Genomic DNA, 57,671 nt, shown 5'->3' on the forward strand with positions numbered 1-57,671 from the left:
AACCACGAAACCAATTGCAGCTAGGAAGATGTACGTTGCTTTCTTCGCTGTAGGTAGAATTTCGCGTTTCTCTTCTGTTGCTAGCTTGATTAGACCTTTCTCTAGACGTTCTTGATAAACAGGATCGTCTTTCAATTCGCTACCCATGTAGTTAGCAACAACCGCACCAACCATACAAGCGATGAAGGTTGTTGGGATACAAACCATCAATAGCGTTAGGTAATCAACACCAAATGGTGCCAACATTGCTGCGAAAGCCACAACTGCAGCCGAGATTGGCGAAGCTGTGATAGCAATTTGAGAAGCGACAACTGCGATAGACAGTGGACGAGAAGGACGAACACCTTGGCCTTTCGCTACTTCTGCAATAACAGGAAGCGTAGAGAATGCTGTGTGACCAGTACCCGCCATTAATGTCATTACAAAGGTCACAATCGGCGCGTAAAAGGTGATGCGTTCAGGGTGTTTACGCAAAAAGTTTTCGGCAATTTGTACCAACCAGTCCATACCGCCAGCAACTTGCATTGCAGCAATTGCGGTGATAACTGACATGATGATCAAGATTACGTCGATCGGGATGAAAGATTGGCTTGTTGGAACGCCAAGAATAAGTGAAAGGGCAATAACACCAGCACCACCGGCAAAACCAATACCGATACCGCCAATTCTGGCCCCCAAAAAGATAAAGAGCAGGACGACAAACAGTTCTACTGCAATCATAAGTAACACCTCATTTAGATTTTATTATGTGAACATTCGCCGCTGGAATGTTCACATAATAGTTCTATGGTTTAGATTCAATTTGGCAAAAGCGCAACCAACGGAAATCCACAAAATAATCATGGTTAACCGTATTGGAGCCTAAAAAAGGGCTCCGTTTGGAACCCTTTCTCGCTAACTTTATTCGTAGCGCTTCGCTTTATACTGAGGATGCATCAAATTTTCAACAGAGAAAATGTCATCAAGTTCTTCTTCGGTCAATAAACCGCGTTCTAGAACTACATCACGAACACTCTTACCTGTTTCTGCACAGATCTTACCAACAATGTCACCTTCGTGGTGGCCAATGTATGGGTTTAGGTAAGTGACGATACCGATAGAGTTAAATACGTGCGCTTCACATACTTCTTTGTTTACCGTAATGCCGTCTACACACTTGTCACGCAGGTTCACACAAGCGTTTGTCAGAATGTCTAGAGACTCAAACATGCTTTGTGCAATAACAGGTTCCATTACGTTCAGTTGAAGTTGACCACCTTCCGCAGCGAAAGAAACCGTGTTGTCGTTACCTAGAACTTTGAAGCAAACTTGGTTTACTACTTCAGGTACAACTGGGTTTACTTTAGCAGGCATGATTGAAGAACCTGCTTGCAGTTCAGGTAGGTTTAGCTCGTTCAAACCAGTACGTGGACCTGAAGAAAGTAGACGCAAGTCGTTACAGATCTTAGATAGCTTAACTGCTAGACGCTTAAGTGCGCCGTGCGTCATTACGTATGCGCCACAGTCAGACGTTGCTTCGATTAAATCTTCAGCCGCTACACACTCTAGGCCTGTTACTTCTGCTAGGTGTTTCACTGCTAGGCCTTGGTAACCCGGTGCTGCGTTCAGACCTGTACCGATAGCCGTTGCGCCTAGGTTTACTTCAAGCAGTAGTTTTGAAGTGTATTCTAGGTTTTTGATTTCTTCATTGATGGTTACAGCCCAAGCGTGGAACTCTTGGCCAACCGTCATTGGAACTGCGTCTTGAAGCTGAGTACGACCCATCTTCAAAATCGTGTTGAATTCTTGGCTCTTAAGCTCGAATGCACCTTTTAGGTATTCGATCGCATCAATCAGTTTACGAACGCTGTTGTAAACAGAGATACGGAAGCCAGTTGGGTAAGCACAGTTTGTAGATTGGCTGCGGTTTACATGGTCGTTCGGGTTGATGAACTCGTATTGGCCTTTTTCTTTGCCCATAAGTTCAAGAGCCACGTTCGCAACAACTTCGTTTGCGTTCATGTTTACAGAAGTACCAGCACCACCTTGGAAAACGTCCGATGGGAACTGATCCATGCACTTACCCGTGTCTAGAATTAGGTCACAAGCTTGGATGATGTATTTAGCCACTTCGCTTGGAATTACACCTAACTCTTTGTTTGCTAAAGCCGCTGCTTTCTTAGTCATCACCATACCGCGAACGAATTCAGGTACATCTGAGATCGTTACATTTGAGATGTTGAAGTTTTCAACTGCGCGTAGAGTGTGGATGCCGTAGTAAGCATCAGCCGGAACATGACGTTGACCTAATAGATCTTCTTCGAGACGAGTAGCTTGAGGAGCTTCAACTTGAGCTTCTGATTGAGTAGCCATAACAGGATCCTTAGAGAATTATTCTGATTATATAGTTAGTTATTAGCCTATTCTGTGTGCAAATACTCCGTTCGCTAGAATATTGGGCTGATAAATCCGTCCTGACTTATGTGGCACATGATACTGTACTTAGCGCATAAAAATATTAAGTGGATCACCTTTTTCGGTTTTGTTTCGTCAATATTTTGCAAAGTTATTCTTGGTCAATAAACACGCTTATTTACAGGATAAATTTGAGATTGTTAGGGCTTTCAGCGTAAACTGCAAGTAACAAAGGAGGGCGTGTGTTTCCTATCTTATTATTACTATTTATCTTCGTACCCATCATTGAGATTGGGCTATTTATTCAAGTTGGTGGCTTCTTAGGATTGTGGCCAACTATTGCGTTGGTTTTGATCACTGCATTTGTGGGTGCATCGCTGGTTCGTAGCCAAGGCATTCAGACACTTATGTCTGTGCAAGGTCGCTTGCAACAAGGCGAAATGCCAGCACAACAGATTCTTGAAGGCGTGATGCTTGCAGTTGCCGGTGTATTGCTGCTGACTCCGGGTTTTATGACGGACGCACTCGGTATGTTGGTATTATTGCCAGCACCAAGAGCGATGATTGCCAAGAAAATGATGGAAAAAATGGTGGTGACCAACATGTCTGGTGGTTTCCATGCCGGTGGACAAGCTGGTTTTGGCCAGAGCCCATTTGGACAAGACCCATTCAATCGCGATCCATCTGACCAATCAAAAGACGGCAACACCTTTGAAGGTGAGTTTGAGAAGAAAGACGACGACAACGATCGTAACCGCTTAAACTAATTAATTTTTTCTCTCTTTATATAGAGGGAAAACAGAAAAGGCTCTTACCTTTATCCTTCGCAAGAAAGTGATAATGGTAAGAGCCTTTTTTATTGTCTGTCGCTAGCTGTTACTTACTGTTTACTATCGATAACAGATAACAGATAACAGATAACAGATAACAGATAAGCTTGAGTGTTCGGTTATACCGCGCCTTCAAAACCCATTTGTCGCCATGCTTCAAAAGCAATGATTGCCACTGCGTTAGACAGGTTCAGGCTGCGCGCGTCTGGCATCATTGGAATACGAATGCGTTGTTCCATTGGCATACTTTCGATGAATTCAGCAGGCAGCCCGCGAGTCTCTGGGCCAAACATCAACACATCACCTTGTTGGAATTTTGCATCAACGTGGTGACCTGTCGTTTTAGTGGTGCAGGCAAAGATGCGGAAGTCACCCTCGCGTTCATTCTCAAGATACTCAAGGAAAGCTTCTAGGTTCTTGTGACGTTTAACTCGCGCAAGGTCGTGGTAATCCAAGCCAGCACGACGAACCTTCTTCTCTTCAAAATCAAAGCCAAGCGGTTCAATCAGGTGCAGGTTTGCGCCGCAGTTAGCACATAGGCGGATGATGTTACCCGTATTGGGTGCAATTTCTGGTTCGTATAGAGCGATATCAAACATGTTGGTTCACAAGAGTAATCAAAGATAGCCCGAGTATACGGTGGCAAGCTGAGTGAGTACAGTTCACCACCATTCGCTTACGCTTTATTCGCGAGTGCTTGTGCGTAGTTTTCAGCAACCGCCTTCCAATTCACCACATTCCACCATGCGTTGATGTAATCAGGACGACGGTTTTGGTAGCTGATGTAGTAGGCGTGTTCCCAAACATCGAGCGCAAGAATCGGTTCGCCATCACTGACAACGGTATCCATCCACGGATTATCTTGGTTCGAGGTTGAGATGATCTTCAGTTGCCCTTGCTCTACCACTAGCCAAGCAAAGCCGGAGCCAAAGGTATTGATCGCCGCTTGGGCGAACTGATCTTGGAATGTCTCGAAATCACCGAAGGTACTCTTGATAGCCTCACCAAGCTCGCCCGTAGGTTCACCACCACCGTCTTGCGACATGCAATTCCAATACAAGATGTAATTGTAGTAGCCACCACCATTGTTACGCACGTCAGGGCTGTGCTGAGATATGTTGGCAAAGATCTCGGTCAGGGATTGCTGTTCTAGCTCGCTGCCAGACACCGCCGCAACAAACTTATCGTAGTAGGTTCTATGGTGCTTGCTGTAATGCACTTCCATTGTCTTAGCGTCAATGTAAGGCTCTAGGGCATCGTAAGCGTAGGGTAAAGCAGGGAAAGTGTGCGACATGGTAAATCCTCCTTAATTAGAGGATTTACCATAATGACAATCATTATCAACTGCGATCTTTGTGGGGGTATTACACCGGTAAGATAGGCAGAGTGATTTCGAGTTGTAATCCACCGAGCTGGCTGCGGGTTGCGGTGATGGTTCCGCTGTGTTGGCGAATCGCACTTTCAGTAATGGTTAATCCAAGCCCTGTGCCGCCAGAGTTTCTGTCACGCGCTGTTGAGACACGGTAGAAAGGTCTGAAGATAGAATCGAGTTCATCCTCTGGAACACCATCACCATTATCATTGACGCAAATTGTTAGCTGATCTTGCACCACATGGAACTGCACATCGACTTGGTCTTTGCCGTAGTAAATGGCGTTACGCGTAATATTGTCTAGCGCACTCATCAGTAGCTTAGGGTTACCCGAAATAGAACGCTCAGGGATCTCTGAGAACGTCAGCTGTTTACCCATCTGTTCGGCTTCAAACTGTGCGTCTTTTAAGATCTCTTCCCACAGGCTAGAGATAGGCTGAACCTCACGAGTAATGTGGCTGTCGACCTGCATGCGCGATAGCGTTAGCAGCTCACTGATCATCTGTTCCAAACGCTGTGCTTCGGTATCAATGCGTTCTAACTCTTGGCTCTCGCCTTGTTTACGAATCGCCAGTGCATTGGCCATGCGAAGACGTGTCAGTGGCGAGCGGAGCTCGTGTGAGATATCAGAGAGCAGGCGTTGTTGCCCCGAAATCATCTGGTTTACCGCTTCTACCATCTGGTTAAAGCTTTCACCAGCTTGTCTGAACTCTGAAGTACCTTTTTCGAGTGTTGGATCGACCTCGAATTGACCTTTCGCCACGCGTTGTGCCGCGCGTTCTAGCCTGCGAGCGGGTTGACTCAGTGCCCAAGCTAACCAAAGTAATAGCGGGGTACTCGCCAACATCACGGCAAGCAATAGCTGCAGAGGTCTATCAAACAGGCGCAGTAAGAATGGCGGTGGTTGGTTCCACTTCACTCCGGCATACATCAGCAACTCTTCACCAGCGAGAGTAATTGGCACTGGCCCTGCGACCATGTAGTGTCCGTAGAGTTTTTGCTTCGGTATCTCAGGGTTATCAATCGAGGTAACAAAGTTACGAATCGCCTTTAGCTTATAGTCTGAATGCCTTTTCGAGGTAAGGACTGCGCCCTCAAGATCGGTCAGGTAGATGCGAGCTCTAGAATCCTTGCGGCTGCGTGGCGCCTCCAGTTGGAAGACAATCTTGCCCAGATTAGGTTCTTTGGCGTAGCGTTTCTCTGTGATTTTAGCGATACGCTCGAGTTTATCGAGGTGATCTGCGGGCACATCTCGCGCGACTCGAGGGTCTAAATGGGGAAGTGACAGCACCGACAAAAGCACCAGTAACATGGTGAACCAAAAGATAGCAAAGATACGTCCATATAAGCTGGTGATTTTAGGTATACGCATTAATCTTCCTCTACCAATAAGTAGCCACGGCCTCGTAAGGTTTTGATACGTGATTTGCCGTCAGTGCGCTCAGGAATCTTCTTACGTAGATTAGAGATGTGCATGTCTATCGCGCGGTCAAACGCTGCGAGCCTTTTACCCAGCACATCCAAACTCAATGCTTCTTTGGTGATCACTTGCCCTGGGTTTTGGATAAGGTGACTCAGTAGGGCGAACTCGGTTGTGGTGAGGTCGATGAGCTCCCCATTGCAGTAGGCTTCTTGTTTGCCCGGGAAGACTTCGATGTCTTGATATTGAACTCTATCACTGGCCGCCTTAGGTGCGGTGTTGGTTTGAGTACGACGCAAGATAGCTCGAATACGAGCTAACAACTCTCGGTCACTGAAAGGTTTAGGCAGGTAATCATCCGCGCCAAGTTCAAGACCAATCACACGGTCGATCTCTTCGCCTTTTGCGGTCAGCATTAGTACCGGCGTTTCCCAATTTTCCCTCAGCTTTTTTAGCGTTTCCATACCATTAAGGCGCGGCATCATCACATCCAAAAGGACCAGATCAATCTCATCATTGATCGCTTCAAGCCCGGCATAGCCATCATTGGCTTCGGAGACAGTGAAGCCCTCAAAGCTCAAAATGTCTTTAAGTAAGCTGGTTAACTCTGTGTCGTCATCAATAAGAAGAATGTTCGCCATTGGGAAGCCTTAATCATTTAGTTAGGTTAATAATACTGCTAATTATTCGTCAACTTTCACTCTTTACGATTCTTTACGCTTTCTAAACGTCACTTTACGAGGGAAAGACTAATCTATATTCAAGCGCTGAGAAACAGACGCAACACATGACTTATTATACCGAATTGAGGCAACAATTATGAAAATGACTAAGAAACTTGTACTAGCAGCTGCGGCACTTCCACTTATTTTTGGTACAGCAAGCGCGTATGCTTACGGTGGTGGTGATAAAGGTGACCACAAAGGTATGCACGACAAGTGTGGCGGTTTCGATAAAAAAGTAATGCGCCAACTAGACCTAACCGACGCTCAAAAAGAACAGTTAAAAGAGATGCGTGAAGCAGACCGTGCTGAGATGAAAGCAAAGCGCGGTGCAAACAAAACGGCAAAAATGGCGCAAATGAAAGCGCATCACGAAAAGGTTCAAGCATTGGTACTGGCTGACAACTTTGACGAAGCAGCAGCAAACGACCTAGCAAGCCAAATGGTTGAGAAGCAAACTGAGCGTCGCGTAGCAATGCTTAAGAAGCAACACCAAATGATGAGCGTACTAACGGCTGAGCAAAAGACTCAACTGAAAGAAATCCAACAAGAGCGCATGACTAAGTGTGCTGACAAAATGGGAAAACGCATGAACAAAGACAAGTAATTCATTGCTTGAAAAATCAGCGTTGAATGAAAGTGTTTAGAAAGAAGCGGCCGAGTGCCGCTTTTTTTGATCCTTAAAAATGAATGTTTTACATCATAGCTGTCATATTCAATTGGTGGTTTGCAGGTTATACTTTGTGCTATCAGTCACTTTATAGCCAAGTTATGAAACAAGAATACGCACGTTTAGTTACGCTCGCCGCTTGGGCAGCCACCACCATCGCCACTATTTTATTGATAGTGAAAGTCGCAGCGTGGTGGGTAACAGGTTCTGTGAGTCTGTTGGCTTCCGTCGTGGACTCCATGCTTGATATCGCAGCCTCTGTCGTTAACCTTATCGTGGTTCGCTACTCTCTGCAGCCTGCCGACAAAGAGCACACCTTTGGTCATGGTAAGGCCGAATCCCTAGCTGCATTAGCGCAAGCGATGTTTATTTCAGGCTCAGCATGTTTCCTTATTCTCAATGGCATTGAGCGCTTCTTCCGACCTCATGAACTGAACTCTCCAGAAATTGGTATCTACGTCAGCCTGTTCGCGATAGTGATGACCTTTGGTCTGGTTCGCTTCCAAAAACATGTGGTCAACAAAACGGGTAGCCAAGCTATTGCAGCCGATTCATTGCACTATCAATCAGACCTTTATATGAACGCCGCGATTATGCTGGCACTGGCATTGAGTTGGTTTGGGCTTGGCCAAGCGGACTCTGTATTTGCGGTGGGTATAGGTATCTACATTCTGTACAGCGCTTATCAAATGGCGATGGAAGCGGTTCAGTCTCTGCTTGATCATAAGCTGCCAGATGATGAGCTGAAACAGATTAAAGAGACATCATTGAGCGTGGAAGGCGTGTTGGGTGTGCATCAATTACGAACGCGTCGCTCGGGGCCAATACGCTTCATCCAACTGCATCTAGAATTGGAAGATAATATCCCACTTATTGAAGCGCATCGCATTTCTGACGAAGTAGAGGCTAAGCTTATCTCCGTGTTCCCTGATGCTGATGTATTAATTCACCAAGACCCGTATTCGGTCGTATTTGGACCAGAGAAGCAGCAGAAATTCCACTCGTGGTAATGCGTGCTAAAAATCAGCGGGCAAATGGTAAGTGAGTGGCTTTTGAACTAAAGTGAGTAAAAATTATTAACTGTTAGGTGATTCAAAAACCACCTTAGTAACAATTAATGTTGATTCTGATGTGAATCAACAAAGTTATTGAGTAAAACTGTAATACTCTTACAGAAGTAGAAATGTTACATAATTTTACGCGATTTGAGTGCTATTCCTGTTGAGGAAATGTAACATAACGCACAAATATAGATTTAAAATCTTGTTGATATACAATCAGCAAGAACAAGAATTGAATAATAGATTCCCAAAAATCGAGGGTGAGCATGATTAAGAAGATCGGTGTTTTGACCAGTGGTGGTGACGCTCCAGGTATGAACGCAGCAGTTCGCGGCGTTGTTCGTACTGCGTTATCAGTTGGCATTGAAGTTTACGGTATTTACGATGGCTACCAAGGCCTTGTTGAAGACCGTATCGAAAAGCTTGACCGTTCAAGCGTATCTGACGTGATCAACCGTGGTGGTACTTTCTTGGGTTCTGCACGTTTCCCTGAATTTAAAGACGTTGCTGTTCGTGAGAAAGGCATTGAGAACCTTAAGAAGCACGGTATCGAAGCACTTGTTGTTATCGGTGGTGACGGTTCTTACATGGGTGCTAAGAAGCTGACTGAAATGGGTTACCCATGTATCGGTCTTCCAGGCACAATCGATAACGATATCGCGGGTACTGACTACACAATCGGTTACCTAACAGCGCTTAACACTGTTATTGATTCAATTGATCGTCTACGTGACACGTCTTCTTCTCACCAACGTATTTCTATTGTTGAAATCATGGGCCGTCACTGTGGTGACCTTACGCTTATGTCAGCAATCGCGGGTGGTTGTGAGTACATCATTACTCCAGAGACTGGCCTAGATAAAGAACAGCTTATCAGCAACATCCAAGATGGTATTGCGAAAGGTAAGAAGCACGCAATCATCGCTCTAACTGAGCTAATGATGGATGCTAACGAACTGGCTAAAGAGATCGAATCTTCAACAGGTCGTGAAACTCGTGCAACGGTTCTTGGTCACATCCAACGTGGTGGTCGTCCTACAGCATTTGACCGTGTACTTGCTTCTCGCATGGGTAACTACGCTGTTCACCTTCTTCAAGAAGGTCACGGTGGTCGTTGTGTTGGTATCGAGAAAGAAGAACTTGTTCACCACGACATCATCGACTGTATCGAGAACATGCAGAACCCAGACCGTTCTGAGCTGTTCCGCGTTGCAGAAGAGTTGTTCTAAGCCACGTTTAGCGTTCGCTTAAAGAATTTAAAAACCGCTGATTATTCAGCGGTTTTTTTGTGCCTGCCGTTTGGGTTTCAGAAACGACAGGTAATAAAAAAGGCCAACCTAAGTTGACCTTTCATCTAATCTAAACGGTGATGTTTAAATTAAGCTTTTGCTTCAGCTGCTGCTTTAGCGATAGCTGCGAAGCTTTTCGCGTCTAGAGCTGCGCCGCCAACTAGAGCACCGTCGATGTCTGGTTGTGCGAAGTAAGCTGCTGCGTTTTCTGGCTTAACAGAACCGCCGTATTGGATAACAACTTTCTTAGCAACTTCTTCAGATTTCTCTGCGATGTGTGCACGGATTTGAGCGTGGATGCGTTGTGCATCTTCAGCTGTAGCTGCTTTACCAGTACCGATAGCCCAGATTGGTTCGTAAGCGATGATAGCGCCTTCAAGAGCTTCAACACCTTGAGTGTTGATAACAGCGTCAAGTTGACGAGCACATACTGCAACAGTTTCGCCTGCTTCGTTTTGTGCTTCAGATTCACCGATACAAAGAACTGGAGTTAGGCCGTTCTCTTTTAGGAATGCGAATTTCTTAGCTACGAACTCATCTGATTCGTTGTGGTATTCACGACGCTCAGAGTGACCGATGATGATGTGAGATGCGCCGAACTCTTTAAGCATTGCTGGAGACATGTCGCCAGTGAATGCACCGCTGTTGTTTAGGTCAGAGTTTTGAGCACCTAGGATGATCGCGCTGCCCGCTTCAGTAAGCGTACGCTCTGCTAGATCAACGAAAAGTGCTGGTGGAGCAACTGCTACGTCTACGCCTGTTACGCCTTCAAGTTCAGCGTTAAGACCGTTTAGTAGATCAACAACCATTTCTTTGCTGCCGTTTAGTTTCCAGTTACCCATAACTACAGGATGACGCATAGGAATATCTCCAAAGTATTTAAATAAATCGAATGTAAAAAAGTAAACTTTATTACGAAATAATATAACAGATTAATATCAACAGATCATGACTGTGGTCATGACTTTCTTGGATCTTACTCAATGGTCAGAGTAGATTTTGAGCATATATCAGTGATCCGGCAGACAGAATAATAGCTAACTTCTCGGATTTTTCATCGTTAGTTGTTATTAAGGGACAAACGATTGCGTTAACAACAGGAAGTAACAATGCCGAATCTAGTTCTAGAGTACTCCAATTCAGTGGATGAGCGAGTAAATATCCAAGGCTTACTGGAAGATCTCCACCAAGTCGCTCTCACATGTGGCTTGTTTGATGTGCCATCAGTGAAATCTCGTTCACTGCGTTGCCATAATTGGTTGGTCGGTGATGAGGAAGATAGTGTAGACTTTATTCATATCAGCTTTGAGTTACTTTCGGGACGAACGGAAGAGCAAAAGCGAGAATTGTCACGATCGTTAATGCAGATCCTGCAAGAACAAGCGAGTCATGTAAGAAGCTTAACGGTGAATATTCGTGATATGGATAAAAGTTGCTTTCAAAAAGTAATAAACTAACCATTGCTGCTGACTTTTAGCGGCGTATAAATTTGAGTATTTAAGATGTCGATGAAAGAATTACTGCTCTCTTTCAAGGGGAGAATTGGTCGTAAGACTTACTGGATTTGGAATGTTTTCTACTACATAGCGATTACCGGTTTTGCTTCAGGTATCTCTGTGTTGTTCCCTGCTTACTCTTATATCCTGCTACCAATCATCCTATTGATGCTTGTGATCCCAGACCTTGCGGTAACCGCTAAGCGCTGGCACGACCGCAATAAGTCTAATTACTGGCTACTATTGAATGTGCCATTAGTATTGGGTCGTTTAGCTTCGCCAATGGTTGCAACGACGACAGAGCCGGTATCGCCAATTCATATGGCGGCAACCGTCGCGGCATTAGTGTGTGGTTTCTGGATTCTGATTGAGTGTGGTTTGTTGAAAGGTACAGAAGGCCGTAATGACTACGGCGAAGACCCATGTGAATATTGAACAGCGAACCAATAAGAAGGGGGCATTACGCTCCCTTTTTCTTTTTAGTGCTTTGCTAATTTCAGTACATTTTAGGTTCGGTATTCGGCTTAAAAGGCACGACATTTTCAGGCAGAGATTCTTCAAAGCCGCAGCGCCCTTCGAGTGCATCTTGGAACTTACAGACCTGACAGCGCAGCTCTTGCATGAGTACGACATTGGCGTGGTGTGGGTTTTTACAACGGCTAACCACTAAGTCGATGTGACTTTGCTGCGCACGAAGTCGGTCTTGCATCACGTCTGAAGCCGAACAAATCATCTGTTCGCACATCTCGTGTTTGAATTGATTGAATGCTTTCGGGTCGCTTTTCGCGAGTTGGACAAGTTCATCAAAGGGTGGCAGTTTTTGAGCGGGTTGTGGATGCGCCATCATTCCTTCCTTAGCATTAAGCGTGTTTCATATGCTCTAAGCTTAAGAAAGAAATCTGTACAAATTTTAATCTATTTGTATTTTCTCAATATTGAGACGGTATTAGCCGATTACCTTTGCAATCAAAGGGCGGGTGTTAAGGTGTAAGTGCAGCGTCGTTCGCCAGCAATGATGTGCTCTGTACGGCTCACGTGACACTCATCTTTTAGTAACTCAGTAAACACGTTGAGCTCAGATTGGCACAGGCTAGGGCAGCGAGTTGCAGCCTTACAGATAGGGCAGTGGTTCTCAATCAAGATGTAGTGATCATCATGCTCTTGAAGCTCAGCCATGTAGCCTTCGTCTTCACGAAGCTGGGTGAGTTTTTTAAGCTTGCTGATGAGTGAATCACAGCCAGACAGCGCAGTTTGATACTGCTTAAGAGTGTGTTGTTCACGCTCGGCAGCAACCTTAGCCAGCCCTTCTTTACCAAATAGATTCTCGACAGCATCAATCACTTGAATAGTGAGTTCACCATGTCGGTCTGAAAATTGGTTATGACCTTGTTGAGTCAGGGACCAGTGGCGAGTCGGGCGACCCACTTTCACTTTCACATCATGAAACGCAAGAATACCGTCATCTTCCAGGCTTTGCAGATGTTGCCTTGCCCCCATTGTCGTCATGCCAAATTCTTCTGACAGTTGTTTCGCGGTTACCGCGCCTTGACGCTTAATGGTCTGTAAGATTCTGTCGCTTGTTTTCATACTATCCCTACCTAATGAACCTTACTATTATGAGGCAAGGTGTTTATAAAGCAAACCATTTACTATATTGATGATAATTTACTCTATAGATAGCGTTTTACTCTATTGGCTGCCATGGTCAGATTCTGGTGCGCTAATAAAACAAAAGGCTGATACTAGGTATCAGCCTTGGAATATTCTGTTTCACCGAATTTAGGCTTACAGGATATGACCTACTACTTCTGGATCTTTACGCTCTAGGTAGTGGATAGATTTGATGCGGCGAATTGTACGGCAGCGGCCACGGATAAGCAGGGTTTCTGTGGTTGCGATATTACCTTGACGAGAAATACCTTCTAGCAAGTCACCCTTAGTGATGCCTGTTGCTGAGAATACAACGTTGTCGCTGCGTGCCATGTCTTCCATCTTCAATACGATACCCGCCGTTACGCCCATTTCTGCGCAGCGCTCAAGTTCAAGTTCACCGTGCTTGCGGTTCTCTTCTGTGTCGCCTTTCACTTCGTGGCGAGGTAGAAGACGACCGTGCATGTCACCGTCGAGTGCGCGAATTACCGCCGCCGAGACCACACCTTCAGGTGCGCCGCCGATGCAGTACATGACGTCTACTTCACTGTCTGGCATACAGGTTAAGATAGAAGCCGCAACATCACCGTCTGGCACAGCAAATACACGAACGCCCATTGCTTGCATGTCGGCGATGACTTGATCATGACGAGGCTTAGCAAGCGTGGTTACGACTAGAGTATCAAGTGTTTTACCTAGTGCTTTAGCGATGTTTTCTAGGTTTTCTGTTAGTGGCAGTTCTAGGTCAATCACGCCTTTAGCGCCAGGGCCAACAACCAACTTTTCCATGTACATATCAGGCGCTTTAAGGAAGCTGCCTTTTTCGCCCGCAGCCAATACAGCCAATGCATTTGATTGGCCCATTGCTGTCATGCGTGTCCCTTCAATTGGGTCAACTGCGATGTCGACAGCGTCGCCGCCCACACCTACGTTTTCGCCGATGTATAGCATAGGTGCATCATCGATTTCACCTTCGCCGATAACAATCTCACCGCTAATTTCGGTTTTGTTTAATAGGCTACGCATTACTTCTACAGCAGCGCCATCTGCAGCGTTTTTATCGCCACGGCCAAGCCACTTGTAACCAGCTAGTGCTGCACCTTCTGTGACACGAGAGAATGACATTGCTAAATCGCGTTTCATGCGGACTCCAAAATTTTCAAAGGGGGAATAGAAATTTCGCGGCGAATTTTACCATATCCAAAAGGAAACGTTTGCCTTTTTGTTTTTTGGAGATTGCTCTCGATCAATTCGCAGTGGAAAACAGTTATTATTCATCAAAATAATCGGTTTGCCGTTGTGGCGGTAATCGTTCACGTCAATATTCGGTAAAAAGTGCTGTTTTTTTCATCGAATGGCGCAAAATATCGAATATATTGAGTGTTTATCCTTGCTCTGCTGAGTAGAATGGGGAAATAAGTGGAGTGAACCTTCACCATCAAACGGATAACTTAAAGGTAGGCCAGAATGTCTTTTGAAGTACTAGAGCAGCTAGAAGCAAAAATTCAAACAGCAGTAGATACAATTGCACTTCTTCAAATGGAAGTGGAAGAGCTTAAAGAAGAGAAACAAGCACTAGCAACAGAAGCTGGTGAGCTTAAAGCAAGCCGTCACGAGCTAGAGCAAAAAACTCAGCAAATGCAGGAAGAGCATTCAGCATGGCAAGATCGCATCCGTAACCTTCTTGGTAAAATGGATGAAGTAGAGTAATCGACTCTTCAGATTTAAAAAAACGCCCGCTACTCAGTAGCGGGCGTTTTTGTTTGTGTTCTTATGATTTGTTTTATTATTTGAAGCTGAGTGAGAGTTACTCGACGTCTTCTTCCTCGACATCCAAATCGAGTTCTACATCTAGAGGTTCGGCAGAAAGAATGATGCCAGTGTTGTCTGCGTAGAGGTAATCTTCAGGTAAGAAGGTCACGCTGCCAAAGTTCACTGGAACGTCTAATTCACCGACACCTTCTTGGCTCGCACCAACAGGGATAGAAGCCAAGGCTTGGATACCTAGGTTCATGTCTTCAAGCTCATCGACTTCACGAACGCACCCGTAAACCACAATCCCTTCCCACTCATTGTCTTCGGCAAGTAGGGCTATCTCAGCATCGATCAGCGCTTTACGTAGTGAGCCGCCCCCATCGATTAACAACACACGCCCCAGACCGTCTTGCTCTAGTACAGAGCGAATCAAAGCGTTGTCTTCAAAACACTTTAATGTCGTGATCTGTCCTGCGAAGGATGCACGTCCACCGAAGTTGCTGAACATTGGCTCCACGACATCAACTTGATCCAAATATATGTCGCACAGTGCTGAAGTGTTGTATTCCATTAGTATACCTTTTGAACAATGAGCTTACTTTGAGTATATCGGCGCTTGATCCCTTTGCAATGATTAGTCTCATTTAACTCAATAGAGTTTGAGCTACGACAACCCCTGCAAACAATAGGTTAGTGACCAGTGAGCATTTCACAATCACGGGCATCATTGGTGCAATTTGCGCTGGCTTTTCGGTTTCCCAAACGGCTTTGCCATGCTTGTAAACAATAATAATGCTCAGCAAAAACGGCAGGCTGATCCAGACCGGTTTTTCTTGAATAAGCAGGTAGATAGCGAAAGACGCAAGGGCGAGGCCAAGCAGAGCAAAATGATAGTGTTTGGCTTTGCGTTGTCCTAGGCGAACCGCCATGGTGCGCTTACCACATTCGCTGTCGTTTTCGATATCACGCATGTTGTTGATATTGAGTACCGCAACCGCCATCAAGCCACAGCCCAATGCCGGAAGGAATAGGCTTGGTTCAACATGGCCAGTGTGCAAGAAGTAAGTCCCTGAAACACCTAATAAACCGAAGAAGATAAATACCGATAAGTCGCCAAGGCCAATATAGCCATAAGGCTTATTACCGACGGTATAAGCGATGGCAGCAACAATGGCTAATATGCCTAACGCAATGAAAGATAAGATACTTTCAATCGAGGTTAAGGCATGAAAAATAAGAATCAGCCCAGCGACCATAGTAAACACGATGTTGAGGATGATCGCTTGCTTCATGGTTTTCGCTGTTACCGCGCCAGATTGCATGGCACGTGTTGGCCCCAGACGATTTTCGTTGTCTGTGCCTTTTACGGCGTCGCCATAGTCATTGGCTAGGTTCGATAAAATCTGTAATAGGGTGGCGGTTAAAAATGCCAGTAGGGCTATCGATAAAGAAAACTGACCACCGGCGAACGCTAAACTACTTCCTGTAAGAATAGAGACAAGTGCGAGAGGCAGAGTTTTTGGTCGTGCGGCATCAAGCCAGATCAGTAGAGATTGTTTCATCGTAGGTCTAATTCTTTGTAAGTCTTCGTTTCATACTGTGATTTGAGTATACGCCCATTTTTCGGGTAATAAAAAGCCCACTCGAAAGTGGGCCTTGAATTCGCTTATTAGCTGCTATTTCTTTGAGATAGAGCAATAAGTTAGAGTTTGGTGTGCTACAGGATGAAGCTGCTTAGGTCTTCGTCTTCAACGAATTCGCCAAGTTTCGATGTTACGTAAGCTTCATCAATCACTAGCTTGCTGCCAGCTTTGTCTGTTGCTTCGAATGAAATCTCATCCATTAGACGCTCCATCACTGTGTGTAGACGACGCGCACCGATGTTCTCAGTGGTTTCGTTTACGCGCCATGCTGCGTCCGCAATCTGGTTGATGCCATCTTCAGTGAACTCAATGTTGACATCTTCTGTTTTCATTAGGGCAATGTATTGCTCTGTTAGAGATGCTTTTGGCTCAGTTAGGATGCGTTTGAAGTCATGTGCTGATAGTGCTTCAAGTTCTACGCGGATTGGTAGACGACCTTGTAGCTCAGGGATCAGGTCAGATGGCTTAGCCACTTGGAATGCGCCTGATGTGATAAACAAGATGTGGTCAGTTTTAACCATACCGTGCTTGGTTGATACTGTGCTGCCTTCGATAAGAGGCAGTAGGTCACGCTGAACACCTTCGCGAGATACATCTGGGCCTGAACTGTCGCCACGCTTACAGATTTTGTCGATCTCATCGATGAATACGATGCCGTTGTTTTCAGCGTTGAAGATCGCGTTCTCTTTCAGCTCTTCTTGGTTCACAAGCTTCGCAGCTTCTTCTTCCGTCAGTGCTTTGAATGCGTCTTTGATTTTCATCTTACGCTTTTTCTTGGTGTCGCCCGCTAGGTTTTGGAACATGCCTTGCAGCTGGTTTGTCATCTCTTCCATGCCTGGAGGTGACATGATTTCAACGCCCATTTGCGGTGCGGCTACATCAACTTCAATCTCTTTGTCATCTAGCTTACCTTCACGCAGTTTCTTGCGGAAAATCTGACGAGTGTTTGAAGAGGTTGTGTCTTCAGTTGATTGCTCGTTCTGACCCCAAGCATCACGCGCTGGTGGTAGAAGGGCATCAAGAATGCGTTCTTCAGCTTGTTCTTCAGCGCGGTATTGTACTTTTTCCATCGCTTGTTGGTGCGTCATCTTGATCGCAACGTCCGTTAGATCACGGATGATGGTTTCAACTTCTTTACCAACGTAACCCACTTCGGTGAACTTAGTCGCTTCTACCTTGATGAAAGGCGCGTTTGCTAATTTCGCTAGGCGGCGAGCGATTTCAGTTTTACCTACACCCGTTGGGCCAATCATCAGGATGTTTTTTGGCGATACTTCAACACGTAGGCTTTCTTCAAGCTGCATACGGCGCCAGCGGTTACGAAGAGCGATAGCCACTGAGCGCTTAGCGTTGTCTTGGCCGATAATGTGGCGATTGAGTTCGTGAACAATTTCGCGAGGAGTCATCTCAGACATGGTTTTTCCTTAATTCTTTAATCACTGTTGAATACAACGTTATTGATGGAAGCGGTCGTTACTCTGGCTTTGGCAGCTCAACGGTGCTTTCTAGTTCTTCAATAGTGTGGTGATGGTTGGTGAAGACACAGATGTCGCCTGCAATGTTCAGCGACTTTTCTGCGATTTCACGCGCATCTAAATCAGTATTTTCTAATAGTGCAGTAGCGGCTGCTTGAGCGAAGTTTCCGCCCGAACCGATCGCAATCAGGTCGTTCTCAGGTTGAACTACGTCACCGTTACCTGTGATGATCAGTGAAGCGGTCTCATCCGCTACTGCTAACAGTGCTTCTAACTTACGTAGAGCACGGTCGCTACGCCAATCCTTCGCTAGCTCAACTGCCGCTTTGGTGAGATGGCCTTGGTGCATTTGCAGCTTGCTTTCAAATTTTTCGAATAGCGTGAAAGCATCAGCCGTACCGCCAGCAAAACCGGCCAGTACTTTGTTGTTGTATAGGCGACGTACTTTACGGGCGTTGCCCTTCATTACTGTATTGCCCAGAGATACTTGTCCATCACCCGCGATGACGACTTTATTATTACGACGTACAGATACAATGGTAGTCACGAGTCGACCTCTTTTGATTATTATTTATGGTTACTACTTATATGTGGCTCCACTATCATGAATTCAAGTGCCACTTTTAATGGTATGTCATATCAAAAAAACTAAATGTTACCAGTTGTTTCAAACATCCATTACCTGTTGAGCCTATGTGTGGCAAGGGTTGGTGGGTTAATAGTTTGTGATAAATATAAAAAAAGATAAAACAAATTTCTAACGTGAAATGGTTAACACTTTTTGTTTGATTTATAAGGAATGATGTTCACTAATCAGTGGTATTCACTGCATAAGGAGTAGTGTGATGAATAGTGACAATATCAGTTTTTTTAATAGAGATATGGATCTGGATGAGCTGTCTATACTGCATCATCTGATGTATCAGGAGGCGGGCGAGTGTTCAACAGAACATCTAAAAAACTCGGTCAACGTTTTTCTTAAACGTCCATTTCCTAACGTTTTAGCGCACTTGGATTTTTTTGGTTACATCGAGATAAATAAGGAGCAGGTCTACCTGACTGACTTTGGGCTTGAGTACTACGAACAAGTACCTCAGTTTCGTTAAAACGCACTCTTTTGATTAACATACTGGTATTGCTTGTGCGATGAACTATTGAACGCTTTCAAACAGCAATAGGGGGAATCCTCTTCCCCCTATTATATATTGAGTTGATTAAGACCCGTCTTTCCAAATAGCGCAAGGTTCAATTTTCGCTCGTTGCAGCTTATGGCGATCGCGTTCTGCGTCACGCTTCAACTTGTATGGCCCTAAAACCACACGGTACCAGCTACTGCCATCTTTCTTGCGGATCTCACTTGAGATACCTTGGAAGGCAATATCCAACTTACGTGCTTCTGCCTGCGACGAGGTTTTGTAAGCGCCACACTGCATGATGTAAGGGATCTTAGAGATCTGTTGCTCTTTGGCTTTTACTTCAATCTCGCGGCTTGGCAGCGTTTCAACGTAGTCCCACTTCTCTTCAGGAGGCGGCGGAATCACTTTCGCTGGTTTTGGCTTAGGTTTTGGTTTGGTTGCCACAGGCGTTGGTGCAGGCGGCTCAGGATCATTACTCAATAGGTAAAGTCCGTAACCAAAACCACCGGCAAGGAGGATCGCCAAAAGACCACTGCGCCAAGGTTTACGGCGAGGGGCTTGTTTTTTGGTCGGTTTTTTCGTGCCACGACCGCGCTTTACATAATCTCTATTAGCCACAAGACAATTCAATAGTTGCTGATTCTGCCCTCATGGTAATCCAGATTGCGCGAGGATAATAGTGCAGAAATGGAAGCGGCACATCAAAATGTGCCGCAGATTTATAAGGGTATTTCTAAGGGTTATATTCGAGGTGGCGCTGTACTGCCTCGAACCACTAATTTAGCTTCAAGCAGACGCGAACCTGCTTGCACATCGTTGCCTTTTAATAGATCAAGCATCATCAACATCGCTTGGCGTCCAATCTCATAACGAGGCTGAGAAATGGTGGTTAGCGGTGGATCGCAGTATTGAGCGAATTGGATGTCATCGAAGCCGACAATCGATAGGTCTTGAGGAACGCGCAAGCCCAGCTTCTTCGTTTCTTGAATCGCACCAATCGCCATCGCATCGTTGTGACAGAAGATAGCTGTAGGTTGTTCAGGAAGTGCCAGTAATTGACGAACCGCTTGAGCGCCCGCTTCAAAGGTGAAGTCACCGACCGTGCTATAGGCTGGATTCATTGAGACTCCGGCGCGACGCAGCGCTTGCTGGTAGCCTTGTTGGCGGAACTTACACAGTGTTGCCGATACTGGTCCTGAAATTTGAGCAATACGCTTATGACCTAACTGAGCTAGGTAGTTCACCGCTTCAAAGGCAGAGGTCAGGTTATCGATGTGTACCGTAGGCAGTTCAAGCTCAGGGGCAAACTCACACGCCATTACCATCGGCGGTAAATTCTTTTGTTCAGGTTTGCTGACATCAAACGGATGGTCAGTACCCAGCAGCAACATGCCGTCGGCTTGTTTGGTGAAAACTAAGTTAACAAACGAAGACTCGCGCTTCTTTTGCTGGCCGCTATCACCCAGTAGAACAAGGTAATCATTTTCTACTGCGGCATCTTCGATACCACGAATGATCTCGGCGAAATAAGGGTCACAGATATCAGGAACAATAGTGATGATGGTTTTTGATTCGTTGCGACGTAAGTTTCTAGCTAATGTATTGGGTGAGTATCCAGCTTCAAGTACTGCTGTTTCCACTCGTTTGCGAGTCGAAACTGAGACTTTCTCAGGGTTCATCAATGCACGTGATACCGTGGCTGTTGAGACGCCTGCTAGCTGGGCAACATCCTTCATTGTCGCCATAAATTAAACCCTCTTTTAAGTTCCTTTGCCGCCTAAGCATCTAAGGCGTGAATAATAAATGTAATCGAATAGATATTATGAAAGTGTTGCTAACACTTTTTTTATTGCAATATTTTATTCGTTTAATCCGTGTAAAGTTACGGCTAGATTAACAAAAATCACATGACTAGTGTGAAGTTGCTCACGATAAATATGAAATATTTGTGAACAAACTTATCGTTAGTTTTAACCCAAGTGGGTTTAGCTCAAATCTTGCGGCTCAATATCGAGTGACCAACGGACTTTTTTCGCAGCAGGTAACATATTGATGGCCGGCTTGGCACTCATTAATAGCTTCTGCATTAACGAGCGCGTCTGAGTTTGTAAGATTAACTGCCAGCGAGATTTGCCCGCTCGTTTTGCTAACGGAGCCGGGGTTGGCCCTAACACCATGCAATATTGATCAAACAGCGGGTGCGATTCCAATGTGTGACGAACTTGACGTAAGAACTCTTCCACCAAGCGCGTGTCGTTCGCTTCTGCTCTAAACAGCGTCATAAAGGTATAAGGTGGCAACATAGCCTGTTTACGCTCTGCCAAGGCCGTTTGAGCAAAGTGGTTATAATCTTTATGTAGTAGCGCCTGCAGCAGCCCGTGTTCTGGGTGGTGCGTTTGTAAGATCACCTCACCTGGCTTACTAGCACGACCTGCACGACCAGCCACTTGAATAAAAAGCTGAGCAAGACGCTCAGAGGCTCGGAAGTCACTGCTGTATAAAGAGCCATCGACATCCAATAACGCCACGAGTGTCACATCAGGGAAATGGTGGCCCTTAGCAAGCATCTGCGTACCGATAAGAATTTGATATTCCCCCTTACGAATCGACTCTAGTGCGCTTTCTAAGCTGCCTTTACGGCGGGTGCTGTCACGGTCAATACGAATGGTTTTGTATTCAGGGAATAGTTGGCCAAGCTGAGCCTCTAACTGCTCGGTACCGACACCCACAGTCACTAAGTTCGCAGACCCACAACCTTGGCAATTGTGCACGATATGCTGTTGCGAGCCACAATGGTGGCAGCGCATTTCATTACTGTATTGATGGTAGGTATAGTACGCATCACAGCGCTTACACTCGGCTGTCCAACCACAATCGTGACACATCAATGCCGGAGAAAATCCTCGGCGGTTGAGAAACAACATCACTTGGTTGCCAGATTTTAGGTGTCGTTGCATCTCTGCAATCAATGACGCAGACAAGCCGCTTTCTAGGTATTCACCTTTTACATCTAGCACTTTATTGGTGGTTGGCAGTGCAACACCCGCACGTGAAGTAAGGGTGAGATAACTGTATTTACCAATCTGAGCGTTGTGCAGTGTTTCAAAGGCCGGAGTCGCCGAGCCTAACACTATTGGAATCTGTGCTTTATGAGCACGCATGATCGCCACATCTCGAGCGTGGTAGCGCAGGCTATCTTGCTGTTTATAAGAGGCGTCGTGTTCTTCATCGACAATGATAATGCCCAGATCCGCAAACGGCGTGAACAGAGCCGAACGGGTACCAATCACGATGCCCGCTATTTTATCACGCGCCGATAACCAAGCATTCAGTCGCTCAGAATCGTTTAAACCTGAGTGGATAACCTCAACAGGCACATTAAAGCGTCGTTTAAAGCGGTTAATTGTTTGAGGGGTGAGGCCAATCTCAGGCACGAGTACTAACGCTTGTTTACCTTGATCGAGAATCGGCTTAATCATATTCAGGTAAACCTCGGTCTTACCTGAGCCAGTGACGCCTTCTAACAGGAAACAACCAAAGTCGGTTTGGCTATTTACGGTCGCAATCGCGATGGCTTGTTCAGCATTGAGCTTAGGTTTGTCTTGGTCGTTTTCAAGATCAACTGGCCACGCCTGACGCTTCGGCTTTTTCTCTACCGATTCAATCCAGCCTTTCTCTTCTAGTGTCTTGAGTACGGCGCTGCCAACTTCTTCATCAATGAACTCTTGATGGGGAACGGGGCCGTGCTCAAGCATGTGCATCACTTTGGCTTGTTTGACTGCGCGACCAAAACCTTGCATCAGTTGGTCTTTGCCTGATGGAGTTAACTGCCACTCAACCAGCGTTGCGAAGTCGGCGGCTTTGCCTTTTCTTAGAGCGCTCGGAAGGGCGTTAGCAAAGGTCTCGCCAAGAGGGTACTGATAAAATTGACTGCACCACATTAACAGTGAATAGACAGATTCCGGCCAAACGGGTTGGTTGTCTAATAAGGCTTTAATGGGTTTGAGCTTGTCTAGCTCGAATTCAGATTCGTTAACCAGAGCCGTTACAATACCGGTTAAGGTTTGTCGTCCAAAAGGCACAGAGACTCGTCCACCAATAATCGGAAATAGATGGCTAGGAATCTTGTAATCGAACTGCTTGTCGAGTGGAACAGGCAGTGCCACGCGGGCAATCATTGGACGCATAAAGGGACGGCTTTATCTGAGTTGACGAGAGCGAACAGTCTAAAGGATAAGGCGGTTAAATTCGAGAAGCAGTTTGGATGAAGGCGGCGAGTTAACGTATACAGACAACGACAGCTCGAAATCTCAGGGCGATAAAGGAAATAAAGAGAGAATTGGTGAAAAATGTATCAAATCAGTTGATCCTGCCTTTTAGATTCATTACTATACTGCGCCTTAAAGGTATGGCTTCATCACTCTTTTGTGTCGATGCGGTGTCTTTATTTCTTTTTTAAACTACGTGTGGTGTGCGGCTTAGAATCGTATAGCGACACGGCCTACTTGAGGTTATCCCATGAAAGCTGGAATCCACCCAGAATACAAAGCAGTTTCTGCAACTTGTTCTTGCGGCAACACATTTGAGTTCAACTCAACGCTAGCAAAAGAATCAATCCACCTAGACGTATGTGACAAATGTCACCCGTTCTACACTGGTAAGCAACGTATCGTAGATACTGGCGGCCGTGTTGATCGCTTCAACAAGCGTTTCGGTGCTCTTTCTAGCAAGAAGTAATTCTCGCTATTTAGACATGAAAAAGGACACTTCGGTGTCCTTTTTTGTTGCCTGTAATTTGAGAAAGCACTGACTTCTATTCAAGCATCACTCTCACCCAACGATAAGTTGCCTCTCTATTCTATTTCAGGGCAATTCCTTGCGTATCTCTCTTCACCAAAATTCAGCTCGAAAGTTCAACAAGCGACAGTAATTTCAACTGCTCACTGGTCTTATTAGTAGTGAAATCTCGTTTTTTAATGAGACAGAGGCTCCAACCACCTAGGAACTTTGAAGTACATCCATTAACATGAACAAGATCCCCCAAATAATAATATCCTAGGAACCTACACCTATGTCTGAAGACAGCAGCCAAGCTCAATCCTCTCAAGAATTATCACCTCAAGAACAATTCCGTCAGCAAGCTCTTGATTACCATGAGTTCCCAATTCCAGGCAAAATTGCCGTAGAACTGACGAAGCCTGCAAACTCTGCAGAAGACCTAGCACTTGCATACAGCCCAGGCGTGGCTGAGCCTGTTCGCGAGATCGCACAGAACGTTGATAACGTTTATAAGTACACAGGTAAAGGCAACATGGTTGCAGTTATCTCTAACGGTACAGCGATTCTTGGCCTAGGTAACCTTGGCCCTATTGCTTCTAAACCTGTTATGGAAGGCAAAGCGCTCCTGTTTAAGCGTTTTGCTGGTTTAGATTCTATCGATATTGAAGTAAAACACCGCACAATCGATGAGTTCGTTGATACAGTTGCGAATATCGCAGATACATTCGGCGGTATTAACCTGGAAGACATCAAAGCACCAGACTGTTTTGAGATTGAACGTCGCCTGATTGAGCGTTGTGATGTTCCGGTATTCCACGATGACCAACACGGTACTGCGATTGTAACGGCAGCGGGTATGCTGAATGCGATCGAGCTTCAAGGTAAGAAACTTGAAGAGTGTAAGATCGTTTGTTTAGGTGCTGGCGCAGCGGCGGTTGCTTGTATGGAACTACTGATTAAGTGTGGCGCTCAGCGTGAAAAAATCTACATGCTTGACCGTAAAGGTGTGATCCATACTCGTCGTGATGACCTAAACGAATACAAAGAGCTGTTCGCAAATAACACTGATAAGCGTACGCTTGAAGATGTTATCGAAGGCGCTGACCTGTTCTTGGGTGTATCGGGGCCGAATCTACTGCCTGCTGAAGCACTAACGCTGATGGCTGATAAGCCTGTTGTGTTTGCATGTTCAAACCCAGATCCAGAGATCAAGCCTGAGCTTGCACACGAAGTTCGTTCTGACCTAATCATGGGTACAGGCCGCAGTGATTACCCTAACCAAGTAAACAACGTACTTTGTTTCCCATTCATTTTCCGTGGTGCACTAGACGTGCGTGCGAGCGAAATTAATGACGAAATGAAGCTAGCGGCGGTTAAAGCGATTCGTGAACTGGCGAAAGAAGATGTTCCAGCTGAAGTACTAGCAGCTGCGGGCGAGACTGCACTGGAGTTCGGTAAGGGTTACATCATTCCTAAGCCAATGGACCCACGTCTACTTCCTCGCGTAGCACGAGCAGTTGCGGAAGCGGCTGTTGAATCTGGCGTAGCTCGTATCGAGATGCCTGCTAACTATATGGCTTAATAGCTGTTGCTCTATTGAGCCAAAAAGAATAATAAAAAACCGACTCATCTGGAGTCGGTTTTTTTATGTCTATCATTCACAGCGCAATCATAAAAAGCTATGCGCGATGTGATAAATAAGGTTCAGCTAGAGCGAATCAATAATGAAGGCAGTGACTGAGTTGTTTTTATTCTTCGTCAAACGCTTCGAACTCGATACCCATCTCTGTCATCAGCTTTTTCACTTCAGCAGGAATATCGTCTGGGCGGTCTTTACGAAGGTCTTCATCCGTTGGTAGTGGTTGGCCTGTGTACGCATGTAGAAAGGCTTCGCACAGTAGCTCACTGTTTGTTGCATGGCGTAGGTTATTAATCTGGCGGCGAGTACGCTCGTCAGTAAGAACCTTTAACACTTTTAGAGGGATAGAAACTGTAATTTTCTTTACTTGTTCGCTTTTCTTTCCATGCTCAGCATATGGGCTTATGTATTCACCATTCCAGTCGGCCATTGCGTACCTTCATCACTTTAGTTGTTAGAATAAATTAATAGTGGTGATTTTAGCGGGATTTACTGCCATAAGCAAAGACATATAGACGTCTAGAAGTGTTGACGTCTCACGTTTATGAAAGTAAAGTGAATAACATATATCTAACACAGCCGCAAAATGCCGACAAGCCGCTGTGATTCTCAGACGCAAAACTTGTAAGGAAGCACCTATGAGCAGCCGGAAGCCAGCAACAATCGCAGTACGTACTGGTATCGAGTCAGACACGCAACACCATGCCGTTGTCCCACCCATTTATCTTTCGACTAACTATGGGTTTTCCGCTTTTGGTGAAGTGCCAAAGTACGATTACACCCGTTCTGGTAACCCAAACCGCGGTTTATTAGAGACGGCACTGTTTGAGCTTGAATCAGGCAAAGGCGCGGTTGTGACTAACTGTGGTACTTCGGCGCTTAACTTATGGGTTTCGGCTTTCTTAGGCGGCGATGATCTTATTATTGCACCGCACGATTGCTACGGCGGTACTTACCGTCTGTTTAACACTCGCTCGCTAAAAGGTGACTTCAAAGTTCTGTTCGTTGATCAATCGGATCAAGCAGCGCTGGATGCGGCGCTCGCGCTTAAGCCAAAGTTGATCTTAATTGAAACCCCATCGAATCCACTGGTTCGCGTGGTTGATATTGCAGAAACTTGCCGTAAAGCGAAAGAGGTTGGTGCTCTGGTTGCTGTCGACAACACGTTTTTGACACCTGTGTTCCAAAAGCCTTTAGAGCTGGGTGCTGATTTTGTTATCCACTCAACCACTAAGTACATCAATGGACACTCAGATGTTATTGGTGGCGTTGTGGTCACTAAGACAGAAGAACACGCGGAAGAGCTTGCATGGTGGGGCAACTGTATTGGTGCGACCGGCACGCCATTTGATAGCTACATGACTTTACGTGGTATTCGTACGCTAGGTGCGCGTATGCGAGTTCACGAAGAAAGCTCACGTGAAATTCTAGCGTCTCTGCAGCAACAAGATCTTGTTGGCACTATTTACCACCCAAGCCTTCCTGAACATCCGGGTCATGATATCGCGAAGAAACAGCAATCGGGCTTTGGTTCCATGCTCAGTTTTGAGTTTGCGGGCTCATTCGAGGCGCTTAAATACTTTGTTGATAAGTTAGAGCTGTTTTCTTTGGCAGAATCATTGGGCGGTGTTGAAAGCCTGATTTGTCACCCTGCGTCGATGACTCACCGCGCGATGGGTGAAGAAGCCTTAGCAGAAGCGGGTGTTTCTCAGCAACTACTGCGTCTATCTGTTGGCCTTGAAGATGCAGAAGACCTAATCGATGACCTCAAGCAAGCGTTTGAAAGAACACAGCGCTTTATCGCTGAAGGGGAGGGTTAATAATGGCAACCTTTCGCCAGCTACATAAATTTGGTGGCAGCAGTTTAGCGAATCCTGAATGTTACCAACGCGTGGTCAACATTCTTAGAGAATACTCATCAGCATCTGATTTGGTGGTGGTATCGGCAGCAGGCAAAACAACCAACCGTTTGATTGAATTTGTTGAAGCGCTCGACAAAGATGGTCGTATTGCCCATGAATGCCTACAAGCACTTCGTCAGTTCCAACTCGATCTGATTGAAGCACTGCTTGAGGGTGAATCAGCCGCACAACTTACTGCAACCATTCAACAAGAATTTACCGCTTTGGGTGAGCTAACGGCTCCCTTGAGCGAAGCACAAAAAGCAAAAGTGCTTGGACACGGTGAGGTTTGGTCTTCACGTCTACTCGCGGCTTTGTTGTGCCAGCATGACTTACAAGCGGTTGCTCAAGATGCGCGTGCCTTTTTACGTGCAGAAGTGGGCGCTCAGCCTGAAGTCGACCGCGCACGTTCTTACCCTCTGATTAAAGAAGCTCTGGCGCAGCATGCACATTGCCGCGTGGTGATTACTGGCTTTATGGCTCAGAACTGCGAGGGTGAAACGGTACTGCTTGGTCGCAACGGTTCAGATTACTCAGCAACCGTGATCGGTGCTTTGGCTGAAGTTGAACGCGTGACGATTTGGAGTGATGTGGCGGGCGTTTACAGCGCTGACCCTCGTCTGGTTTCAGATGCGTGTCTACTGCCTCTACTTCGCCTTGATGAAGCGAGTGAACTCGCTCGTCTAGCGGCTCCAGTGCTTCACAGCCGAACGCTACAGCCTGTGGCTCAAAGTGCTATGGATCTCAGCTTACGCTGCAGCTATCAGCCGGAGGCGGGCTCTACACAGATAGAGCGTGTATTGGCATCGGGTCGTGGCGCAAAAATCATTACCTCTCTGGATGAAGTGCTTATCGTGCAGCTGACCTTTGGTCACGGCCATGATTTCGACCGTCTAGAGAGTGAAGTGCTTGAAGGGCTTAAGCGTGCTCAACTTGAGCCGCTGGCTTATGAGCTTGAACCGGATCAACACTGCTTGCGTCTTGCCTACACGGAAGAGATCGCTGGTGGTGCATTAGAATATCTACAAGACCATGCGATTGAAGCTGAGATTAAGCTCAAAGAAGGCTTCTCTCTGATTGCTGCCGTGGGTGCGGGTGTGACTAAGAACCCGAACCATTGCTACGGTTTCTACCAGCAGCTTAAGAGCTCGCCGGTTGAGTTCATCTCAGAAGCGAACTCAGGCTTAAGCTTGGTGGCTGTGATTCGTAAGAGCGAAACATCAAGCCTAGTGAAAGGCATTCACTCTCAACTGTTCCAAGCGCAGAAGCGTGTTGCGATTGCCTTGTGTGGTAAGGGCAACATTGGTTCAAGCTGGTTAAACCTGTTTGCTGAGCAAAAAGCGGAACTTGAAAAGCGTCGTGGAATGAACTTTGAATTGGTTGCAGTGGTTGATAGCCAAACCTATTGGTTCGATGACCAAGGCATTGATGCGACCTCAGTGAGCAAGCGTTTTGACGATGAAGCGATTGCCAACAATGGGAACGACTGGTTAGAGCGTTTGGGTTCTATTCAGGGTTACGATGAAGCTGTGGTACTCGATGTCACCGCAAGCCCAGTGCTTGCAGCAAAGTATCTGCAAATCGCACAACAAGGTATTCACCTAATCTCGGCGAACAAGGTGGCAGGTTCTGCATCGAGCGAGTATTACCATCAAGTACAAGATGCTTTCGCTAAGATCAGCCGTCATTGGTTGTACAATGCGACAGTGGGTGCAGGCTTACCGATTAACCACACAGTACGAGACCTGCGAGAAAGCGGCGATGACATCATTGCGTTGTCAGGCATCTTCTCAGGCACGCTGTCTTGGTTGTTCCAGCAGTTTGATGGCACCGTGCCATTCAGCGAGTTGGTCGACTTAGCGTGGCAACAAGGGCTGACAGAACCAGACCCGCGTGCTGACCTTGATGGCTCAGACGTCATGCGTAAGCTGGTGATTCTGGCGCGTGAATCCGGTTTGGATATCGAACCTGAAAACGTAAAAGTGGAATCGCTCGTGCCTGCAGAGCTGCAAGATCTATCAGTAGATGACTTCTTCGACAAAGCTTCTGTACTGAGCGAAGAGTTGGCTGAGCGTTTAGAGAAAGCGCACTCTCAACAGAAAGTTCTGCGTTACGTAGCGCGTTTGGAGAAGAACGGTAAGGCAACCGTAGGCGTTGAAGCACTGTCTAAAGAACATGCTCTGGCGAACTTGTTGCCTTGCGACAATATCTTTGCGATTGAGAGCAAATGGTACAAAGATAATCCATTGGTTATCCGTGGTCCGGGTGCAGGACGTGAAGTCACAGCTGGTGCAATTCAATCTGACCTAAACAGAATGTCTAGCCTGTTCTGATACTCATATCGGTTGGTTTGAAACTCAGATCAATTGTTTTAGTACGTAAATGGCATACTATTCACTAAGATAAATAAGGCTGAAAGCACGATGTGTTTTTCAGCCTTTTTTCTACATTATTTCTGCTTTGCGACTCATCTAACGACTTGAGTTTTACTCACGATCTACTTGAGAAAAATTCATAATGGATCTGTTGACATTAAATCGTATTCAATACATTCTACAGACATATAGACGTCTAAACGTCGTTTAAGGATTTGAGTTTTTAGTGGTTGCTTTTGCCACAGGGAGAGTAAGATGGGATACACACACGCTAGTCATATCGACGCTTTAAATCAGAATATCGCTGAGCTTTCTGACAACATCAATGTGTCATTTGAGTTTTTTCCACCGAGCAGTGAGAAGATGGAAGAGACCCTGTGGAACTCTGTTCACCGTCTTAAAACACTTCAACCAAAGTTTGTATCAGTAACTTACGGTGCAAACTCGGGCGAACGTGACCGTACCCACTCAATCATTAAAGAAATTAAGAACCAAACTGGCCTAGTGGCTGCACCGCACCTAACGTGTATTGATGCGAGTCGCGAAGAGCTGATTCAAATTGCCGACGATTACTGGGCAAATGGTATCGAGAGTATTGTTGCGCTGCGTGGTGACATTCCAGCAGGCGGCGGCGCGCCAGAGATGTACGCATCTGATTTGGTTGAGCTACTTAAATCTCGCCACGATTTTGATATCTCAGTAGCGGCATTCCCTGAGGTTCACCCTGAAGCAAAAAGCGCTCAATCTGACCTTATTAACCTAAAGCGTAAAGTGGATGCGGGTGCTAACCGTGCAATCACTCAGTTCTTCTTCGATGTAGAAAGCTACCTACGTTTTCGTGACCGTTGTGTAGCGGCAGGTGTGGATGTTGAGATTGTTCCGGGCATCTTACCGGTTTCTAACTTCAAGCAAGCGTCGCGCTTTGCAGCGATGAATAACGTAAAAGTACCAGGCTGGATGGCGAAGCAGTTTGAAGGTTTGGATGATGATCCAACCACTCGTCAGTTAGTAGGTGCTAGCCAAGCAATTGATATGGTTCGCACGCTGAGCCGTGAAGGTGTGAAAGACTTCCACTTCTATACGCTAAACCGTGCAGAAATGACTTATGCACTTTGCCATACGCTAGGCGTTCGTCCACAAGTCGCTGCGCTTTAAGCAAAGTCTAAGAAATAAAGCCTAAGCACTTGTAAAAAGCCTCTGGCAGTAACATTTCAAATCCTATAGATACAAAAAAGGCTTGGACTCATAGAGTTCAAGCCTTTTGCTTTTCTAGCTTAACTTAAGCTAGAGCGCCAAGTTCAAGCAGTACTTCTTCAGCCCATACAATCCATGCTTCACGGATAAGTAGGTTACGACGAAGTGTTAGACGCTCTAGGCGTGCTTGCTTGTCTAGTGTAGATGGCGTTGCGTAGTAAGCCGCTTCGATTTCTTTGTAGTGAGAAACCAGTTTGCGAGACTCTTCGACTAGCTCAGCAAGTTGTACACGGTAAGCGTCAGAAGGTTGTACAGCACAAGCCATTAGCTTAGCTGAGAACTCGTCACGAACGGTTGGGTGTGCAGTTGGTTGTTCAAACCATTCACCTAGCGCGCCACGGCCAGCATCAGTGATAGAGTAAACTTTACGATCAGGTTTGCCTTCTTGAGGCTCAAGCACGCAAGTTACCTGGTCGTTCTGAGCCATTTTATTTAGCTCGCGGTAAACTTGTTGATGGCTAGCTTTCCAGAAGTAACCAATGCTTGCGGAGAATTCTTTTGTGATATCGTAACCAGTAGCATCGCGTGTACTTAAAACGGTTAGAATTACGTGTGGTAATGACATGTCTGAAATCCAAATGGTAAACAGTAAACAAATACTTAAACAACAAGTGTGCTTCTAATGGCACGTTATATTGGTTATGTCTAAGTAGCACCAACTCATCGGTTGGTTATGTCACCTTACAAAGCCGTTTATCACCTAGGTTGACCAGTTTATTGGTCAAGTTGCTGCAGATTATTTTTTTGGAGTGTTTCCGCAGCGGAGCAGTAGTATATCTAAATAATAAGCATAAAGTAGAATACATGGACAAAATAACCCAAAAAACTGGCAAAATACTCACTAGTGGTTATTTTGCAAAATAAAAAGGTCGCACGTGGCGACCTTTTGTTCTTTTTTTAGATATAAATGCTGATCAGGTTATAGTAGGAATCACTAATTAACCAGTGTTTCGCATGCCTGCTGCAATGCCTGCAATCGTCACCATTAGCGCTTCTTCAAGCTCTGCTGGTGGTGTTTCACACTTACGAGTACGGTAAAGCAGTTCAGCTTGAAGCATGTTTAGTGGCTCAACGTAGATGTTACGTAGGCGGATTGACTCAAGTCCCCAAGGGTCGCTCTGCATTAGGTTCTCGTTGTTCTCAACATTTAGCACGGCTTTGATGTCTTTTTGCAGCTGTTCACGCAGTAACTCTCCTAATGGTAATAGCTCTTCGTCAACAAGGCGTTGGTCGTAGTACTTAGCGATTTCCATGTTGCACTTCGAGTACACCATTTCCAACATACCGAGACGGGTAGAGAAGAACGGCCACTCGCGACACATCTCTTCGAGCAGGGCTTGATGGCCTTGATCTACAGAGTACTGAATCGCTTCACCAGCGCCTAACCATGCAGGCAGTACCAAACGGTTTTGGCTCCAAGAGAAGATCCATGGAATCGCACGTAGGCTTTCTACGCCGCCGTTCGGGTTACGTTTCGCAGGGCGAGAGCCAAGAGGCAGTTTACCTAGCTCCAGTTCAGGTGTCGCTTGACGGAAGTAAGGTACGAATTTCTCTTCGCCACGAACCACGTTGCGGTAAGCCTCACAAGATACTTGAGATAGCACTTCCATTAGGTCGCGCCACTCTTGTTTTGGCTCAGGTGGCGGCAGAAGGTTCGCCTCTAGAATCGCGCTTGCGTAAAGGTTGAAGCTGTTTACAGCAACGTCTGGTAAGCCAAGTTTAAAGCGGATCATTTCGCCTTGCTCTGTTACACGTAAACCGCCTTTCAAGCTCTTAGGTGGCTGAGAAAGAAGAGCAGCGTGCGCCGGAGCACCACCACGACCAACCGTACCGCCACGACCGTGGAATAGAGTCAGTTCAATGCCTTCTTCATCACAAACCTTAACCAGTTTGTCCATTGCATCGTATTGAGCCCAACCTGCAGACATTACGCCCGCATCTTTCGCTGAGTCAGAGTATCCGATCATCACCATTTGGTGATTCTGGATAAAGCCACGGTACAAGTCGATGCTCATTAGCTGTTTCATCACTGCTTCTGAGTTGTTCAAGTCGTCTAGCGTTTCGAACAGTGGACACACGTCCATGCGATACGGGCAACCACACTCTTGCAGCAGCAAGTGAACAGCCAGTACATCCGATGCAGTACGAGCCATAGAAATCACGTAAGCGCCGAAGGCTTCACGAGGTTGAGCAGCGATGACCTTACAGGTGTCTAAAACCTCTTTAACCTGTTCAGATGGCTCCCAATCACGAGGAAGTAGTGGGCGCTTAGAGCTTAATTCATTGGTTAAGAAAGCAATCTTGTCTTGCTCGCTCCACTGGTCGTAGTCGCCAATGCCTAGGTAGCGAGTCAGTTCAGACAGCACATCTGAGTGACGTGTACTTTCTTGACGAACATCGAGACGAACTAGGTGTACACCGAACGCTTTTAGGCGGCGCAGAGTATCAAGCAGAGAACCGTCTGCGATTACGCCCATGCCACATTCGTGCAGCGATTGGTAACATGCGTAAAGCGGTGTCCAAAGTTGGTCGATGTTCTGTAGTGTTTCTTTCTTCGGTACTTCAGCATCATGCAGTTTTGCATCGAGCACTTCTAACGTGTTGTTCAGCAGAGTACGTAGGCTCTTTAGGATTGCTCGGTAAGCTTCATGCTCATCACCCGCTAGTTCACGAACGGCATCATTACACTTAGTCATCGATAGTTCGGTAATCAGCTCGTTTACGTCACCTAGGTAAAGGTCAGCGGCTTTCCAGCGAGATAGGCGCAGTACTTCTTTGGTGATGGTGTGCGTTACGAATGGGTTACCATCGCGATCACCGCCCATCCAAGATGAGAAGTGTACCGGGCGCGCATCAATTGGTAGACCTTCACCAAGGTAGCCTTTTAGTCGGCCGTCCATTTCACGTAGGAAATCTGGTACAGCTTCCCAAAGTGAGTTTTCAACAACCGCAAAGCCCCATTTCGCTTCATCAAGTGGCGTAGGGCGTTGCTGACGAATCACATCTGAGTGCCAACCTTGAGCGATCAGTTGCTCTAGGCGGCGTTCGGTTTTCACGCGCTCTTTGTGTGATAGGTCGCTTAATTCTAATTTAGACAGACACTCGTTGATCTTAACTAGCTTGTTGATCATGGTGCGACGAGTGATTTCTGTTGGGTGTGCAGTCAGAACGAGTTCAATGTTCAGGTCGCGAACGGCTTGAGCCGCGTCTAGCTTGCTGATGTCATTCTGGTTTAATTTGGAAAATAGAGATTGCAGCACGTCTGGTTCACAAACATGCTCCTCACAGTGGCGAGAGATGGTGTGGTACTGCTCTGCCATGTTGGTGAGGTTGAGAAATTGGTTAAATGCACGAGCAACAGGAGTGAGTTGTTCGTTCGGCAGGTTTTTGATTTCTTCAACTAGGCTGTCACGGTCAGCTTTGTTGCCTGCGCGGGCGGATTTGGAAAGTTTACGGATAGTCTCCACTTTCTCTAAGATAACGTCACCATGTGCATCTTGGATTGTGTTACCTAGCAAGCGTCCCAGCATGCTTACGTTACTCTTGAGAGCGGCGTATTTCTCGTTCATTGTCATCCTGCCTCGTAAAAAAATTACATCCATTGTTCCTTGTTAAGTACACAATCTAGCGAAAAGTGCTGTATCTAGTCAAATAAAGCATTCTAAGTTTGCAATTATTAGTTTTCGAAATGCGGGAGAAGTAAATTTCCCAATAGTTCGGAATTAAAGTGAAATTTAATTACAAGATCAGGCTGTGTCTGGGATAACAGAATAAAAGCCACCTTTTCGGGTAGCTTTTATACGAAAATATTGGAAGAAAAGTAATAACTAGAAACAATATTTGCGGATCGACTTACTCAGAACATCAATCGTTGGATCGATAAAATCGAAGCTTAGGAACTCATCTGGTTGGTGAGCTTGGTCGATTGAGCCTGGACCCAGCACTAAGGTTGGGCAAAGTTCTTGAAGGAAAGGTGCTTCTGTACAGTAGTTCACGGTTTGTGATTCAGTTTCGCAAACTGATTCCATGCCACCGATAAATGGATGGTCATGTTGGCACTCGTAACCCGGGATAGGTTCGTGCAGTGGCGTAATCTCAATTCTGCCCGGCCATTTTGCTTCTACTTCTTTGAGTGCGCTGCGCAGCATGTTATCCAAACCATCTAAGCTGATACCCGGTAAAGGACGTACATCGTAGTGCAGCTCACAGCAACCACAGATACGGTTCGCGCTGTCGCCACCGTGAATATGGCCAAGGTTTAGAGTGGGGCTTGGAATTGCGAAACCCGGGTGGTGATACTCTTTGACTAGCTTGTCACGCAGTTGCATTAAAGCGAACAACACTTCATGCATGATTTCGATGGCGTTGACACCTAATGCAGGATCAGAAGAGTGACCTGATTTACCCGTTACTCGCACAGCGTTAGCAACATGGCCTTTATGGCCACGAATCGGCACAAGGCTGGTTGGCTCACCAATAATGCAGTAATCCGGTTTAAACGGTGCATTTTCAGTGAAATGACGCGCACCCAGCATGGTGGTCTCTTCGTCACAGGTTGCCAATACATATAGCGGCTTGGTCTGTTTGCTCCAATCCATCTTCTTTGCCGCTTCATAAACGAAAGCGAAAAAGCCTTTCATATCGGCTGTGCCTAATCCATAGAAGCGATTGTTGTGTTCTGTTAGTGCGTGAGGGTCGAAGTTCCAACGTCCTTCATCAAATGGCACTGTGTCGCTGTGTCCTGCGAGTAGCAAGCCACCTTCGCCCGATCCCATCTTAGCGACCATATTATGCTTGCCGGGTTCGACTTCCACGACTTCAACGCTAAAGCCTACGTCTTTAAACCATTGAGCCATTTTTTCGATCACTTTCTCGTTGCCATGATCCCAGCTTGGATCGGTCGAGCTAATAGAGTCTGTGGAAATTAGGCCTTTGTAGACCTCAAGAAAACTCGGTAATTGCATAATAACTTCACTTCTACTATTGACAGGAAAACCATAAGTCGGTAAAACACATATTAAATCATATTTAATGCATAAGAAATCAAATAAAGCTAAAAATTAAGTATGAATAGTCAAATTTGAAATGTAACTTACCTCAAGAATGGATGTGTTGAGATGTTGAAAACCACGATCATTGGCGCAAGCGGCTACACAGGAGCAGAACTGGCTCTAATGATAAACAGACACCCTGAGCTCACGCTATCAGGTTTATATGTCTCAGCCAATAGTGTAGACGCAGGTAAACCTATTGCGGCACTGCACGGTAAGTTAGCTGGTTTGATTGATATGCCAGTACAACCTTTAACAAATCCGGAAGAAGTAGCTAAACAGTCTGATGTGATTTTCTTAGCCACTGCACACGAAGTCAGTCACGACCTAGCGCCAATCTTTCTAGAGAACGATTGCCAAGTGTTCGACCTATCGGGTGCATTCAGAGTTAAAGGCGAAAACTTCTATCAAGAGTTTTACGGTTTTGAACATCAACACGAACAATGGCTAGACAAAGCGGCTTACGGTTTAGCGGAATGGAACGAACAAGAAATTAAAGAAGCTCAGCTTGTCGCTGTCGCGGGTTGTTACCCAACGGCATCACAACTGGCGATTAAACCTTTGGTTGAGGCCAAGTTACTGGATGAAAACCAATGGCCAGTGATTAACGCGACTAGCGGTGTGACTGGTGCAGGCCGCAAGGCGACGATGGTTAACAGCTTCTGCGAAGTAAGCCTGCAAGCTTATGGCGTCTTCAATCACCGTCATCAACCTGAAATGGCTGCACATTTAGGATGTGATGTGATTTTCACTCCACACCTCGGCAACTTTAAGCGCGGTATTTTAGCGACCATCACCATGAAACTGGCTGAAGGCGTGACAGAACAACAGATACAAGATGCCTTTGAACAAGCTTACCAAGGTAAACCAGCAGTGAGACTACTCGAAGAGACACTGCCAAGAATTCAAGATGTAGAACAGACACCTTTCTGCGACTTAGGTTGGAAGGTTCAAGGTCAACACATCATCGTTGTTTCAGCGATTGATAACTTATTAAAGGGTGCATCTAGCCAAGCGATGCAGTGTTTAAATTTACGTTATGGTTTTGCGCCATTAACTGCGTTAGTGTAAGGAAATCTAGATATGAGCCTTAATAATCAACCATTAATCATAAAGTTAGGTGGCGCAGCGCTATCTTGTGGTGAAACACTTAGCAAGTTATTTGGTGCTATCTCTGCTTACCAACAACAGGCACAACGACCAATCGTGATTGTTCACGGTGGCGGTTACCTTGTTGATGATTTGATGAATAAGTTGAATCTAGAAACCGTTAAGAAAGAAGGGCTACGTGTTACTCCTTATGATCAGATCCCTGTGATCGCTGGTGCACTAGCGGGCACGGCCAACAAACTACTTCAAGGTCAGGCAATTAAAGACGGTATCAATGCCGTTGGTTTAAGCCTAGCAGACGGTGGTTTATGCAAAGTGAGCGAACTGAACCCTGAACTGGGCGCGGTAGGAAAAGCGGAGCCGGGCGACTCAACCGTTCTGCAAGCGATTCTTAATGCGGGCGCACTGCCAATCATTAGCTCAATTGGTCTTACTGAGCAAGGTCAACTGATGAACGTCAATGCCGACCAAGCTGCGGTTGCCGTTGCGGGCGCACTTGATGCTGAACTGGTACTGCTTTCTGATGTAAGTGGTGTGTTGGATGGCAAAGGCCACCTCATTCCAAGTCTTAATCAACAGCAAGCCGATGACCTTATTGCCGGCAAAGTGATTACCGACGGCATGATCGTTAAGGTTCAAGCTGCACTAGAAGCCGCTAACGACCTTGGACGACCAATCGAAGTTGCCACTTGGCGATACCCAGAAAAGCTAACACAACTGTTTTCAGGTAAAAGCATAGGAACACAGTTTTTACCTCAGTAGGTCTCACAACGAGTCACTACTTAAAGAATTTAGACAAATTAAATAAACATATAATTATGAAGTCATTTCCAACGCTGACCGCCATGTGCAGTATGGAAACTAGGAGAAAGAAAATGAGCAAAGTTAACGTAAAGAAAGTTGTAGTAGCCTACTCTGGCGGTCTAGACACATCAGTAATCATTCCATGGTTGAAAGAGAACTATGACTGTGAAGTGGTTGCGTTTGTTGCGGATGTTGGTCAAGGCGACGAAGAGTTGATTGGTATCGAAGAGAAAGCAAAAGCTTCTGGTGCATCTGAGTGTTACATCGCAGACCTTAAAGAAGAGATGGTTGCTGACTACATCTACCCAACGCTGAAAACGGGCGCTTACTACGAAGGTAAATACCTACTAGGTACGTCGATGGCGCGTCCAATCATCGCGAAAGCACAGGTTGAAGTCGCACGTAAAGTAGGTGCAGACGCACTGTGTCACGGCTGTACTGGTAAAGGTAATGACCAAGTTCGTTTTGAAGGCGCATTTGCTGCACTAGCACCTGATCTACACGTAATTGCACCATGGCGTGAATGGGATCTAGTGAGTCGTGAAGAGTGTCTAGATTACCTGGCTGAGCGTAACATCCCTTGTACGGCTTCTCTTACTAAGATTTACTCGCGTGATGCAAACGCATGGCACATCTCAACAGAAGGCGGCGTTCTAGAAAACACATGGAATGCACCTAACGAAGATTGCTGGGCTTGGACTGTAGACCCTGAGCAAGCGCCAAACGAATCTGAAACAGTGACGCTTAAAGTTGAAAAAGGCGAAGTGGTTGCGGTTGATGGCGAAACAATGACGCCATACAACGCACTGGTTTACCTAAACGAGAAAGGTGCTAAGCACGGTGTTGGTCGTATCGATATCGTAGAGAACCGTCTTGTTGGCATGAAGTCTCGTGGTTGTTACGAAACTCCGGGTGGCACAATCATGATGGAAGCACTGCGTGCAGTAGAGCAACTGGTTCTTGATAAAGCGGCATTCGAATTCCGTGAAGAGCTCGGTGTTAAGGCTTCTCACCTTGTATACGATGGTCGTTGGTTCACTCCACTATGTAAGTCAATCCTTGCCGCGACAGAAGAGCTAGCACAAGACGTGAATGGTGAAGTGGTTATCAAGCTTTACAAAGGCCATGCAACGGTGACTCAGAAGCGTTCTGACAACAGCCTGTACTCAGAAGAGTTTGCAACCTTTGGTGAAGATGAAGTTTACGACCAAAGCCATGCTGAAGGCTTCATCCGCCTTTACTCGCTATCAAGCCGTATCCGTGCTTTGAATAGCCAAAAGTAATCCTAACAATGAGTTAGTGAGCTAGCCTTTGATGAAAGATTGAAGGTTAGTAAACAGACATTATTATGCAAAGCCCATTCACTATTGATTAGTGAGTGGGCTTTTTACTTTCTATTTGCCTAATAAATCAGCTTCGGTTTTTCCTATCGGATGGCATATAATTCGCGCTCCACGCTAAAAATAATCAATGGATTGAACTGTTGGTGAATAAATATGTGAAAATAATGAATTAATACTTTATTTTCATTTTGAATTGCCGTAAGTTTAAACCATCAGAAAAATACTGAATCTTAATCAGAATTATCATTTGCAAAAACAGTGAGCACTGTGCAATTAGGAGATACACAATGGCATTATGGGGCGGTAGATTTACCCAAGCAGCAGACACCCGGTTCAAAGATTTTAACGATTCTCTTCGTTTTGATTACCGATTGGCTGAGCAAGACATTGTGGGCTCAATTGCCTGGTCTAAAGCTCTACTGTCGGTCAACGTATTAACAGAAGAAGAGCAACAGAAGCTTGAGTTAGCGCTGAATGAGCTAAAACTTGAGGTGATGGAAGATCCTGAACAGATTCTACGTTCTGATGCAGAAGATATTCACAGCTGGGTTGAGCAGCAACTTATCGGCAAAGTCGGTGACTTGGGCAAAAAACTTCACACTGGCCGTTCTCGTAACGACCAAGTGGCGACAGACCTGAAACTATGGTGTCGTCAGCAAGGTAACCAACTGCTACTGGCATTGGATCGCCTACAAAGCCAAATGGTGAACGTTGCTTCTCAGCATCAAGAAACCGTGCTTCCTGGCTACACTCACTTACAACGTGCTCAGCCGGTAACTTTTGCTCACTGGTGCTTGGCTTACGTTGAAATGCTTGAGCGTGATTATTCACGTTTGAATGATGCGATTAAGCGTCTAGACACATGTCCGCTGGGTTCTGGTGCCCTTGCTGGAACAGCTTACCCGATGGACCGTGAAGAGTTAGCTCACAACTTAGGTTTCCGTCGTGCAACGCGCAACTCTCTAGATTCAGTTTCTGACCGCGACCATGTGATGGAGCTAATGTCGATTGCTTCTATCTCTATGCTTCACCTTTCGCGTCTTGCAGAAGATATGATTTTCTATAACTCAGGTGAATCAAACTTCATCGAGTTAGCGGATACCGTGACGTCAGGTTCATCTCTGATGCCACAAAAGAAAAACCCAGATGCGCTAGAGCTTATCCGTGGCAAAACTGGCCGTGTTTACGGTTCATTAGCGGCAATGATGATGACAGTAAAAGCTCTGCCTTTGGCGTACAACAAAGACATGCAAGAAGATAAAGAAGGTCTGTTCGACGCTTTAGATACTTGGAATGATTGTATGGAAATGGCAGCACTCTGTTTTGACGGCATTAAAGTGAACGGCGAACGTACACTTGAAGCCGCGAAACAAGGCTACGCGAACTCAACTGAATTGGCTGATTACCTAGTAGCGAAAGGGATTCCTTTCCGTGAAGCTCACCATATTGTTGGTGTGACGGTAGTGGCGGCGATTGCTAAAGGCTGTGCATTAGAAGAATTAACCATCGCAGAGATGAAAGAGTTCTCTGAGGTGATTGAGGAAGATGTGTATGACATCCTGACCATTGAATCGTGTCTTGAAAAACGTAGCGCGCTAGGCGGTGTATCTCCACAGCAAGTGGCTTACGCGGTTGACCAAGCTGAGAAACGTTTATCACAGCGTGATACGTCCATCGTCAAGGTTCGTCCTGCTCGTCTGACCGATATTGAAGCGTTGGAAGGTATGGTCGCTTACTGGGCGAACATGGGTGAAAACCTACCTCGTTCTCGTAATGAACTGGTGCGTGATATTGGCTCGTTTGCGGTCGCAGAGCATCATGGTGAGGTGACAGGTTGTGCATCACTCTATGTGTATGACTCTGGCCTAGCGGAAATCCGTTCACTGGGTGTCGAAGCTGGCTGGCAAGGTCAAGGGCAGGGTACCGCAATTGTGCAGCACTTGGTTGAGAAAGCGCGACAAATGGCCATCAAGAAGGTGTTTGTGCTGACTCGTACTCCAGAGTTCTTTATGAAGCATGATTTCTTACCAACATCGAAATCTCTGCTGCCTGAGAAGGTACTGAAAGATTGTGACCAGTGTCCTCGTCAACATGCGTGTGATGAAGTGGCATTGGAAGTGAACTTGGTAGAGCAGATAATTGCTAAGGTTAATGTTGCATAAGGCATTGATTTTATAGCTCCTAAAAAAAAGATCAAAAATCTGATCTTTTTTGGGAACAAACTAAGAAAAGCCCGGTCTATTAAAGTACCACTGCTTTTTCTTAGAATTTTCTAAGAAAGCCCTAGAATCGATTGGTTCTGGGGCTTTTTTCTATCTGCTGTTCGGGAAATGACAATAGCTCGAAAATTATGATGAATTATCGGATTGTTTAGCCCTGTCTCTAATCACTACTCTTTATCCAATAAAGACTTCCAGCTAACGTTTTTTGCCCTTTAACGGTAACACCACAAACTTCATGACCCAATGCAACGACAGCAAGCCACTGAACGCGAAAGCGGCCATCATCAACGCGATGGCATTGATGGTTTTTGGGTCTTCTCTGAAAAACAGCCACCATACTCCCCAACTCAAAATCGACAACACCATCAGCTGATTCATGCAACGCTGGCAGCGACCGAGTTTGTTACGGATTTTTTCACTTTTATTGCAATGAATGCATGTCATCTTGGGTTTGATTCGCGTTATGCTTGTTGCCCTGATAATAACACGTCACAAGATATTGGATCACGGTGACACAGAGAGAGAAAGTCGATGATTGAGCGCCAAGACACCAAACAACGCATGAGCCGTATTGTGAAACACAACGGCACTATCTACCTATGTGGCCAAGTGTGTGCTGATGCAACCAAAGACATCACTGAGCAAACACAGACGATGCTAGATAAAGTAGAAGCGCTACTTGAGCAAGCAGGCAGCGACAAAGAGCACATGCTGTCAGCAACGATTTACTTGAAAGACATGAAAGATTTCCAAGAAATGAACGCAGTTTGGGATGCATGGGTACCAGAAGGTCACGCTCCAGCTCGCGCATGTGTGACTGGCGATATGGCTCGCGAAGCGCTACTTGTTGAAATCTCTGTGATTGCTGCTGAGAAGTAATTGCTTAAAGCTTTTAGTGACGCAATGGCTTCAAGAGATTCCAGATACCTCGTCCCTCGGTTCTGGAATGACGATGCTCGAAGCCAAAAACAAAAAGGAAAGCCAATGGCTTTCCTTTTTAGTATCTAACGTTTGTTAACTGCTAATTGACTGGCGCTAGTCTGAGATTAACAGCCCGGGCCACAATCCAGACAGTGTTTCACCATCTCTGGACCTAGGTGCAGTTTCGCATTCAGGTCGCGTAGGGCAGTTCGTACACCCTCTTCGATTACTGGGTGGTAGAACGGCATGTCTAGCATCTCAGAAACCGTCATCTTGTTCTGGTGTGCCCATGCTAATAAGTGAGCCAAGTGTTCTGCGTTTGGTCCCATCATCTCAGCACCAAGGAAGCGGCCTGTGCCTTGCTCGCCGTATACGTGCAGAATACCTTTGTTGCGAAGCATCACTCGTGAACGACCTTGGTTTTCGAAAGACACTTCACCCGTTGCGAAACAGCCACATGTGCCTAAGCGTGTGGTGATCTCTTTGTAGGTTTCACCAACCATCGCGATTTGCGGGTCAGAGAATACTGCCGAGATTTTAGAGCGGCGTAGGCCTGCACGAATCTCTGGGAAGCGACCTGCATTGTCACCCGCAATACGAGCTTGGTCTGCTGCTTCATGCAGTAGAGGCAGTTGGTTACTCGCATCACCAGCGATAAATATTGATGGTAGTGATGTTTGTAGCGTGTAGTGGTCTGCGATTGGCACACCACGTTCATCAAGCTCTAGAGAGGTATTCTCTAAGCCAAGCTTGTCAGTGTTAGGGCGACGACCTGTTGCTGCTAGTACGTATTCAACGACGTTAGTTTCTAATTCACCTTGTTTATTGATGAACTGGATTTCGACACGTGGCTCACCCGATTCAGTGGTAATGCGCTTCATGCTTTCGATTTTCACGTCGGCATCGAGATAGAACTCTTCATTGAAAGCTTTATCTGCATAAGCCATGATCTCTGGATCAGTTACTGGGCCAACTTGACCACCCAAACCGAACAGTTTGGTCTTCACACCTAAGCGGTGCAGTGACTGACCAAGCTCAAGACCAATAACACCAGGGCCAAATACCGCAACCGATTCTGGTAAATCATCCCAGCTGAACACGTCGTCGTTAATGATCAGGCGGTCACCAAGTTCATTCCAAACGGCAGGGTATGCAGGGCGAGAGCCGGTCGCGATAACAATACGTTTAGCGGTGACAACCGTGTGGTCATCAATTTGTAGCGTGTTATCGTCTAAGAATTTTGCGTAACCAGAGATCTTGTCTTGCTCTGGGATTTCATCAACGCCTTCTAAAACAAAACCAACAAAACGGTCACGCTCAAACTTCACTCGCTCCATCACTTCACGACCGTTAATCACGATATCGCCTTGTGGGTGAACGCCAAAAGCCGGAGCTTTCTCGATTTGGTGTACGCTTTCTGCAGCTGCAATAAGCAGTTTAGATGGCATACAACCAACGCGAGCACAGGTAGTACCGTAAGGGCCGCCTTCAATCATCACGACACTGTCAGTGTGTGCTTTTGCAGCGCGGTAAGAACCTAGACCTGCCGTACCGCCCCCGATAACTGCTACATCTACATTGACTTGTTTCATAATAATTTTCTCGCAATGGCTAAATTTGGTTTGAACGAACCCCTCCAACTCTGATGATTTTTTGAGAGTCAGGATTGCGGGTCAGTTTTGTGATTCTGTTTTATTAGATTTAGCTTGTGACTCTGCTTTTATTGCTAACTATAGGTTAGTAAAAGACAGGCGAGTCACCAGCTATATTCTTTTTCCCAAAACTCAGATAAGAGTGTTTGGAATAGCTAACCCACAAGAGGGTGGGTTAGCTGATACTTCTAAGCCTATATCGGCGATGAAGCGATTAGCCTAGGAAAGTTTCTAGTTCTTCACTACCACCGATGTGTTTGCCACCGATGAATACTTGAGGAACGGTAGTGCGACCAGAGATTGCACGTAGGCTTACTGTTGTTGCATCTTTACCTAGAACCACTTCTTCGTAGTTCAGACCTTTGTCGATTAGGTTCTGTTTTGCTTTCATACAGAAAGGACAGCCTGGCTTAGTGAATACTGTGATTGACTCTTGCTCTTTGTGCTCAGGAGCAAGGTAGTTAAGCATAGTATCTGCATCAGAAACCTTGAACGGGTCGCCTGGTACGTCTTCTTCGATGAACATTTTTTCTACCACGCCGTTTTTAACCAGCATGCTGTAGCGCCATGAACGTTTGCCGAAGCCGATGTCGTTTTTCTCAACTAGCATACCCATGCCGTCTGTGAAATCACCGTTACCATCAGGGATGAATGTGATGTTTTCCGCTTCTTGGTCTGCTTTCCATGCGTTCATTACGAACGTGTCGTTTACAGAAACACAAAGGATGTCATCAACGCCGTTTTCTTTGAACACTGAATGTAGTTCGTTGTAACGAGGTAGGTGGCTTGAAGAGCATGTTGGAGTAAACGCACCTGGTAGGCTGAATACGATAACTGTCTTGTCTTTGAAAAGCTCTTCAGTCGTTACGTTAACCCATGCATCACCTTGGCGAGTTGGGAATGTTACTTGAGGGATTGATTGACCTTCTTTAGATGCAAACATATTGATTTCCTTAAATAGTATTTTTAATTTTGTTCTATCAGAGCTTAACGTTTTTCTTCGCTCTGTTTCGTTTCGTTGAGCCCATTATTAGATAAATCCTTTGATAGCTCTAATCGTTTGATGTTATGGTTTTGATAGGTAAATTCTATCAAGAGCATTTTTCTTTTAAATGTTTCTGTTAGAACCCTTGTTCTTATTAAAACCTGAGGTAAGAGACTGATCATGAACATTCGTGACTTTGAATACTTGGTGGCGCTCGCAGAGCATAAACACTTCCGAAAAGCGGCAGAAGCGTGCTTTGTCAGTCAGCCGACACTAAGCGGTCAAATACGCAAGCTGGAAGATGAAATTGGACTTCAGTTAACCGAGCGTAGTCCAAGGAAGGTGATATTTACAGAATCAGGGTTACAACTTGTTGAACAAGCCAAGCGTATTCTCAATGAAGTGAAAACCTTTAAAGATATGGCGAGTGGCCACGGTGAGGCGATGACGGGGCCAATGCACATTGGTTTCATTCCAACCGTGGGTCCTTACATCTTGCCTAAGATTGTTCCTCATCTTAAAGAGAGCTTCCCAGATCTTGAGCTTTACTTGCATGAAGCTCAGACCCATCAGCTAGTGAGTCAGCTTGAAGATGGCAAGCTCGATTGCTTGGTATTGGCTGCGGTTGATGAAACCGCGGTGTTCAAAGAGATTGATGTGTATGACGAGCCATTAAGTGTCGCCGTTCCGTGTGACCATGAGTGGGCTCAGCAAGACACTGTCGATATGCTGCAGCTAAATGGACAAACCGTACTTGCGCTAGGTGACGGTCACTGTTTGAGAGACCAAGCCTTGGGCTTCTGTTTTGCTGCGGGCGCCAAAGATGATGAGCGCTTTAAGGCAACCAGCTTAGAAACGCTGCGTAACATGGTCGCGGCGGGGGCGGGGATTACCTTGCTTCCTCAGCTATCGGTGCCGAAAGAGAAGCAGAAAGACGGTGTGTGTTACGTACCTGCTGTGAATCCAACACCTTCACGTCGCATTGTTGTTGCCTACCGTCCGGGCTCTCCATTGAAGGGGCGTTTCGAGCAATTGGCTGAGACGATTCGAACTCAACTGGAGAAGACGGCTTAGCGCTTGAATTTAGAGCCTAGTCTGGTCAGATATAGATATAAAAAAAGGGTTGATATGAATGCATATCAACCCTTTTTGTTGGTTCATGTTACTAGGTTCTACAAACCTTAGTTAGAACAGTTCTTCTACTGCTTCACCTGATGAGGTTGAGTAGATGTCATCATTGAAACGTTCAGTGATGTACTCGGTTGGCTCTGTGCCTTTCTCGAAGTACTCGAACATTGATGAGCTATCGAACTTGTTGGTCAGTAAGCCAGTTTCACGGTCGATACGAACACGGACGATGTTCTCAGGAATCTCTTTACGCTCAGCAGGAACACCCGCTAACGCCGTACCCATGAAATCAACCCATGCAGGTTCTGCTGTTTTCGCGCCAGCTTCTGCACCCGTAATTTGGTTCTTACCAAGATTTGAGTTCGCTTTGGTTCTGCCTAGGTTGCGGTTGTGGTTATCAAAACCAACCCATACCGTTGCAACCATGCCAGGGCCGTAACCGCTGTACCAAGTATCTTTCGAATCGTTGGTGGTACCCGTTTTTCCGCCAATGTCACGACGCTTCAACGGCTGTGCACGCCAACCTGTACCGTTCCAACCCGTACCTGCGCTCCAATCACCGCCACCCCAGATGTTGCTGTACATCATTTCACGAACAAGGAATGCGTTCTGTTCAGAGATAACTTGAGGTGCGTATTGTACTTTGGCATCCACATCTTGCTCTGCAAACTCATCAGCCATTGGGTCTGAGGTCATTTGCTGTTGGCAATCGTCTTTACAAACCACTTTTGGTGTCGCTTCAAATTCAGTCTCACCAAATGGTGTCTCAATGCGGCTGATGTAGAAAGGTTCAACGTAGTAGCCGCCATTAGCGAATACTGAGTAACCTTGAGCTACTTTCATTGGCGTTAAGCTACCCGCACCCAGAGCAATGGTTTCAGAGCGCGGAACTTCATCAATATCAAAGCCAAATCGAGTTAGGTAGTTACGAGTATCATCTAGACCTACTTCGCGCAGTACACGTACCGCCATTACGTTTTTAGACTGAGCTAAGCCAATACGTAAACGAGTTGGACCCACGTAAGTCGGTGGCGAGTTCTTTGGTCGCCATGCGGTACCTTGGCTCTTATCCCATTGGTTAATCGGTGCATCGTTGATCAGTGAGGCTAGCGTTAAGCCTTTCTCAATCGCTGCTGAGTAGATAAAGGGTTTGATACCAGAACCCACCTGACGAATAGATTGCGTTGCACGGTTGAACTTGTTGTGGACAAAGTTAAAGCCACCGACCATCGACAATACCGCGCCGTTGTTCGGGTTCATTGCAACAAATGCTGTGTTCGCATTCGGTACTTGGCTTAGTCGCCATACAATCGGTGTTTCTGATTCTGCAGTCGCTGACTCTTCTGTCGGCTCTTCAGAGACTTCATCGCCGGTAACGGCTTCATGGCGAACCCAGATTTGTTCACCAACCGACAGAATTTCTTTCGCTTGAGAAGGCGCTGGTCCTTGGCGGTTATCCGTTAGGAATTTACGCGCCCAGTTCATGCCTTGCCATTCGATAGTGCCTTCACCTTGGTTCTTAACCCAAATTTGAGCACTTTTCGAATCAACCGCGGTAACAACAGCAGGGACTAGGTCACCATAGGTTGGTTGAGACTTAAGGTGTTTAACGATTTGTTCTTGATCCCACGCTGATTGCGCAGTCTGCCACAATACTTTTTCAGCACCACGGTAGCCGTGACGCTCATCGTAGCCAAGTAGGTTCTTAATTGCGGCTTGGTTCGCTGCTTTTTGCAGTTTCGAATCAACGGTCGTGTAGACCTTCATGCCTGATGTATAAGCTTCTTCACCATAGCGTTCCACCATCCAAGCACGTGCAACTTCAGCAACATATGGCGCGCTCAGTTCGATCTCTGCACCGTGGTATTTCGAGATAAGCTCTTCGCTACGAGCGTCATCGAACTCTGCTTGAGTGATGTATTTCTCGTCTAACATACGACGCAATACAACGTTACGACGGTTAGTCGCGCGCTCAACAGAGTAAATAGGGTTCATTGTCGAAGGTGCTTTTGGCATACCCGCAAGGGTCGCAATTTCACTCAGCGTGAGATCAGGAAGATCTTTACCGAAGTAAACACGTGCTGCCGCGCCAAAACCATACGAACGGTGACCAAGGAAGATCTTGTTGACGTAAAGCTCCATGATCTCTTCTTTACTAAGAAGTTGCTCAATGTGGATCGCAATGAAGATCTCTTTGATCTTACGCATGATCTTTTTCTCATTAGATAAGAAGAAGTTACGCGCAAGCTGCTGAGTAATGGTACTAGCACCTTGTTTGGCTGAACCCGACATTGCAACCACGAGTGCTGCACGTGTGATACCGATTGGGTCAATACCTGGGTGTTCATAGAAACGGCTATCTTCGGTGGCAATCAGAGCCTCAACTAAGTGGCGAGGAATCTCGTCATAAGTGACTGGATTACGACGCTTTTCACCAAATTGAGAGATCAGCTTACCGTCTTGACTGAAGACTTGCATCGGCGTTTGGAGTTCTACGTCGCGCAAAGTGGCAACATCAGGCAACTCTGGTTTTACGTAAAAATAAAACCCGAAAATTGTACTGACTCCAAGAATCATGCAAATCAATGTAAATATGAATAATCGCTTTATGAACTTCACCGGATAATCCCTGATTAGTTAAGGCTGATAAGCAGCAAACCCTTGTACTCTAGGCTAAAAACTTAGCTTTCGTTTATTAACGCTTATTTAACTAATAATCACAACCCCTAGATAATCAACGAAATGCTTGGCACTTCAGGAGCTAGGTCACATGGGTTCATCATTAATTACAGGTATAGATATAAATCATCACAGCATCAAAGCCGTGGTACTAAAACCCGTGGGGGAGTTGTATGCCCTAGTGGGATACAAAGAGCTGCCGATTTCGGACGACATTTTTACAGCTAACCATACTTTGGAGTATCAGAAAACTGTTAAGAAACTTAAAGAACTTAGGAAAGGACTGCCTTTTGGCTGTCGCAACGTCGCCATTTCGGTACCTGATAACACGGTGATCAGCAAAGTACTGCAAATAGAGAGTGAGTTAGAAGACAGAGAAAAAGAGTTTTCTATCTATCAAACCTTCGCCCATCAATCTCCCTTTCCTATCGAGGAGCTGAGTTTAGATTTTGTAAAGCTGGAAGACAAACGATTTGGTAAAGGTTCGACAAGCAGTTATCAGGTATACGCGACTCGTAAAGAAGTTGTGGATAGCCGAGCGGATGCATTAACCAAGGCTGGCTTCAAACCTGTGGTGGTGGATACACAGGCGCATGGGCTACTTAATATCTGGCAATTGGCCTCGCGCCTGTATCCCGATAAGAAAAACTGGTTGCTAGTGGATGTTGGAATCGACCAAACCTCGCTAGGGGTTATCCCGCAGAATTCGGCGCCTTTCTATAAAGACATCGCCTTTGGCACTCAAGATCTTCGCAGCTCAGATGACCCGAGTGATATCGAGAGCGTGTTCGGTACTATGGAAGAGACACATCAATTCATTGTTAACCTGATTGAGAAGCTCAAGCGTCAATTGCAGCTCTATTCATCGGGAAATGCGCAGCAACCTATCTCAGGGATTTGGTTGATGGGCGAGGGCGCCAGCATCCCTATGGTAACCGAAGAGCTAGAACGCCATTTTCAGTTGAGCTGCGAGTCATTGAATCCTTTGTCTTTATTTGAGAATAAGGTCGCCAAGAGACGCCGACTGCCGATTGACTGGCAACACTTTGGTATCGCGGCGGGTATAGCGATGAGTGGGCTCAAGTGGCAGGGAGAGAAGCATGTTGCATCAAATTAACCTGCTGCCGTGGCGTGATGAGATTCGTGCTCAGCACAAGAAGCGTTTTATCCATCTGGTCATTCTTGGCGTCATCATTGCGCTTATAGGGCAATGGGCGGTTGGTCACTATTTTCACGATCAACAAGCCAAGCAGCAAGCTCGCCTCAATTACCTCAATCAGTACATTGCTGAGCTCGACCGACAAATTCAGTCGTTAAAAGTCGCAGAGCAAGAACACAAAGCCATTCTGACTCGACTTGATGTGGTTGAGTCGCTGCAGCTTGGCCGTAATAAGACCACCGACTTCATGAACTTGATGCCGGAGCTGATTCCAGAGGGTGTCTATGTCGACAAGATAAAGATGAATGGTCAGGAGATTGAAATGTCGGGCATCAGCGACAGCACTGCTCGTCTCGCCACCATGTTGGACAACCTCGAACGTTCAGATTCTTTGAAAGGGGTCGAGATGCACTCTATCGTTCATAACCGCAAGCGCTTCAATAAAGAGTTTCAGACCTTCAAGGTCTCTTTTGTGTTTAGCCCTGTGTCTTTAGAAAACACAACCGCGAGCAGAAAAGATAAGGGGGCGCATCATGGCTAACCTTCAAAATAGGATTAGTAGGCAAAACAGGATGAGCTTGCAAGATCTCGATGTTGATGAGATCACCGAATGGCCATTGTTGCCTCAGCTTCTCGTGATTCTGGTGTTGATGGTGTTAATCCAAGGTGTTGGCACTTGGCTGTATCTGCTGCCGCTCGACGAGGAACTGAAACAGATGAAGCAACAGGAGCAGACCTTAAAAACGACCTTGAGGATAAAGGCGAATAAGGTTGCAGCCTTGCCTAAGTTGCAGAGCCAGTTGGATGAGCTAACTAGTCGCTACGATTATCTATTAGAGCAGCTGCCCGTTCAAAAGGAGTTGGCGAGCATGTTGGCCTCCGTGAATGAGCTCGGCTTGGATAACTCGCTGACCTTCACACGAATCGATTGGGGGCAAAAGCAGAATAAGGAGTTTCTCTATCGATTGCCTCTCAATATAGAGCTGACAGGTGACTATCACGAGATTGGTGACTTCTCTGCTGCCATCGCCAAGCTGCCGCGTATTATTAGCTTTGATGATGTGAATTGGCAGCGAGTCAGTCAAGAAAGTAGCACGCTGCACTTTAGGGTTCGAGCTTATACCTACCAGTTTAAATCGGAGGTTAATGATGAAACCCAATAGCGCGTTTTACTCAATCGTATTGATGCTTGCGTTGTCAGGCTGCAAAGCTAATCAAGACTCACTGCAAGATTTTGTGGCGCAGGTTGAAGCCAAGGCGAGAAAAGATGTCGAGCAACTTGTCCCAGCAACTGAATTCACGGCGGCGACTTATCAGCGTCGATCTTTGCGTCCTCCCTTTGAACTGCCTAAAGAAGCCATTGTGCAAAACCAACCCTTGGTTAAGAAAGACTGTTGGCAACCCAGCGCCCGTTCTCGTAATGGCAAGTTAGAGAAGTACCCGCTGAGTAAGCTTCGTTTAAGAGGCGTGATGGGCAGTGGCTCAAGCGTGTTTGGCTTAGTGCAAACACCCAAAGGCAACGTGGTAAACGTCAAGAAAGGCCAGTTTATCGGCTTAAACAATGGCCGAGTTACTAAGGTGACGAGCCAATACGTTCAGATTAATGAAACTCTTCCAGATGGCTTAGGTTGTTGGCATAAGCGCAACGTTAGGCTGGCTCTGAAGTAAACCAATGTCACATGATGTGGATATGAGATGTAAATATGATTAAAGGAATAAGTGGATTAGTGAGCAAGGCTCTACAAGGTTTTGCTGTGTCTGTGATGTTGGTTGTTAGCGTGCTCAGCCATGCCGAGAGCTTACCGAACAAATTGGAGAATATTGATTTTAGGGTCAATAAGGATAAAGACGCCGTCATCATTATTGAGCTGGCGACCAGCACAGCAGTGGTGGATGTTCAACGAGCTCAGGAAGGGTTAAGTATCGAGCTAATCAATACTCAAGTTGATGATGACAAGCTCTACCTGCTGGATGTGAAGGATTTCGCTACCTTGGTTGAAGGCATTGAAGTCTATAAAGAGACACCAAGCACTCGGCTTCTAGCGACGATTAGCAATGACTATCAGTATGAATACAACCTAAAGGGGCGCTTTATTGAGGTGGTGATCAGCAAACCGGTGCTCGATGAAGCGACCAAAGAAAAAAGCGTTCTAGAGAAAGAGGGCAAGCTGATATCGATTAACTTCCAGGATATCCCGGTACGAAATGTCCTGCAACTGATTGCCGATTACAACGACTTCAATCTCGTGGTGTCTGATTCGGTAGCCGGAAACCTGACGTTACGCTTAGATGGCGTACCTTGGCAGCAAGTTCTCGACATTATCTTGCAAGTTAAAGGCTTGGATAAGCGTGTTGATGGCAATGTTATCTTGGTCGCGCCGAAAGCGGAGCTCGACCTTCGAGAGCAACAAGCGTTAGAGAAATCGCGCTTAGAAGAGGAGTTAGGGGAGCTTAAATCGGAAATCATCAAGATTAACTTTGCTAAAGCCACCGACATCGCTGACATGATTGGAGGTGAAGGTGCGGTCAGCATGTTGTCCGATCGTGGTTCGATTACCATTGATGAGCGCACCAACTCACTGCTCATTCGTGAATTGGAAGAAAACATTGCCGTGATCCGAGGCATCATTGAATCGTTAGACATTCCCGTGAAGCAGGTACAGATAGAGGCACGTATTGTCACGGTTACTGAGGGTAATCTTGATGAGCTTGGCGTGCGCTGGGGCGTTTCCTCAACCAACGGAAGCTTCACCGTTGGTGGCTCAATCGAAGGTAACCACCCATCAGCGATTACGCCGTATGACGACGATAGCGGCAGCAGCGTGATTGATGACTATCTCAACGTCAATTTAGGGGCAACATCGCCGAACGCCTCGAGTATTGCGTTTCAGGTGGCCAAACTGGGTTCAGATACCTTACTCGATCTTGAACTGTCGGCACTGCAACAAGAGTCAAAAGCTGAAATCATTTCTAGTCCACGCTTAATCACCACCAATAAAAAGCCGGCTTATATTGAGCAAGGTACTGAAATTCCTTACTTAGAGTCATCTTCAAGTGGCGCTACGTCGGTTGCATTTAAGAAAGCCGTGTTGAGTCTTAAGGTGACACCGCAGATCACGCCCGATAATCGTTTGGTATTGGATTTGAGCGTGACTCAAGATAGGCCAGGGCAAGTGGTAAAAACTGGAACCGGTGAAGCGGTCGCCATTGATACGCAAAGAATAGGTACGCAAGTGCTTGTTAATAATGGTGAAACTGTCGTGCTTGGCGGGATATTTCAGCACAGCGTGAGCAGTACAGTGGATAAAGTTCCTCTGTTGGGGGACCTGCCAGTTTTGGGCGCATTGTTCCGTCGCAGCTATGAAAATGTGGGTAAAAGTGAACTACTTATTTTTGTCACACCCAAAGTTGTGATTCAGTAATGAACAATTAGATTAAAAATAAAGTTGCATTAGTGGCACCTAACCTTGATAATTTCGGGTCTTATCACGAATTATCTGTGAGGAATCGGTGCCACGGGCCTTTTAATTTCAGTACTTGTACTGACCTACCTTGTGGCGATGTCATTGAATTAACGTTGTAAATTACTGCTAAAAACATGGCTGAGAAACGCAATATTTTTCTTGTTGGCCCAATGGGCGCCGGCAAAAGTACAATTGGTAGACACCTAGCTTCCCAACTTCATATGGAGTTTCTAGACTCTGACACTGTGATCGAAGAGCGCACTGGCGCAGACATCGCATGGGTTTTTGATGTTGAGGGCGAAGAAGGTTTCCGTAAGCGCGAAGAATCTGTAATCAATGATCTGACAGAAGAACAAGGTATTGTTCTTGCGACAGGTGGTGGTTCAGTGTTGAGCAAAGAAAACCGTAACCGTCTATCTGCACGAGGCATTGTTGTATACCTAGAGACAACAATTGAAAAGCAACTTGCTCGCACTAACCGCGACAAGAAACGCCCTCTACTTCAAACAGACAACCCGCGTGATGTGCTAGAAGATCTAGCTGTATCTCGCAACGCACTATACGAAGAAGTGGCGGACTACACAGTTCGTACTGACGACCAAAGTGCAAAAGTGGTAGCCAACCAGATCGTAAAAATGCTAGAAGAACGTTAAGTTCATTTTTTCGGAGAGCAAACCCATGGAACGGATTACGGTCAATCTAGCTGAGCGTAGCTACCCTATCTCTATTGGCGCCGGGTTATTTGAAGACCCGGCGTACCTTTCTTTTTTATCAGGTAAGCAGAAAGTTGTTGTTATCAGTAATGTGACAGTAGCGCCTCTTTATGCTGATAAAATTTTATCGCTATTGGATCAAGTCGGCTGTCAGACATCTCTTCTCGAGCTGCCAGACGGTGAACAGTACAAAACCCTTGAAACGTTCAATTCAGTGATGAGCTACATGCTTGAAGGAAATTACAGCCGCGATGTGGTGGTGATTGCTTTAGGAGGTGGTGTTATCGGTGACTTGGTCGGTTTTGCTGCCTCTTGTTACCAGCGCGGTATTGATTTCATTCAAATCCCGACGACCCTTCTTTCTCAAGTGGACTCTTCTGTTGGTGGTAAAACCGCAGTAAACCATCCTCTTGGTAAGAATATGATCGGCGCTTTTTACCAACCGAAATCTGTGATCATCGATACCAACTGTTTATCAACGCTTCCAGAGCGTGAGTTTGCAGCGGGCATTGCTGAGGTGATCAAATACGGCATCATTTACGATGAAGCCTTCTTTGATTGGTTGGAGCAGAATCTAGAGAAACTTTATCAACTTGATGAAGAAGCACTGATTACCGCGATTGCTCGTTGTTGTGCAATTAAGGCTGAAGTGGTGGCTCTAGATGAAAAAGAGTCAGGAATCAGAGCGTTATTGAACCTAGGTCATACATTTGGTCATGCGATTGAAGCAGAACTAGGCTATGGTAATTGGCTACATGGTGAAGCTGTGTCGTCAGGCACTGTAATGGCAGCTAAAACAGCTCAATTACAGGGACTGATCTCTCAGCAGCAACTTGAGCGAATTATTTCTATACTCAAGAATGCGAAACTACCAATCCATACGCCAGAAAGCATGTCTTTTGAAGACTTTATGAAGCACATGATGCGCGATAAAAAAGTGCTGTCTGGTCAGTTGCGTTTGGTATTACCAACAAGTATTGGTACTGCTGAAGTGGTTGCTGATGTGCCTCAAGACATCATTAAACAAGCGATCGATTTCTGCCGTACTCTTTAAATTTGGTTGTGAGGTTGCCTAGCTAAACTCTAGGCAACTGAAGCGTTTTACTGATCGATCTTATCAGTAGGGATCCCCAATGAGTTTGGCTCATGAATTAAGAGTATTAGAGTTAGAATCTCAAGTTGAGCTGCTAGAGCGCTTACAGCTTTTGACTAACTTTGGTTCAAACCTTGTGACGGTGGCGGGCAAAGCTGGCTCTGGCCGATCTTGGTTGGCTCAGCGTTATCTTGAAGCATGGTCGACAGAAAAAAATCAGTGTTTACTGCTTTGTCATCCAAGCCAAGACGATCAACAACGCCGTGCGCTCATTCTTAGCCAAATTGTTTCTGATCCCCTGTTTAATCAACATGATTCTTTATCGGATAGCCTAACAAGGTTACTGGATGGAGAACCGTGTAATGTGGTTATCGTCGTTGATGATGCCCAACGACTTTCTGAGCTATTGGTATCCGAATTATGGATGTTGGTACTGGAAGCTCAATCAAACCCTCAATGGACGATCAATATCGTTCTCTTCTCGGAACCTGGCCACTTAGATACGTTATTAACGCGTTTGAGCTACGGTCAACAACACAAACCTATCGATCTTGAGATCGATGACCTTTCGCAACCAGAAGCTGAACATTTCTTTGAATCACTGGTGATTCGATATGTTGATGATGAGTCTGAAACTTGCGTGCGACGTGCGTTTAATAAAGCGCAACCTCTGCCCGGTGAGTTAATGGCTTTAGGAGAATTGAAAGTGGAAAAAAGGATTATTATTCGCTCAATTATTGGCTCACCCATCAATATCGCGATTGTGGTGGCCTTGCTGTTGATTTTAATTGGTGGTGGTTATTGGTGGATGTTCAGTCAACCAACCCCTGACGATAAAGCGCAATCTCTTATCGCTCCGATTGAACAGACAGCTATCCCAACTTTTGAAGTGGAAAGTGGTGCCGAGCAAGCTGGAATCGACGGAATGGACGATTCTGAAGCCGAAGCTGACATGAGTTATCAAGGTGCTGATGACGACAGCTCATCTTTGCCACCGACTGTCGTTGAAGATACCGCGAGTGTTGGAGAAGTCGAACAAGATCAGCAGCGTGTCGTAATCACCTCTGATGTGGTTGATGCCTTGCTTGATGATAAACCTGAAAGTGCCGATACCAGTGCGATTGATGCTGCTGTTGAAGAAAACACAGGTGCCGCGGTGAGTTCGCAATCAGATGCAGACAAAGTGGAGTCACAGCCTTCAGCCGATGAAGCAACAGACCTAACACAGTCCACGCCACCGACTAAGAAAATTACATTCTCATTTTCTCGCGAAGAGTTACAAGCTATCTCTCCGCGAGCTTATACTTTGCAGTTGAGTGCGATGACCTCATTGGACGACGTACAGTCTTTCATTGAAGAGTATGACCTTGAGAACAAGGTTCGTATTTACCCAACACTTCGCAACGACACCAAGTGGTTTATTATCACTTATCAAGATTACCCAACGATTCAAGTAGCGAGAGACGCGGTAAGTGCGTTATCAAAACCCCTTCAACAGTTGGAACCTTGGGCAAAATCGATGAATCAAGTGCATCGAGAGATAGAACGTGCGAAATAACCCTGAGCTTAGCCTCAAAATATGTTACATTCCGCAGCCTTATTTTTGAGTTGATAGATAGAGCAGTAAATGAAAAAGCAGCGTGCCTTTCTAAAATGGGCTGGTGGTAAATATGGCCTAGTTGAAGACATCCAACGTCACCTGCCACCTGCTCGTAAATTGGTAGAACCGTTTGTCGGTGCCGGCTCAGTATTTCTGAATACTGACTTTGAACAGTACCTGCTTGCAGATATCAATCCCGATCTTATCAACCTGTACAACCTGCTTAAAACCGATCCTGAAACTTATATCACGGAAGCGAAGCGCTGGTTCTGTCCTGAGAACAACCGTAAAGAAGCCTTCTTAGATATTCGCGCTGAGTTCAATGGTACAGATAACGTCATGTATCGTTCATTGGCTTTCTTGTATATGAACCGATTTGGCTTCAATGGCCTATGTCGTTACAACAAGAAGGGCGGTTTTAACGTTCCATTTGGTTCTTATAAAAAACCTTACTTCCCAGAAGCTGAGCTGGAATTTTTTGCCGAGAAAGCGAAAAAAGCCACCTTCGTCTGTGAGGGATACCATGAAACCTTTAGCCGCGCGCGCAAAGGCTGTGTGGTTTACTGCGATCCTCCATACGCACCACTGTCGAACACGGCAAACTTTACCTCTTACGCAGGTAATGGCTTTAGCTTAGATGACCAAGCTGCACTGGCGGATGTTGCTGAAAAAGCAGCGATGGAACGAGGCATCCCTGTCTTGATCTCAAACCATGACACCACCTTAACGCGCCGTTTATACCATGGTGCAGAACTGAACGTGGTCAAGGTTAAGCGCACCATTAGCCGTAATGGCGCAGGGCGCAATAAAGTCGATGAGTTACTGGCACTTTTTCATAAAGAGAAAAACCAGCAACACGCTTCAGAAGAATTGTAGCGGCCAACAT

The 57,671-nt window shown here is 46.0% G+C and carries 54 protein-coding genes (1 of these 54 only partly in view); 28 read left to right on the forward strand and 26 right to left on the reverse strand.

Annotated features, from left to right (window positions below):
• Positions 1–720 carry the 5' portion of an anaerobic C4-dicarboxylate transporter gene (locus AB4161_RS09295; protein ID WP_017061168.1) on the reverse strand. The gene continues 588 nt to the left of window position 1, outside the view, so the window shows 720 of its 1,308 coding nt (coding positions 1–720); the start codon lies at positions 718–720; its stop codon lies beyond the left edge, outside the window.
• A 180-nt stretch (positions 721–900) separates the two neighbouring features.
• Positions 901–2,352 carry an aspartate ammonia-lyase gene (gene aspA / locus AB4161_RS09300; RefSeq protein ID WP_017063668.1) on the reverse strand — a complete coding sequence of 484 codons (1,452 nt, stop codon included), beginning with the start codon at positions 2,350–2,352 and terminating at the stop codon, positions 901–903.
• A 284-nt stretch (positions 2,353–2,636) separates the two neighbouring features.
• Here aspA and AB4161_RS09305 point away from each other — a divergent pair, with 284 nt between their 5' ends.
• Positions 2,637–3,161 (forward strand): FxsA family protein, encoded by a 525-nt coding sequence (locus tag AB4161_RS09305; protein ID WP_012604974.1) that lies wholly within the window; start codon positions 2,637–2,639, stop codon positions 3,159–3,161.
• Positions 3,162–3,343: 182 nt separating this feature from the next.
• Here AB4161_RS09305 and trmL read toward each other — a convergent pair whose 3' ends face one another.
• From trmL to AB4161_RS09325, 4 genes are all read right to left on the reverse strand, one after another.
• On the reverse strand, positions 3,344–3,823 hold the full coding sequence (trmL, locus tag AB4161_RS09310) for a tRNA (uridine(34)/cytosine(34)/5-carboxymethylaminomethyluridine(34)-2'-O)-methyltransferase TrmL (protein WP_009844716.1): 480 nt from the start codon (positions 3,821–3,823) through the stop codon (positions 3,344–3,346).
• 77 nt (positions 3,824–3,900) lie between these two features.
• Positions 3,901–4,518: a superoxide dismutase gene (locus AB4161_RS09315; RefSeq protein WP_372083257.1), complete on the reverse strand. Its 618-nt coding sequence runs from the start codon at positions 4,516–4,518 to the stop codon at positions 3,901–3,903.
• A gap of 70 nt (positions 4,519–4,588) precedes the next feature.
• Positions 4,589–5,968, reverse strand: coding sequence for an envelope stress sensor histidine kinase CpxA (gene cpxA / locus AB4161_RS09320; RefSeq protein ID WP_372083258.1), 1,380 nt, complete (start codon positions 5,966–5,968; stop codon positions 4,589–4,591).
• Positions 5,968–6,657 (reverse strand): response regulator, encoded by a 690-nt coding sequence (locus tag AB4161_RS09325; RefSeq protein WP_017066566.1) that lies wholly within the window; start codon positions 6,655–6,657, stop codon positions 5,968–5,970. Before AB4161_RS09325 ends, cpxA begins: the two co-directional genes overlap by 1 nt.
• 178 nt (positions 6,658–6,835) lie before the next feature.
• Between AB4161_RS09325 and AB4161_RS09330 the strand changes: the two genes are divergently transcribed.
• The 3 genes from AB4161_RS09330 (at position 6,836) to pfkA (ending at position 9,698) form a co-directional block, all read left to right on the forward strand.
• Positions 6,836–7,345, forward strand: a complete 510-nt coding sequence (locus AB4161_RS09330) for a CpxP family protein (RefSeq protein WP_017063671.1) — start codon at positions 6,836–6,838, stop codon at positions 7,343–7,345.
• A 164-nt stretch (positions 7,346–7,509) separates the two neighbouring features.
• Positions 7,510–8,418 (forward strand): CDF family cation-efflux transporter FieF, encoded by a 909-nt coding sequence (fieF, locus tag AB4161_RS09335; RefSeq protein WP_017066567.1) that lies wholly within the window; start codon positions 7,510–7,512, stop codon positions 8,416–8,418.
• A gap of 317 nt (positions 8,419–8,735) precedes the next feature.
• Positions 8,736–9,698 carry a 6-phosphofructokinase gene (gene pfkA / locus AB4161_RS09340; RefSeq protein ID WP_017061160.1) on the forward strand — a complete coding sequence of 321 codons (963 nt, stop codon included), beginning with the start codon at positions 8,736–8,738 and terminating at the stop codon, positions 9,696–9,698.
• Between the two features lie 149 nt (positions 9,699–9,847).
• Here pfkA and tpiA read toward each other — a convergent pair whose 3' ends face one another.
• Positions 9,848–10,618, reverse strand: coding sequence for a triose-phosphate isomerase (gene tpiA, locus AB4161_RS09345; RefSeq protein ID WP_017061158.1), 771 nt, complete (start codon positions 10,616–10,618; stop codon positions 9,848–9,850).
• A gap of 249 nt (positions 10,619–10,867) precedes the next feature.
• On the opposite strand from tpiA, the gene AB4161_RS09350 reads away from it, so the two are divergent.
• A complete protein-coding gene (locus AB4161_RS09350) occupies positions 10,868–11,215 on the forward strand; it encodes a 5-carboxymethyl-2-hydroxymuconate Delta-isomerase (RefSeq protein WP_017061157.1) in 348 nt (115 codons plus the stop codon).
• Positions 11,216–11,260: 45 nt separating this feature from the next.
• On the forward strand, positions 11,261–11,689 hold the full coding sequence (locus tag AB4161_RS09355; RefSeq protein WP_017061156.1) for a DUF805 domain-containing protein: 429 nt from the start codon (positions 11,261–11,263) through the stop codon (positions 11,687–11,689).
• 61 nt (positions 11,690–11,750) lie between these two features.
• Here the strand turns inward: AB4161_RS09355 and AB4161_RS09360 are convergent, their stop codons facing one another.
• The 3 genes from AB4161_RS09360 to glpX form a co-directional block, all read right to left on the reverse strand.
• Positions 11,751–12,098: a DUF3135 domain-containing protein gene (locus tag AB4161_RS09360; protein WP_017061155.1), complete on the reverse strand. Its 348-nt coding sequence runs from the start codon at positions 12,096–12,098 to the stop codon at positions 11,751–11,753.
• Positions 12,099–12,220: 122 nt separating this feature from the next.
• On the reverse strand, positions 12,221–12,841 hold the full coding sequence (locus AB4161_RS09365) for a metalloregulator ArsR/SmtB family transcription factor (protein WP_017063674.1): 621 nt from the start codon (positions 12,839–12,841) through the stop codon (positions 12,221–12,223).
• A 198-nt stretch (positions 12,842–13,039) separates the two neighbouring features.
• Complete coding sequence (glpX, locus tag AB4161_RS09370) at positions 13,040–14,047, reverse strand: class II fructose-bisphosphatase (protein ID WP_017061153.1); 1,008 nt, start codon at positions 14,045–14,047, stop codon at positions 13,040–13,042.
• A gap of 324 nt (positions 14,048–14,371) precedes the next feature.
• Between glpX and zapB the strand changes: the two genes are divergently transcribed.
• Complete coding sequence (gene zapB / locus AB4161_RS09375; protein ID WP_008219652.1) at positions 14,372–14,614, forward strand: cell division protein ZapB; 243 nt, start codon at positions 14,372–14,374, stop codon at positions 14,612–14,614.
• A 97-nt stretch (positions 14,615–14,711) separates the two neighbouring features.
• Here zapB and rraA read toward each other — a convergent pair whose 3' ends face one another.
• From rraA to hslV, 4 genes are all read right to left on the reverse strand, one after another.
• A complete protein-coding gene (gene rraA / locus AB4161_RS09380) occupies positions 14,712–15,230 on the reverse strand; it encodes a ribonuclease E activity regulator RraA (RefSeq protein ID WP_017061152.1) in 519 nt (172 codons plus the stop codon).
• 73 nt (positions 15,231–15,303) lie between these two features.
• A complete protein-coding gene (locus tag AB4161_RS09385) occupies positions 15,304–16,221 on the reverse strand; it encodes a 1,4-dihydroxy-2-naphthoate polyprenyltransferase (protein WP_017061151.1) in 918 nt (305 codons plus the stop codon).
• A gap of 155 nt (positions 16,222–16,376) precedes the next feature.
• A complete protein-coding gene (gene hslU, locus AB4161_RS09390) occupies positions 16,377–17,717 on the reverse strand; it encodes an HslU--HslV peptidase ATPase subunit (protein ID WP_372083259.1) in 1,341 nt (446 codons plus the stop codon).
• Positions 17,718–17,775: 58 nt separating this feature from the next.
• Positions 17,776–18,324 carry an ATP-dependent protease subunit HslV gene (gene hslV, locus AB4161_RS09395; protein ID WP_004729692.1) on the reverse strand — a complete coding sequence of 183 codons (549 nt, stop codon included), beginning with the start codon at positions 18,322–18,324 and terminating at the stop codon, positions 17,776–17,778.
• 298 nt (positions 18,325–18,622) lie between these two features.
• Between hslV and AB4161_RS09400 the strand changes: the two genes are divergently transcribed.
• Positions 18,623–18,883: a hypothetical protein gene (locus AB4161_RS09400; RefSeq protein WP_017061149.1), complete on the forward strand. Its 261-nt coding sequence runs from the start codon at positions 18,623–18,625 to the stop codon at positions 18,881–18,883.
• 108 nt (positions 18,884–18,991) lie between these two features.
• Here AB4161_RS09400 and AB4161_RS09405 read toward each other — a convergent pair whose 3' ends face one another.
• From AB4161_RS09405 to priA, 3 genes are all read right to left on the reverse strand, one after another.
• Positions 18,992–19,531, reverse strand: coding sequence for an SPOR domain-containing protein (locus tag AB4161_RS09405; RefSeq protein WP_017061148.1), 540 nt, complete (start codon positions 19,529–19,531; stop codon positions 18,992–18,994).
• Positions 19,532–19,653: 122 nt separating this feature from the next.
• Complete coding sequence (gene cytR / locus AB4161_RS09410; RefSeq protein WP_017061147.1) at positions 19,654–20,658, reverse strand: DNA-binding transcriptional regulator CytR; 1,005 nt, start codon at positions 20,656–20,658, stop codon at positions 19,654–19,656.
• A 240-nt stretch (positions 20,659–20,898) separates the two neighbouring features.
• Positions 20,899–23,100 (reverse strand): primosomal protein N', encoded by a 2,202-nt coding sequence (priA, locus tag AB4161_RS09415; protein ID WP_372083260.1) that lies wholly within the window; start codon positions 23,098–23,100, stop codon positions 20,899–20,901.
• Positions 23,101–23,431: 331 nt separating this feature from the next.
• Between priA and rpmE the strand changes: the two genes are divergently transcribed.
• Together rpmE and AB4161_RS09425 are read left to right on the forward strand one after the other, a co-directional pair.
• The gene (gene rpmE / locus AB4161_RS09420) at positions 23,432–23,650 is read left to right on the forward strand and encodes a 50S ribosomal protein L31 (RefSeq protein ID WP_076656772.1); all 219 of its coding nucleotides are present in this window, start codon (positions 23,432–23,434) and stop codon (positions 23,648–23,650) included.
• 334 nt (positions 23,651–23,984) lie between these two features.
• Positions 23,985–25,274, forward strand: coding sequence for a malic enzyme-like NAD(P)-binding protein (locus AB4161_RS09425; RefSeq protein ID WP_372083261.1), 1,290 nt, complete (start codon positions 23,985–23,987; stop codon positions 25,272–25,274).
• A 166-nt stretch (positions 25,275–25,440) separates the two neighbouring features.
• Here the strand turns inward: AB4161_RS09425 and metJ are convergent, their stop codons facing one another.
• Complete coding sequence (gene metJ / locus AB4161_RS09430) at positions 25,441–25,761, reverse strand: met regulon transcriptional regulator MetJ (RefSeq protein ID WP_004415993.1); 321 nt, start codon at positions 25,759–25,761, stop codon at positions 25,441–25,443.
• 208 nt (positions 25,762–25,969) lie between these two features.
• Between metJ and AB4161_RS09435 the strand changes: the two genes are divergently transcribed.
• The 3 genes from AB4161_RS09435 to metF all read left to right on the forward strand — a co-directional run bounded on the left by AB4161_RS09435 (position 25,970) and on the right by metF (position 30,762).
• Positions 25,970–27,151 (forward strand): O-succinylhomoserine (thiol)-lyase, encoded by a 1,182-nt coding sequence (locus AB4161_RS09435; protein ID WP_372083262.1) that lies wholly within the window; start codon positions 25,970–25,972, stop codon positions 27,149–27,151.
• Between the two features lie 2 nt (positions 27,152–27,153).
• Positions 27,154–29,565: a bifunctional aspartate kinase/homoserine dehydrogenase II gene (locus tag AB4161_RS09440; RefSeq protein WP_102393042.1), complete on the forward strand. Its 2,412-nt coding sequence runs from the start codon at positions 27,154–27,156 to the stop codon at positions 29,563–29,565.
• A gap of 297 nt (positions 29,566–29,862) precedes the next feature.
• Positions 29,863–30,762, forward strand: a complete 900-nt coding sequence (metF, locus tag AB4161_RS09445) for a methylenetetrahydrofolate reductase (RefSeq protein WP_004729683.1) — start codon at positions 29,863–29,865, stop codon at positions 30,760–30,762.
• 124 nt (positions 30,763–30,886) lie between these two features.
• Here metF and AB4161_RS09450 read toward each other — a convergent pair whose 3' ends face one another.
• The 3 genes from AB4161_RS09450 to argE form a co-directional block, all read right to left on the reverse strand.
• Positions 30,887–31,426: a PadR family transcriptional regulator gene (locus AB4161_RS09450; protein WP_010435321.1), complete on the reverse strand. Its 540-nt coding sequence runs from the start codon at positions 31,424–31,426 to the stop codon at positions 30,887–30,889.
• Positions 31,427–31,799: 373 nt separating this feature from the next.
• Complete coding sequence (ppc, locus tag AB4161_RS09455; RefSeq protein WP_017063683.1) at positions 31,800–34,436, reverse strand: phosphoenolpyruvate carboxylase; 2,637 nt, start codon at positions 34,434–34,436, stop codon at positions 31,800–31,802.
• A gap of 252 nt (positions 34,437–34,688) precedes the next feature.
• Entirely contained in the window at positions 34,689–35,825 is a 1,137-nt protein-coding gene (gene argE, locus AB4161_RS09460) for an acetylornithine deacetylase (protein ID WP_009848891.1), read from the reverse strand.
• 153 nt (positions 35,826–35,978) lie between these two features.
• Between argE and argC the strand changes: the two genes are divergently transcribed.
• The 4 genes from argC to argH all read left to right on the forward strand — a co-directional run bounded on the left by argC (position 35,979) and on the right by argH (position 41,331).
• A complete protein-coding gene (gene argC / locus AB4161_RS09465) occupies positions 35,979–36,983 on the forward strand; it encodes an N-acetyl-gamma-glutamyl-phosphate reductase (RefSeq protein WP_017063685.1) in 1,005 nt (334 codons plus the stop codon).
• Positions 36,984–36,995: 12 nt separating this feature from the next.
• Positions 36,996–37,784, forward strand: a complete 789-nt coding sequence (gene argB / locus AB4161_RS09470) for an acetylglutamate kinase (RefSeq protein WP_017063686.1) — start codon at positions 36,996–36,998, stop codon at positions 37,782–37,784.
• A gap of 113 nt (positions 37,785–37,897) precedes the next feature.
• Entirely contained in the window at positions 37,898–39,109 is a 1,212-nt protein-coding gene (locus tag AB4161_RS09475) for an argininosuccinate synthase (protein WP_017061137.1), read from the forward strand.
• A gap of 347 nt (positions 39,110–39,456) precedes the next feature.
• Positions 39,457–41,331 carry an argininosuccinate lyase gene (gene argH, locus AB4161_RS09480; RefSeq protein WP_017061136.1) on the forward strand — a complete coding sequence of 625 codons (1,875 nt, stop codon included), beginning with the start codon at positions 39,457–39,459 and terminating at the stop codon, positions 41,329–41,331.
• A 255-nt stretch (positions 41,332–41,586) separates the two neighbouring features.
• Here argH and AB4161_RS09485 read toward each other — a convergent pair whose 3' ends face one another.
• Positions 41,587–41,835, reverse strand: a complete 249-nt coding sequence (locus AB4161_RS09485) for a DUF3624 domain-containing protein (protein WP_029235423.1) — start codon at positions 41,833–41,835, stop codon at positions 41,587–41,589.
• A gap of 87 nt (positions 41,836–41,922) precedes the next feature.
• Here AB4161_RS09485 and AB4161_RS09490 point away from each other — a divergent pair, with 87 nt between their 5' ends.
• Positions 41,923–42,270, forward strand: a complete 348-nt coding sequence (locus AB4161_RS09490) for a RidA family protein (protein WP_102370802.1) — start codon at positions 41,923–41,925, stop codon at positions 42,268–42,270.
• A 167-nt stretch (positions 42,271–42,437) separates the two neighbouring features.
• Here AB4161_RS09490 and AB4161_RS09495 read toward each other — a convergent pair whose 3' ends face one another.
• From AB4161_RS09495 to AB4161_RS09505, 3 genes are all read right to left on the reverse strand, one after another.
• Positions 42,438–43,904: a dihydrolipoyl dehydrogenase gene (locus AB4161_RS09495; RefSeq protein ID WP_102370803.1), complete on the reverse strand. Its 1,467-nt coding sequence runs from the start codon at positions 43,902–43,904 to the stop codon at positions 42,438–42,440.
• Between the two features lie 274 nt (positions 43,905–44,178).
• The gene (locus tag AB4161_RS09500) at positions 44,179–44,907 is read right to left on the reverse strand and encodes a glutathione peroxidase (protein ID WP_017061133.1); all 729 of its coding nucleotides are present in this window, start codon (positions 44,905–44,907) and stop codon (positions 44,179–44,181) included.
• Positions 44,908–44,951: 44 nt separating this feature from the next.
• Positions 44,952–45,131, reverse strand: a complete 180-nt coding sequence (locus AB4161_RS09505) for a hypothetical protein (protein ID WP_048659170.1) — start codon at positions 45,129–45,131, stop codon at positions 44,952–44,954.
• On the opposite strand from AB4161_RS09505, the gene oxyR reads away from it, so the two are divergent.
• The gene (gene oxyR, locus AB4161_RS09510; protein WP_017061132.1) at positions 45,130–46,023 is read left to right on the forward strand and encodes a DNA-binding transcriptional regulator OxyR; all 894 of its coding nucleotides are present in this window, start codon (positions 45,130–45,132) and stop codon (positions 46,021–46,023) included. The two genes, AB4161_RS09505 and oxyR, sit on opposite strands and share 2 nt — an antisense overlap.
• 111 nt (positions 46,024–46,134) lie before the next feature.
• Here oxyR and AB4161_RS09515 read toward each other — a convergent pair whose 3' ends face one another.
• Positions 46,135–48,696, reverse strand: a complete 2,562-nt coding sequence (locus AB4161_RS09515) for a penicillin-binding protein 1A (RefSeq protein ID WP_198594487.1) — start codon at positions 48,694–48,696, stop codon at positions 46,135–46,137.
• A 151-nt stretch (positions 48,697–48,847) separates the two neighbouring features.
• Between AB4161_RS09515 and pilM the strand changes: the two genes are divergently transcribed.
• From pilM to AB4161_RS09560, 9 genes are all read left to right on the forward strand, one after another.
• The gene (gene pilM / locus AB4161_RS09520; protein WP_102370805.1) at positions 48,848–49,873 is read left to right on the forward strand and encodes a type IV pilus assembly protein PilM; all 1,026 of its coding nucleotides are present in this window, start codon (positions 48,848–48,850) and stop codon (positions 49,871–49,873) included.
• The gene (locus AB4161_RS09525; protein ID WP_017061129.1) at positions 49,857–50,456 is read left to right on the forward strand and encodes a PilN domain-containing protein; all 600 of its coding nucleotides are present in this window, start codon (positions 49,857–49,859) and stop codon (positions 50,454–50,456) included. The genes pilM and AB4161_RS09525 overlap by 17 nt, the downstream gene beginning before the upstream one ends.
• Positions 50,449–51,078 carry a type 4a pilus biogenesis protein PilO gene (locus AB4161_RS09530; protein ID WP_017061128.1) on the forward strand — a complete coding sequence of 210 codons (630 nt, stop codon included), beginning with the start codon at positions 50,449–50,451 and terminating at the stop codon, positions 51,076–51,078. Before AB4161_RS09525 ends, AB4161_RS09530 begins: the two co-directional genes overlap by 8 nt.
• Positions 51,065–51,583, forward strand: a complete 519-nt coding sequence (locus AB4161_RS09535; RefSeq protein WP_017063694.1) for a pilus assembly protein PilP — start codon at positions 51,065–51,067, stop codon at positions 51,581–51,583. The genes AB4161_RS09530 and AB4161_RS09535 overlap by 14 nt, the downstream gene beginning before the upstream one ends.
• A gap of 35 nt (positions 51,584–51,618) precedes the next feature.
• Positions 51,619–53,337, forward strand: coding sequence for a type IV pilus secretin PilQ (locus AB4161_RS09540; RefSeq protein WP_032545762.1), 1,719 nt, complete (start codon positions 51,619–51,621; stop codon positions 53,335–53,337).
• Positions 53,338–53,513: 176 nt separating this feature from the next.
• Positions 53,514–54,032 (forward strand): shikimate kinase AroK, encoded by a 519-nt coding sequence (gene aroK, locus AB4161_RS09545; RefSeq protein WP_017061125.1) that lies wholly within the window; start codon positions 53,514–53,516, stop codon positions 54,030–54,032.
• 25 nt (positions 54,033–54,057) lie between these two features.
• Positions 54,058–55,146: a 3-dehydroquinate synthase gene (gene aroB, locus AB4161_RS09550; RefSeq protein ID WP_017061124.1), complete on the forward strand. Its 1,089-nt coding sequence runs from the start codon at positions 54,058–54,060 to the stop codon at positions 55,144–55,146.
• Between the two features lie 79 nt (positions 55,147–55,225).
• Positions 55,226–56,743: an AAA family ATPase gene (locus AB4161_RS09555; RefSeq protein ID WP_102370806.1), complete on the forward strand. Its 1,518-nt coding sequence runs from the start codon at positions 55,226–55,228 to the stop codon at positions 56,741–56,743.
• Between the two features lie 69 nt (positions 56,744–56,812).
• The gene (locus AB4161_RS09560) at positions 56,813–57,661 is read left to right on the forward strand and encodes a Dam family site-specific DNA-(adenine-N6)-methyltransferase (protein ID WP_017061122.1); all 849 of its coding nucleotides are present in this window, start codon (positions 56,813–56,815) and stop codon (positions 57,659–57,661) included.
• The last annotated feature ends 10 nt before the right edge of the window (positions 57,662–57,671 follow it).

Source organism: Vibrio sp. 10N.286.51.E5, from assembly GCF_041469125.1.
In the GTDB taxonomy this organism is placed as follows: domain Bacteria; phylum Pseudomonadota; class Gammaproteobacteria; order Enterobacterales; family Vibrionaceae; genus Vibrio; species Vibrio crassostreae_C.

Bases quoted from the DNA above. Each gene is read 5' to 3' on its own strand.
- zapB (WP_008219652.1), top strand. From the start codon at position 14,372: ATGTCTTTTGAAGTACTAGAGCAGCTAGAAGCAAAAATTCAAACAGCA.
- AB4161_RS09490 (WP_102370802.1), top strand. From the start codon at position 41,923: ATGATTGAGCGCCAAGACACCAAACAACGCATGAGCCGTATTGTGAAA.
- argH (WP_017061136.1), top strand. From the start codon at position 39,457: ATGGCATTATGGGGCGGTAGATTTACCCAAGCAGCAGACACCCGGTTC.
- AB4161_RS09540 (WP_032545762.1), top strand. From the start codon at position 51,619: ATGATTAAAGGAATAAGTGGATTAGTGAGCAAGGCTCTACAAGGTTTT.
- argB (WP_017063686.1), top strand. From the start codon at position 36,996: ATGAGCCTTAATAATCAACCATTAATCATAAAGTTAGGTGGCGCAGCG.
- oxyR (WP_017061132.1), top strand. From the start codon at position 45,130: ATGAACATTCGTGACTTTGAATACTTGGTGGCGCTCGCAGAGCATAAA.
- cytR (WP_017061147.1), bottom strand. From the start codon at position 20,658: ATGGCGACAATGAAGGATGTTGCCCAGCTAGCAGGCGTCTCAACAGCC.
- trmL (WP_009844716.1), bottom strand. From the start codon at position 3,823: ATGTTTGATATCGCTCTATACGAACCAGAAATTGCACCCAATACGGGT.
- metJ (WP_004415993.1), bottom strand. From the start codon at position 25,761: ATGGCCGACTGGAATGGTGAATACATAAGCCCATATGCTGAGCATGGA.
- pilM (WP_102370805.1), top strand. From the start codon at position 48,848: ATGGGTTCATCATTAATTACAGGTATAGATATAAATCATCACAGCATC.
- AB4161_RS09350 (WP_017061157.1), top strand. From the start codon at position 10,868: ATGCCGAATCTAGTTCTAGAGTACTCCAATTCAGTGGATGAGCGAGTA.
- AB4161_RS09385 (WP_017061151.1), bottom strand. From the start codon at position 16,221: ATGAAACAATCTCTACTGATCTGGCTTGATGCCGCACGACCAAAAACT.
- cpxA (WP_372083258.1), bottom strand. From the start codon at position 5,968: ATGCGTATACCTAAAATCACCAGCTTATATGGACGTATCTTTGCTATC.
- priA (WP_372083260.1), bottom strand. From the start codon at position 23,100: ATGCGTCCAATGATTGCCCGCGTGGCACTGCCTGTTCCACTCGACAAG.
- ppc (WP_017063683.1), bottom strand. From the start codon at position 34,436: ATGACAATGAACGAGAAATACGCCGCTCTCAAGAGTAACGTAAGCATG.
- argE (WP_009848891.1), bottom strand. From the start codon at position 35,825: ATGCAATTACCGAGTTTTCTTGAGGTCTACAAAGGCCTAATTTCCACA.
- fieF (WP_017066567.1), top strand. From the start codon at position 7,510: ATGAAACAAGAATACGCACGTTTAGTTACGCTCGCCGCTTGGGCAGCC.
- AB4161_RS09450 (WP_010435321.1), bottom strand. From the start codon at position 31,426: ATGTCATTACCACACGTAATTCTAACCGTTTTAAGTACACGCGATGCT.
- AB4161_RS09315 (WP_372083257.1), bottom strand. From the start codon at position 4,518: ATGTCGCACACTTTCCCTGCTTTACCCTACGCTTACGATGCCCTAGAG.
- AB4161_RS09440 (WP_102393042.1), top strand. From the start codon at position 27,154: ATGGCAACCTTTCGCCAGCTACATAAATTTGGTGGCAGCAGTTTAGCG.
- AB4161_RS09485 (WP_029235423.1), bottom strand. From the start codon at position 41,835: ATGACATGCATTCATTGCAATAAAAGTGAAAAAATCCGTAACAAACTC.
- AB4161_RS09560 (WP_017061122.1), top strand. From the start codon at position 56,813: ATGAAAAAGCAGCGTGCCTTTCTAAAATGGGCTGGTGGTAAATATGGC.
- AB4161_RS09325 (WP_017066566.1), bottom strand. From the start codon at position 6,657: ATGGCGAACATTCTTCTTATTGATGACGACACAGAGTTAACCAGCTTA.
- aroK (WP_017061125.1), top strand. From the start codon at position 53,514: ATGGCTGAGAAACGCAATATTTTTCTTGTTGGCCCAATGGGCGCCGGC.
- AB4161_RS09535 (WP_017063694.1), top strand. From the start codon at position 51,065: ATGAAACCCAATAGCGCGTTTTACTCAATCGTATTGATGCTTGCGTTG.
- AB4161_RS09500 (WP_017061133.1), bottom strand. From the start codon at position 44,907: ATGTTTGCATCTAAAGAAGGTCAATCAATCCCTCAAGTAACATTCCCA.
- AB4161_RS09530 (WP_017061128.1), top strand. From the start codon at position 50,449: ATGGCTAACCTTCAAAATAGGATTAGTAGGCAAAACAGGATGAGCTTG.
- AB4161_RS09360 (WP_017061155.1), bottom strand. From the start codon at position 12,098: ATGGCGCATCCACAACCCGCTCAAAAACTGCCACCCTTTGATGAACTT.
- metF (WP_004729683.1), top strand. From the start codon at position 29,863: ATGGGATACACACACGCTAGTCATATCGACGCTTTAAATCAGAATATC.
- hslU (WP_372083259.1), bottom strand. From the start codon at position 17,717: ATGTCTGAGATGACTCCTCGCGAAATTGTTCACGAACTCAATCGCCAC.
- AB4161_RS09365 (WP_017063674.1), bottom strand. From the start codon at position 12,841: ATGAAAACAAGCGACAGAATCTTACAGACCATTAAGCGTCAAGGCGCG.
- AB4161_RS09495 (WP_102370803.1), bottom strand. From the start codon at position 43,904: ATGAAACAAGTCAATGTAGATGTAGCAGTTATCGGGGGCGGTACGGCA.
- argC (WP_017063685.1), top strand. From the start codon at position 35,979: ATGTTGAAAACCACGATCATTGGCGCAAGCGGCTACACAGGAGCAGAA.
- AB4161_RS09505 (WP_048659170.1), bottom strand. From the start codon at position 45,131: ATGATCAGTCTCTTACCTCAGGTTTTAATAAGAACAAGGGTTCTAACA.
- AB4161_RS09525 (WP_017061129.1), top strand. From the start codon at position 49,857: ATGTTGCATCAAATTAACCTGCTGCCGTGGCGTGATGAGATTCGTGCT.
- AB4161_RS09435 (WP_372083262.1), top strand. From the start codon at position 25,970: ATGAGCAGCCGGAAGCCAGCAACAATCGCAGTACGTACTGGTATCGAG.
- AB4161_RS09555 (WP_102370806.1), top strand. From the start codon at position 55,226: ATGAGTTTGGCTCATGAATTAAGAGTATTAGAGTTAGAATCTCAAGTT.
- tpiA (WP_017061158.1), bottom strand. From the start codon at position 10,618: ATGCGTCATCCTGTAGTTATGGGTAACTGGAAACTAAACGGCAGCAAA.
- AB4161_RS09330 (WP_017063671.1), top strand. From the start codon at position 6,836: ATGAAAATGACTAAGAAACTTGTACTAGCAGCTGCGGCACTTCCACTT.
- glpX (WP_017061153.1), bottom strand. From the start codon at position 14,047: ATGAAACGCGATTTAGCAATGTCATTCTCTCGTGTCACAGAAGGTGCA.
- AB4161_RS09355 (WP_017061156.1), top strand. From the start codon at position 11,261: ATGTCGATGAAAGAATTACTGCTCTCTTTCAAGGGGAGAATTGGTCGT.
- rraA (WP_017061152.1), bottom strand. From the start codon at position 15,230: ATGGAATACAACACTTCAGCACTGTGCGACATATATTTGGATCAAGTT.
- aroB (WP_017061124.1), top strand. From the start codon at position 54,058: ATGGAACGGATTACGGTCAATCTAGCTGAGCGTAGCTACCCTATCTCT.
- AB4161_RS09425 (WP_372083261.1), top strand. From the start codon at position 23,985: ATGTCTGAAGACAGCAGCCAAGCTCAATCCTCTCAAGAATTATCACCT.
- AB4161_RS09400 (WP_017061149.1), top strand. From the start codon at position 18,623: ATGAATAGTGACAATATCAGTTTTTTTAATAGAGATATGGATCTGGAT.
- AB4161_RS09475 (WP_017061137.1), top strand. From the start codon at position 37,898: ATGAGCAAAGTTAACGTAAAGAAAGTTGTAGTAGCCTACTCTGGCGGT.
- pfkA (WP_017061160.1), top strand. From the start codon at position 8,736: ATGATTAAGAAGATCGGTGTTTTGACCAGTGGTGGTGACGCTCCAGGT.
- rpmE (WP_076656772.1), top strand. From the start codon at position 23,432: ATGAAAGCTGGAATCCACCCAGAATACAAAGCAGTTTCTGCAACTTGT.
- aspA (WP_017063668.1), bottom strand. From the start codon at position 2,352: ATGGCTACTCAATCAGAAGCTCAAGTTGAAGCTCCTCAAGCTACTCGT.